This window comes from Streptomyces sp. NPDC006134, assembly GCF_040628835.1.
GTDB lineage: Bacteria > Actinomycetota > Actinomycetes > Streptomycetales > Streptomycetaceae > Streptomyces.
In genome coordinates this window covers 1-56,150 of sequence record NZ_JBEXTV010000026.1, presented here as the reverse complement: position 1 = coordinate 56,150, position 56,150 = coordinate 1, and the positions used below count along the sequence as shown (strand labels likewise).

The 56,150-nt window shown below is 73.4% G+C and carries 48 protein-coding genes, 4 tRNA genes and 2 pseudogenes (1 of these 54 running past the window's edge); 28 read left to right on the top strand and 26 right to left on the bottom strand.

The window, feature by feature from the left end:
• Nucleotides 1-1,215, top strand: the 3' portion of a protein-coding gene (locus tag ABZ340_RS18795; RefSeq protein ID WP_358782877.1) for a trypsin-like peptidase domain-containing protein. The gene continues 249 nt to the left of window position 1, outside the view; only the last 1,215 of its 1,464 coding nucleotides appear in the window; the start codon falls outside the window, past its left edge; its stop codon occupies nt 1,213-1,215.
• A 62-nt stretch (nt 1,216-1,277) separates the two neighbouring features.
• Nucleotides 1,278-1,364 (top strand) — tRNA-Ser (locus tag ABZ340_RS18790).
• A gap of 178 nt (nt 1,365-1,542) precedes the next feature.
• Here the strand turns inward: ABZ340_RS18790 and ABZ340_RS18785 are convergent.
• Nucleotides 1,543-2,970, bottom strand: a complete 1,428-nt coding sequence (locus ABZ340_RS18785; protein ID WP_358782876.1) for a hypothetical protein — start codon at nt 2,968-2,970, stop codon at nt 1,543-1,545.
• 840 nt (nt 2,971-3,810) lie between these two features.
• Here ABZ340_RS18785 and ABZ340_RS18780 point away from each other — a divergent pair.
• The 4 genes from ABZ340_RS18780 to ABZ340_RS18765 all read left to right on the top strand — a co-directional run bounded on the left by ABZ340_RS18780 (nt 3,811) and on the right by ABZ340_RS18765 (nt 8,017).
• The gene (locus tag ABZ340_RS18780; RefSeq protein ID WP_358782875.1) at nt 3,811-4,512 is read left to right on the top strand and encodes a DUF4232 domain-containing protein; all 702 of its coding nucleotides are present in this window, start codon (nt 3,811-3,813) and stop codon (nt 4,510-4,512) included.
• 459 nt (nt 4,513-4,971) lie between these two features.
• Complete coding sequence (locus ABZ340_RS18775; RefSeq protein ID WP_358782874.1) at nt 4,972-5,298, top strand: hypothetical protein; 327 nt, start codon at nt 4,972-4,974, stop codon at nt 5,296-5,298.
• A 304-nt stretch (nt 5,299-5,602) separates the two neighbouring features.
• Nucleotides 5,603-6,160 carry a SigE family RNA polymerase sigma factor gene (locus tag ABZ340_RS18770; protein WP_358782873.1) on the top strand — a complete coding sequence of 186 codons (558 nt, stop codon included), beginning with the start codon at nt 5,603-5,605 and terminating at the stop codon, nt 6,158-6,160.
• Nucleotides 6,161-6,343: 183 nt separating this feature from the next.
• On the top strand, nt 6,344-8,017 hold the full coding sequence (locus ABZ340_RS18765; protein WP_358782872.1) for a long-chain fatty acid--CoA ligase: 1,674 nt from the start codon (nt 6,344-6,346) through the stop codon (nt 8,015-8,017).
• Between the two features lie 192 nt (nt 8,018-8,209).
• Here ABZ340_RS18765 and ABZ340_RS18760 read toward each other — a convergent pair whose 3' ends face one another.
• Both ABZ340_RS18760 and ABZ340_RS18755 read right to left on the bottom strand, forming a co-directional pair.
• Nucleotides 8,210-13,198, bottom strand: a complete 4,989-nt coding sequence (locus tag ABZ340_RS18760) for a PAS domain-containing protein (RefSeq protein ID WP_358782871.1) — start codon at nt 13,196-13,198, stop codon at nt 8,210-8,212.
• A 287-nt stretch (nt 13,199-13,485) separates the two neighbouring features.
• Nucleotides 13,486-13,929, bottom strand: coding sequence for an SSI family serine proteinase inhibitor (locus tag ABZ340_RS18755; RefSeq protein ID WP_358782925.1), 444 nt, complete (start codon nt 13,927-13,929; stop codon nt 13,486-13,488).
• A gap of 352 nt (nt 13,930-14,281) precedes the next feature.
• On the opposite strand from ABZ340_RS18755, the gene ABZ340_RS18750 reads away from it, so the two are divergent.
• Together ABZ340_RS18750 and ABZ340_RS18745 are read left to right on the top strand one after the other, a co-directional pair.
• Nucleotides 14,282-14,372: transfer RNA gene (locus tag ABZ340_RS18750), tRNA-Ser, on the top strand.
• Nucleotides 14,373-14,866: 494 nt separating this feature from the next.
• Nucleotides 14,867-14,939: transfer RNA gene (locus ABZ340_RS18745), tRNA-Arg, on the top strand.
• A gap of 220 nt (nt 14,940-15,159) precedes the next feature.
• On the opposite strand, the gene ABZ340_RS18740 is transcribed toward ABZ340_RS18745, so the two are convergent.
• Entirely contained in the window at nt 15,160-16,479 is a 1,320-nt protein-coding gene (locus ABZ340_RS18740; protein ID WP_358782870.1) for an LAETG motif-containing sortase-dependent surface protein, read from the bottom strand.
• Nucleotides 16,480-16,984: 505 nt separating this feature from the next.
• On the opposite strand from ABZ340_RS18740, the pseudogene ABZ340_RS18735 reads away from it, so the two are divergent.
• The 9 genes and pseudogenes from ABZ340_RS18735 to ABZ340_RS18695 all read left to right on the top strand — a co-directional run.
• Nucleotides 16,985-17,137: pseudogene (locus tag ABZ340_RS18735) on the top strand (MerR family DNA-binding transcriptional regulator); the annotation flags it as partial.
• Between the two features lie 823 nt (nt 17,138-17,960).
• Nucleotides 17,961-18,137, top strand: coding sequence for a hypothetical protein (locus ABZ340_RS18730; RefSeq protein WP_358782930.1), 177 nt, complete (start codon nt 17,961-17,963; stop codon nt 18,135-18,137).
• Between the two features lie 259 nt (nt 18,138-18,396).
• Nucleotides 18,397-19,269 (top strand): DUF2797 domain-containing protein, encoded by an 873-nt coding sequence (locus tag ABZ340_RS18725; RefSeq protein WP_358782869.1) that lies wholly within the window; start codon nt 18,397-18,399, stop codon nt 19,267-19,269.
• A gap of 207 nt (nt 19,270-19,476) precedes the next feature.
• Nucleotides 19,477-20,214 carry a response regulator transcription factor gene (locus tag ABZ340_RS18720; protein ID WP_358782868.1) on the top strand — a complete coding sequence of 246 codons (738 nt, stop codon included), beginning with the start codon at nt 19,477-19,479 and terminating at the stop codon, nt 20,212-20,214.
• Complete coding sequence (locus ABZ340_RS18715) at nt 20,211-22,076, top strand: ATP-binding protein (RefSeq protein ID WP_358782867.1); 1,866 nt, start codon at nt 20,211-20,213, stop codon at nt 22,074-22,076. Before ABZ340_RS18720 ends, ABZ340_RS18715 begins: the two co-directional genes overlap by 4 nt.
• A 13-nt stretch (nt 22,077-22,089) precedes the next feature.
• A complete protein-coding gene (locus tag ABZ340_RS18710) occupies nt 22,090-23,388 on the top strand; it encodes a glycosyltransferase (protein ID WP_358782866.1) in 1,299 nt (432 codons plus the stop codon).
• Nucleotides 23,385-25,586, top strand: coding sequence for a glycosyltransferase family 39 protein (locus ABZ340_RS18705; RefSeq protein ID WP_358782865.1), 2,202 nt, complete (start codon nt 23,385-23,387; stop codon nt 25,584-25,586). The genes ABZ340_RS18710 and ABZ340_RS18705 overlap by 4 nt, the downstream gene beginning before the upstream one ends.
• 96 nt (nt 25,587-25,682) lie before the next feature.
• Nucleotides 25,683-27,248 carry an MFS transporter gene (locus ABZ340_RS18700; RefSeq protein ID WP_358782864.1) on the top strand — a complete coding sequence of 522 codons (1,566 nt, stop codon included), beginning with the start codon at nt 25,683-25,685 and terminating at the stop codon, nt 27,246-27,248.
• Nucleotides 27,249-27,353: 105 nt separating this feature from the next.
• Nucleotides 27,354-28,121 carry a TetR/AcrR family transcriptional regulator gene (locus ABZ340_RS18695; protein ID WP_358782924.1) on the top strand — a complete coding sequence of 256 codons (768 nt, stop codon included), beginning with the start codon at nt 27,354-27,356 and terminating at the stop codon, nt 28,119-28,121.
• Between the two features lie 75 nt (nt 28,122-28,196).
• Here ABZ340_RS18695 and ABZ340_RS18690 read toward each other — a convergent pair whose 3' ends face one another.
• Both ABZ340_RS18690 and ABZ340_RS18685 read right to left on the bottom strand, forming a co-directional pair.
• Entirely contained in the window at nt 28,197-28,667 is a 471-nt protein-coding gene (locus tag ABZ340_RS18690) for a PPOX class F420-dependent oxidoreductase (protein ID WP_358782863.1), read from the bottom strand.
• A 49-nt stretch (nt 28,668-28,716) separates the two neighbouring features.
• Nucleotides 28,717-29,070 carry an STAS domain-containing protein gene (locus ABZ340_RS18685; protein ID WP_358782862.1) on the bottom strand — a complete coding sequence of 118 codons (354 nt, stop codon included), beginning with the start codon at nt 29,068-29,070 and terminating at the stop codon, nt 28,717-28,719.
• A gap of 211 nt (nt 29,071-29,281) precedes the next feature.
• Here ABZ340_RS18685 and ABZ340_RS18680 point away from each other — a divergent pair, with 211 nt between their 5' ends.
• Both ABZ340_RS18680 and ABZ340_RS18675 read left to right on the top strand, forming a co-directional pair.
• Nucleotides 29,282-30,052 (top strand): GAF and ANTAR domain-containing protein, encoded by a 771-nt coding sequence (locus ABZ340_RS18680; RefSeq protein ID WP_358782861.1) that lies wholly within the window; start codon nt 29,282-29,284, stop codon nt 30,050-30,052.
• An 18-nt stretch (nt 30,053-30,070) separates the two neighbouring features.
• On the top strand, nt 30,071-30,781 hold the full coding sequence (locus ABZ340_RS18675) for a GAF and ANTAR domain-containing protein (protein ID WP_358782860.1): 711 nt from the start codon (nt 30,071-30,073) through the stop codon (nt 30,779-30,781).
• On the opposite strand, the gene ABZ340_RS18670 is transcribed toward ABZ340_RS18675, so the two are convergent.
• From ABZ340_RS18670 to ABZ340_RS18660, 3 genes are all read right to left on the bottom strand, one after another.
• Entirely contained in the window at nt 30,764-31,585 is an 822-nt protein-coding gene (locus ABZ340_RS18670) for a YceI family protein (protein WP_358782859.1), read from the bottom strand. The genes ABZ340_RS18675 and ABZ340_RS18670 overlap by 18 nt on opposite strands.
• A gap of 120 nt (nt 31,586-31,705) precedes the next feature.
• On the bottom strand, nt 31,706-34,243 hold the full coding sequence (locus ABZ340_RS18665; protein WP_358782858.1) for an MFS transporter: 2,538 nt from the start codon (nt 34,241-34,243) through the stop codon (nt 31,706-31,708).
• 13 nt (nt 34,244-34,256) lie between these two features.
• Complete coding sequence (locus ABZ340_RS18660; protein WP_358782857.1) at nt 34,257-34,757, bottom strand: MarR family transcriptional regulator; 501 nt, start codon at nt 34,755-34,757, stop codon at nt 34,257-34,259.
• A gap of 206 nt (nt 34,758-34,963) precedes the next feature.
• On the opposite strand from ABZ340_RS18660, the gene ABZ340_RS18655 reads away from it, so the two are divergent.
• Nucleotides 34,964-35,161, top strand: coding sequence for a hypothetical protein (locus tag ABZ340_RS18655; protein WP_358782856.1), 198 nt, complete (start codon nt 34,964-34,966; stop codon nt 35,159-35,161).
• A 144-nt stretch (nt 35,162-35,305) separates the two neighbouring features.
• Here the strand turns inward: ABZ340_RS18655 and ABZ340_RS18650 are convergent, their stop codons facing one another.
• The 10 genes from ABZ340_RS18650 to ABZ340_RS18605 form a co-directional block, all read right to left on the bottom strand.
• Nucleotides 35,306-36,205 (bottom strand): RNA polymerase sigma factor SigF, encoded by a 900-nt coding sequence (locus ABZ340_RS18650; protein ID WP_358782855.1) that lies wholly within the window; start codon nt 36,203-36,205, stop codon nt 35,306-35,308.
• A gap of 416 nt (nt 36,206-36,621) precedes the next feature.
• Nucleotides 36,622-37,479 carry an RNA polymerase sigma factor SigF gene (locus ABZ340_RS18645; RefSeq protein WP_358782854.1) on the bottom strand — a complete coding sequence of 286 codons (858 nt, stop codon included), beginning with the start codon at nt 37,477-37,479 and terminating at the stop codon, nt 36,622-36,624.
• Nucleotides 37,480-37,627: 148 nt separating this feature from the next.
• Entirely contained in the window at nt 37,628-37,921 is a 294-nt protein-coding gene (locus ABZ340_RS18640) for a Dabb family protein (RefSeq protein ID WP_358782853.1), read from the bottom strand.
• The gene (locus tag ABZ340_RS18635) at nt 37,921-38,097 is read right to left on the bottom strand and encodes a hypothetical protein (protein WP_358782852.1); all 177 of its coding nucleotides are present in this window, start codon (nt 38,095-38,097) and stop codon (nt 37,921-37,923) included. Before ABZ340_RS18635 ends, ABZ340_RS18640 begins: the two co-directional genes overlap by 1 nt.
• Nucleotides 38,098-38,263: 166 nt before the next feature.
• Nucleotides 38,264-39,136, bottom strand: coding sequence for a helix-turn-helix transcriptional regulator (locus ABZ340_RS18630; RefSeq protein WP_358782851.1), 873 nt, complete (start codon nt 39,134-39,136; stop codon nt 38,264-38,266).
• Nucleotides 39,137-39,312: 176 nt separating this feature from the next.
• Nucleotides 39,313-39,729 (bottom strand): heme-binding protein, encoded by a 417-nt coding sequence (locus ABZ340_RS18625; RefSeq protein WP_358782850.1) that lies wholly within the window; start codon nt 39,727-39,729, stop codon nt 39,313-39,315.
• A 264-nt stretch (nt 39,730-39,993) separates the two neighbouring features.
• Nucleotides 39,994-40,078: transfer RNA gene (locus ABZ340_RS18620), tRNA-Ser, on the bottom strand.
• Nucleotides 40,079-40,172: 94 nt separating this feature from the next.
• Nucleotides 40,173-40,604: a tRNA adenosine(34) deaminase TadA gene (gene tadA, locus ABZ340_RS18615; protein ID WP_358782849.1), complete on the bottom strand. Its 432-nt coding sequence runs from the start codon at nt 40,602-40,604 to the stop codon at nt 40,173-40,175.
• 146 nt (nt 40,605-40,750) lie between these two features.
• A complete protein-coding gene (locus ABZ340_RS18610) occupies nt 40,751-41,287 on the bottom strand; it encodes a hypothetical protein (RefSeq protein ID WP_358782923.1) in 537 nt (178 codons plus the stop codon).
• Between the two features lie 413 nt (nt 41,288-41,700).
• A complete protein-coding gene (locus tag ABZ340_RS18605) occupies nt 41,701-41,913 on the bottom strand; it encodes a hypothetical protein (protein WP_358782848.1) in 213 nt (70 codons plus the stop codon).
• 138 nt (nt 41,914-42,051) lie between these two features.
• Here ABZ340_RS18605 and upp point away from each other — a divergent pair, with 138 nt between their 5' ends.
• Nucleotides 42,052-42,684, top strand: coding sequence for a uracil phosphoribosyltransferase (gene upp, locus ABZ340_RS18600; RefSeq protein WP_358782847.1), 633 nt, complete (start codon nt 42,052-42,054; stop codon nt 42,682-42,684).
• Nucleotides 42,685-42,715: 31 nt separating this feature from the next.
• Here the strand turns inward: upp and ABZ340_RS18595 are convergent, their stop codons facing one another.
• The 6 genes from ABZ340_RS18595 to ABZ340_RS18570 all read right to left on the bottom strand — a co-directional run bounded on the left by ABZ340_RS18595 (nt 42,716) and on the right by ABZ340_RS18570 (nt 46,333).
• Nucleotides 42,716-43,342, bottom strand: a complete 627-nt coding sequence (locus ABZ340_RS18595) for a LytR C-terminal domain-containing protein (protein WP_358782922.1) — start codon at nt 43,340-43,342, stop codon at nt 42,716-42,718.
• Between the two features lie 126 nt (nt 43,343-43,468).
• On the bottom strand, nt 43,469-43,765 hold the full coding sequence (locus ABZ340_RS18590) for a type II toxin-antitoxin system VapB family antitoxin (protein WP_004943146.1): 297 nt from the start codon (nt 43,763-43,765) through the stop codon (nt 43,469-43,471).
• 309 nt (nt 43,766-44,074) lie between these two features.
• The gene (locus ABZ340_RS18585; protein WP_358782846.1) at nt 44,075-44,218 is read right to left on the bottom strand and encodes a hypothetical protein; all 144 of its coding nucleotides are present in this window, start codon (nt 44,216-44,218) and stop codon (nt 44,075-44,077) included.
• A gap of 73 nt (nt 44,219-44,291) precedes the next feature.
• Nucleotides 44,292-44,648, bottom strand: a complete 357-nt coding sequence (locus ABZ340_RS18580; protein ID WP_358782845.1) for a hypothetical protein — start codon at nt 44,646-44,648, stop codon at nt 44,292-44,294.
• A 95-nt stretch (nt 44,649-44,743) separates the two neighbouring features.
• Entirely contained in the window at nt 44,744-45,433 is a 690-nt protein-coding gene (locus tag ABZ340_RS18575) for an HdeD family acid-resistance protein (protein ID WP_358782844.1), read from the bottom strand.
• Nucleotides 45,434-45,610: 177 nt separating this feature from the next.
• Nucleotides 45,611-46,333, bottom strand: a complete 723-nt coding sequence (locus tag ABZ340_RS18570) for a siderophore-interacting protein (RefSeq protein ID WP_358782843.1) — start codon at nt 46,331-46,333, stop codon at nt 45,611-45,613.
• Nucleotides 46,334-46,420: 87 nt separating this feature from the next.
• On the opposite strand from ABZ340_RS18570, the gene ABZ340_RS18565 reads away from it, so the two are divergent.
• The 5 genes from ABZ340_RS18565 to ABZ340_RS18545 all read left to right on the top strand — a co-directional run bounded on the left by ABZ340_RS18565 (nt 46,421) and on the right by ABZ340_RS18545 (nt 51,728).
• A complete protein-coding gene (locus ABZ340_RS18565; RefSeq protein WP_358782842.1) occupies nt 46,421-48,706 on the top strand; it encodes a penicillin acylase family protein in 2,286 nt (761 codons plus the stop codon).
• Nucleotides 48,699-49,325, top strand: a complete 627-nt coding sequence (locus tag ABZ340_RS18560) for a GNAT family N-acetyltransferase (RefSeq protein ID WP_358782841.1) — start codon at nt 48,699-48,701, stop codon at nt 49,323-49,325. The genes ABZ340_RS18565 and ABZ340_RS18560 overlap by 8 nt, the downstream gene beginning before the upstream one ends.
• Nucleotides 49,326-49,330: 5 nt before the next feature.
• Nucleotides 49,331-49,804: a cupin domain-containing protein gene (locus ABZ340_RS18555; protein WP_358782921.1), complete on the top strand. Its 474-nt coding sequence runs from the start codon at nt 49,331-49,333 to the stop codon at nt 49,802-49,804.
• Nucleotides 49,805-49,828: 24 nt separating this feature from the next.
• Entirely contained in the window at nt 49,829-50,590 is a 762-nt protein-coding gene (locus ABZ340_RS18550) for an SDR family oxidoreductase (RefSeq protein WP_358782840.1), read from the top strand.
• 286 nt (nt 50,591-50,876) lie between these two features.
• Nucleotides 50,877-51,728: a glycerophosphodiester phosphodiesterase family protein gene (locus tag ABZ340_RS18545; RefSeq protein ID WP_358782839.1), complete on the top strand. Its 852-nt coding sequence runs from the start codon at nt 50,877-50,879 to the stop codon at nt 51,726-51,728.
• Nucleotides 51,729-51,871: 143 nt separating this feature from the next.
• Here ABZ340_RS18545 and ABZ340_RS18540 read toward each other — a convergent pair whose 3' ends face one another.
• Complete coding sequence (locus ABZ340_RS18540) at nt 51,872-52,246, bottom strand: DUF6479 family protein (RefSeq protein WP_358782838.1); 375 nt, start codon at nt 52,244-52,246, stop codon at nt 51,872-51,874.
• 364 nt (nt 52,247-52,610) lie between these two features.
• Here ABZ340_RS18540 and ABZ340_RS18535 point away from each other — a divergent pair, with 364 nt between their 5' ends.
• Nucleotides 52,611-54,224 (top strand): right-handed parallel beta-helix repeat-containing protein, encoded by a 1,614-nt coding sequence (locus ABZ340_RS18535; protein ID WP_358782837.1) that lies wholly within the window; start codon nt 52,611-52,613, stop codon nt 54,222-54,224.
• Nucleotides 54,225-54,544: 320 nt separating this feature from the next.
• Nucleotides 54,545-55,843, top strand: a pseudogene (locus tag ABZ340_RS18530) (hemolysin family protein); the annotation flags it as partial.
• Between the last annotated feature and the right edge of the window lie 307 nt (nt 55,844-56,150).

Here is a 56,150-nt window from a genome sequence, read left to right as displayed (position 1 = left end):
CCGCCTCCGCCGCCGGCCGGCCCGGCGTTCGGCCCGGCCGGGGACGGTTCCGGCGGCGGCTGGGGCTCCTCGTACCAGCCGCCCGCACCGAAGTCCGGCCGAGGGCGCGGCGGGCTGATCGCCGCCCTCCTGATCGCCGCGCTGGCCGCGGGCGGCCTGGGCGGCGGCCTCGGTTACACCCTGGCCAAGGACGGCGACGAGACCGGTTCCACCACGGTCTCCGCCTCCGACACCGGCGGCTCCGTCAAGCGCGACGACGGCACGGTCGCGGCCGTGGCCGCCAAGGCACTGCCGAGCACGGTCACCATCGAGGCCGAGGGCGCCGGCGGCGAGGGCGGCACGGGCACCGGCTTCGTCTTCGACAAGCAGGGCCACATCGTCACCAACAACCACGTGGTGGCGGAGGCGGTCGACGGCGGCAGGCTCACCGCGACCTTCCCCGACGGCAAGAAGTACGACGCCGAAGTGGTCGGCCACGCCCAGGGCTACGACGTGGCGGTCATCAAGCTGGAGAACGCCCCCTCGGACCTGAAGCCGCTCCCGCTCGGCGACTCCGACAAGGTCGCCGTCGGCGACTCCACGATCGCCATCGGCGCCCCCTTCGGCCTGTCCAACACGGTGACCACGGGCATCATCAGCGCCAAGAACCGCCCTGTGGCCTCCAGCGACGGCAGCGCCGGCAGCAAGGCGTCCTACATGAGCGCCCTGCAGACCGACGCCTCGATCAACCCGGGCAACTCCGGCGGCCCGCTGCTGGACGCCCGGGGCAACGTCATCGGCATCAACTCCGCGATCCAGTCCGCGAGCAACGGCCTGGGCGGCGCCGGCCAGGCCGGCTCCATCGGCCTGGGCTTCGCCATCCCGGTCAACCAGGCCAAGTACGTCGCCCAGCAGCTGATCAAGACCGGCAAGCCGGTGTACGCCAAGATCGGCGCCTCCGTCTCCCTGGAGGACACGGCGGACGGCGCCCAGATCACCGACCAGGGCGTCGGCGGCTCCGAGGCGGTCGAGCAGGGCGGCCCCGCCGACAAGGCCGGCCTGCGGCCCGGCGACGTCATCACCAAGCTGGACGACCGGGTGATCGACAGCGGCCCGACCCTGATCGGCGAGATCTGGACCCACCAGCCCGGCGACAAGGTCACGGTCACCTACGAGCGCGACGGCAGGCAGCACACGGTCGAACTCACCCTGGGCTCCCGCGTCGGCGACAGCTGACCCACGCGCGCGCGGAGCGACCCGCTACCCTGGTCCCGCGCCACCGGTCACAGGCGGCGCGGGGAGGCGTGCCCGAGCGGCCGAAGGGAACGGTCTTGAAAACCGTCGTGGCAGCGATGTCACCGTGGGTTCAAATCCCACCGCCTCCGCGGACCGAAGGTGTGTGATGCGCAAGGGGCGCCTCTCGTCGAGAGGCGCCCCTTCCGCGTGATGCCCGCCACGCCACGCCATGCCGTGCCACGCCACGCCATGCCGTGCCACGCCACGCCATGCCGTGCCGTGCCGTGGTCCGGTCCGTGGGCCGTCGCCTGCCGTCCCCTGCCCGGGTCAGGAGCGCTCGCGAGCGGCCGGGTTGTTCAGGCAGAGTGCGATGTTGCGGACCGCAGCGGTGAGTTCCTCGATCACCCGGGCCGCCTGCTCCGCGTTGTGGAAGGCCGGGCGGCCGGCCAGGGACAGACCCAGTTCCTCCGCCGCCTGAAGGGCCAGTCCGGTGTCCCCTTCGGAGGGGGAGGCACCGGCGGGCGCGGACGCCTCTGCCGTGCCGGTGGCCGTGGTGGTACCGGTGGTGGGCGCGGACACACCGGTGGCGGGGGAGGGGTCCGCTGCGGCGGGCCGGGCCGGGGCAGCCGGTTCCGCCGTGGGTGCGCCGGCGGTCACGGGCGCGGGTGCCTGCTGGTACGCCGGCTGGTGTGCCGGCTGGTGTGCCGCGTGGTGCACCGGCTTGGGGACGACCGGCGTCGACGAGCCGGCCGGCGTCTCACCGGCCTCCGCCTCCCTTCCGTAGCCGTCGTATCCGTCATGGCCGTCGTAGCCCTCGTATTCGTCGTAGCCGTCGTAGGTGTCGTACGAGGTGTGGTAGGCGCCGGAGTCACCGGTCGCGGAGGCGTACTCCTCCTCCGCCGACGCCGACGCCGACGCCGATGCCGACGGTGAGGGTTCGACCGGTACGGGGTGCTGGTCCCGGGTGGGCCGCTGGGCGTACGGGGTCAGATCCGGCGCGTGGCGTGTCCGGGGCAGCACGAAGTGGTCGAAGCCCGAGAACGCCAGGGGGGCGTGGGCGGAGGAGCGTGGGGTGTACTCGGTCTGCCACTGCATGCGGTAGCAGTCGACCTGGTCGGCGCAGGAGGCGCGGGCGTGGAAGACCGCCGTGTCCTCCCCCAGATCCGGGTACCAGAGGTTCGGCCCGGGGAAGCGTACGGTCCGCACCCGCGGCTTGATCAGCTCGGCGCACCCCATGCAGCAGCCCTCCGGCACCATGAGCGGGATACCGCCGTTCTGCTCCGGCCAGCGGGGGCCGCCCTCCCAGCGGTACTCCCCGTGGCGGCAGGGCGGCAGCTCTCCGCAGGCGCGGCAGACCGCGTAGTGCTCGGGGAGGACCTGCCAGTCGTGGCTGGCGGGGGCGCACCAGTGCTTGGGCGTGGACCGGGGGAGGTTCTCGTTGCGCAGCACCAGGATCACCGGGCGCTTGTAGAACTCGGCGCGTTCGGGGGCCGGTTTGACCGCCTGGTTGTTGGCCCGCCGCAGTTCGTTGGCGTGCCACCACAGCTCCACGTGGTCGCGCCACGCCTTCTCGTAGGAGTCCGGCCACCGGTCGCTGGTGTAGCTGTTGATCTCCAGGATTCGCCAGGCCTGACGGTCCAGTACCACGATGGAACCGGCTCGCAGTCGCAGGTGCGTTCCGTTGTCACCCTCGTCCGGCCAGTCGTGCCGGCCGATACGGGTGGGCTGGTCTGGGAGCCACCTGCGAACCTGCATGTCATGCTCCTCGGCAACGAAACTTCATAGTTTCAAATGGGGCAGTAGGCAACATTCTGAGCAATCGGGACGTTTACCCCGGTGGAGACACGCGCACGTCGTTGACGGAAGAAGATCAGAAGTGCTTCCCGTGTTCTCGCCGCATTCCGCAAAACCCTTTCCCAGCAGGCTTTTTCGCCTTGTGGGCCAGTGTCGTGCCAGACCTTCCGCAGGACCCGGGACAACGCTCCCCTACCCTGCCTCCCGACCCTGACGCTCACCCGTACGTGTGATGGGGCTTCGATCGCGGCGGCACCGTACGTGTGCATCGTCGCGCGGGACCGTCACCGATGGCCGGGTGACGGTCTGTCCGCAGGGTCGTGGGAGAGGGAGGAGGGGAGGGGAGGGGAGGGGAGGGGAGGGGAGGGTGTTCTCTCCGGTGCTCTTTCGTCCGGTCGGGCTTGTGACACGCCTGTGTCCGGAACTGTGGCTTCCGCCACGGCCTGGTGGGCCCGCCCCTGATGGGGTGGGGCGATGCGAAACTCCGTGCCCCTCGCGGTCTCAGGTGCCCTGGCCGCCGTTCTCCTGATCGGTGCCTGCGGTACCGAGGCCGCCGTGCCGGGAGGGGGCGGCGAAGCCGGTGACAGGGGTGACAAGGCGGCGGGGACGTGTGGTACCGACGCCTCCGCCGACTCCGGTACCGGAGCCGTCGGAGAGCGGGACGGGGTGCGGATCGTCGGAGCGAGCGCGGCGTCCGGCGGCGCCGGTTCACCGTCGGACACGGACACGGATACGGACACGGATACGGATACGGATGCAGACACGGGCGCGGGCACGGGCGCGGGCCGTTCCCAGTGTGCCGTGGTGTACACCGTCACCAACCGTGAGGCCGAGCCGTTCACGTACACCATCACCTTTTCCATCCGCTCCGAGCAGGGGGCGGCGATGGCGAACACGACCGAGACGGTGGGCTCCGTCGGGGCCGGCCGGACCGTGCGGCGCACCCTCGGCGCGGTGACCGCGCCCGGCGTCCACGGCGCGGGGCGCGTGCGGATCGTCGACGTGAAGAGGGTGCCCTCCGACGAGGCGCCGGCTCCCGAAGGCCCCTGTCCGGCGTCCGGACTGCGCCTCACCGCCGACGAGGGGGACGCGGCCATGGGGCTGCGGGTCGTGGGGCTGCGTCTGCAGAACTGCGGCAGCCGCCCGTACTCCCTCAGCGGCTACCCGGTGCTCGGGCTCCTCGACGAGGACCACGAGCCGGTCGACGGAATCGAGATCGTGCGGGGCAGTGGGGACATCGCCCTGATGCCCCACTTCGACGCCCCGCCCCGGCCGGTGACGCTGAACCCGGGACAGTCCGCCTCCGCCGGCTTGATGTGGCGCAACACCACCGGCTTCGGTACCGCGGTGGAGGTGCCGTACGTCCGGGTCAGGGCCCGGGCCGATGCCGCTCCCGTGATGGTCGCCCCGGACCTCGACCTCGGCACCACGGGCCGGCTCGGCGTCAGCGCGTGGCGCAAGGAAGCCGCCGACGGCCGGCGGCCCGTCCCTCCGGGTCCGTAGCCCGGCGCCGGCTCTCCGTGCCGGCACCCCGCGGGCCGCCGGTGCGACGGTGCGCCGGTGCGACGGTGGCGCGGACCGCCGGGCAGGGGCGGCCGAGTATTCCTTTTCGTTCTCGCGTTCGGATGCGGAAGGGGGGAGCGTGCGCGACACGCCGGTGCCGGGCGGGAGATGAGTGGCGTGGCGGAACGCTTCACCTCTTGTGGCGCTTGAGGTGGGGCCGCCCGTACTGTCCTGAGCGGGCGCACAAGGGGTGCAAAAGGGTTTATCGACTTGTCCTCACGCTTGAGGGCGAATCGGGGCTTCCGGGGTGGTTCGCCGGGGGGCCGGTGGGCAACTCTGATCTCGCGACGTCGTGCACAACACCGAGGCGGTCGGCCAACTGCCTTGGTGGACAGCCTGGTTCACGTACTTCCTGCGCTTCCGGCAGCTGGTCGGTGCGCACCTTCCTGGAGGAACAACATGGCAAGCATCCGTACCGCCCGCGTCATCGCCGCCGTCTCCGCCCTCCCGCTCGCCGCCGCCCTCTTCGCCGGCGTCGCCACCGCGGACAACGGCGCCTTCGCGGACAACGGATCGAGCGCCACCGCGGCGGAGGCGTTCGCCGGCATCCTCGGCAGCGGTGTCGGCGACGACAACAACGGCAACTCGGCCACCACGCAGCAGCAGGCGGTCGGCTCCGGCGCCTCGAACCAGAACAACACCGCGCAGGTCGACGGCTCCGCGTTCACGGCCATCAACCAGGGCAACGAGAACGTCGCCGTCAGCTTCTCCCCGCTGTGGTGGTGAGCTGAGGGGCCGGGAACGGCACGGCTGGCCGGCCCGGCTCCTCACCGACTGTGGGTGTGCTTCATGGGGTCGTTTCGCGTCTGCGCGGCGGTGCTTCGGCACCGCCGCGCAGGCGTGTGTGCGGCAGGACGCGTGAGGGCCCCGCGTCCTGCCGTGCCGCCCTCAGGGATGAACCCCCAGGGGCCCTCATCCTCTGCTCCACCTACAGGAGGTGCGGCCACCCCCACCCCTACAACCTGAGGCGGATCCGGCTTCGGGACCTGGGACCGATCCGGGGCGGCCCCCTCGCTCATAGCGTGGAGCCATGACCACACTCGTCTGCACCAGCGCTTCGGATGCCGCCGCGGCAGCGCCGCAGACCCTCGCGTACCCGTCGTTCGCGTCCTATGTGAGGGCCCGCCAGCCGGTGCTGCTGCGTACCGCCCGGTCGCTGACCGCGAACCCGAGCGACGCGGAGGACCTGCTGCAGACCGCGCTCGCCAAGACGTACGTCGCCTGGGAACGCATCGAGGACCACCGCGCGCTCGACGGCTATGTGCGCCGGGCCCTGGTGAACACCCGGACGTCGCAGTGGCGCAAGCGCAAGGTCGACGAGTTCGCCTGCGACGAGCTGCCCGAGCCGGAATCCGTACCCGGGAGCGACGACCCGGCCGAGCGACAGGCACTGCACGACGCGATGTGGCGGGCGGTCATGCGGCTGCCCGCCCGGCAGCGGGCGATGGTCGTCCTGCGGTACTACGAGGATCTCAGCGAGGCCCAGACGGCCGCGGTGCTCGGTGTCTCCGTCGGCACGGTGAAGTCGGCGGTGTCGCGGGCGCTGGGCAAGCTGCGGGAGGACCCGGAGCTCGGGGTGGTCCGGTAGCGGGAGCGGTAGGGGAAGGTCCCGGGGCTCGGGGTGCTCCGGTAGAGGAAGATCCCGGAGCCCGGAGCGGTCCGGTGGCGGGGCGATCGTGTCCGGACCGTGAGGTGATCGATCGTCCTCCCCTAGTGACATACCAAGCGGTATGTGCGCAGAATCAGCGCAACCCTTGCCGCCGCGCCGGCAATGACGCCCCGGGAGGATGCCGTGCTGAGCACCATGCAGGACGTACCGCTGCTGATCTCCAGGATCCTGACCCACGGGTCGACGGTCCACGGCACCTCGCAGGTGACCACCTGGACCGGCGAGGGCGCACCGCACCGCCGCTCCTACGCGGAGATCGGCGCCCGCGCGGCCCAGCTGGCGCACGCCCTCAAGGACCTCGGCATGGGACCGGGGGACGTGCTGGGCACCCTGATGTGGAACAACGCCGAGCACGTCGAGGCCTACTACGCCATCCCCTCCATGGGCGCCGTGCTCCACACCCTCAACCTCCGCCTGCCGCCGGAGCAGCTCGCCTGGATCGTGAACCACGCGGCCGACCGGGTCGTGATCGCCAACGGCTCCCTGCTGCCGCTCCTCGCCCCGCTGCTGCCCCGCCTGAAGACGGTCGAGCACGTCGTCGTCTCCGGCCCGGGCGACCGCTCCCTGCTGGCCGGGACCCCGGTCCGGGTGCACGAGTACGAGGAGCTGATCGCCGGGAAGCCGACGGCGTACGACTGGCCGGAGCTGGACGAGCGCACGGCCGCCGCCATGTGCTACACCTCCGGCACCACCGGCGACCCCAAGGGCGTGGTCTACAGCCACCGCTCCGTCTACCTGCACTCCATGCAGGTCAACATGGCCCAGTCGATGGGCCTGACCGACGAGGACACCTCGCTGGTCGTCGTGCCCCAATTCCATGTGAACGCGTGGGGCTTGCCGCACGCCACCTTCATGACCGGCGTGAACATGCTGATGCCGGACCGGTTCCTCCAGCCCGCGCCGCTCGCCGCGATGATCGAGAGCGAGAAGCCGACCCACGCCGCCGCCGTCCCCACCATCTGGCAGGGCCTGCTCGCCGAACTGACCGCCAGGCCGCGCGACGTGTCCTCCCTCACCCAGGTCACCATCGGCGGCTCCGCCTGCCCGCCCGCCCTGATGGAGGCGTTCGACCGGCTGGGCATGCGGGTCTGCCACGCCTGGGGCATGACGGAGACGTCCCCGCTCGGCACGGTCGCCCGCCCGCCGGCCCACGCGGTCGGCACGGAGGAGGAGTTCGGCTACCGGCTCACGCAGGGCCGCTTCCCGGCCGGCGTCGAGGCCCGCCTCACCGGTCCCGGCGGGGAGCGCCTGCCCTGGGACGGCGAGTCGGCGGGCGAGCTGGAGGTCCGCGGCCCGTGGATCGCGGGCGCCTACTACAACGGCCCCGATGCCGAACCGCTGCGCCCCGCCGACAAGTTCAGCGAGGACGGCTGGCTGAAGACGGGCGACGTCGGGACGATCTCCCCCGACGGTTTCCTCACCCTCACCGACCGGGCCAAGGACGTCATCAAGTCCGGCGGCGAGTGGATCTCCTCGGTGGAGCTGGAGAACGCCCTCATGGCCCATCCGGACGTCGCCGAGGCCGCCGTCGTCGCCGTCCCCGACGACAAGTGGGGCGAGCGCCCGCTGGCCACCGTCGTCCTCAAGGAGGGCGCGACGGCCGACTTCGCGTCCTTGCGCGCCTTCCTCGCCGAGGAGGGCAAGATCGCCAAGTGGCAGCTCCCGGAGCGCTGGACGGTCGTCGAGTCGGTGCCCAAGACGAGCGTCGGCAAGTTCGACAAGAAGGTGCTGCGCAGGCGGTACGCCGAGGGGGAGCTGGACGTCACCGAGCTCTGACGGCCGTCCCGCTCACCCGCCGCATCGCCGTACGACAGCCGCCGTACGACAGCCGGCGTACGACAGTCGCCGTCCCACCGTCGTACGGCGGTCACCGCCCGGCCCGGCAGCACCGCACCCCCGGACTCACCGCCGTCGCGGAGCGCCGGGCCCGGGGGCGACCACTCACCGAGCGGGCCGGCGACCCGTCGGTCAGTTGGTGCCGATCCGGGCGAGCAGGTCGACGATCCGCGTCTGCACCTCGGTACTGGTGGACCGCTCCGCGAGGAACAGCACCGTCTCCCCCGAGGCCAGGCGCGGCAGGTCGGCCTGGTCGACGGCGGCCGTGTAGACGACCAGCGGGGTGCGGTTGAGCTGTCCGTTCGCGCGCAGCCAGTCCACGATCCCGGCCTGGCGCCGGTGCATCCGCATCAGGTCCATCACGACCAGGTTGGGCCGGAACTGCGCCGCCAGCGCCACCGCGTCGGTGTCGCTCGCCGCCCGCGCCACCTGCATCCCGCGCCGCTCCAGCGTCGCGGTCAGCGCCAGTGCGATCTCCGCGTGCTCCTCGATGAGCAGTACGCGCGGCGGGTGCTGCTCGCTGTCGCGGGGCGCGAGCGCCTTCAGCAGGATGGCGGGATCGGCACCGTAGGCGGCGTCCCGCGACGCCTGCCCGAGCCCGGCCGTGACCAGCACCGGCACCTCGGCCGCCACCGCCGCCTGCCGCAGCGACTGGAGCGCCGTACGGGTGATCGGCCCGGTCAGCGGGTCCACGAAGAGCGCGGCGGGGAAGGCCGCGATCTGCGCGTCGACCTCCTCGCGCGAGTGCACGATGACGGGCCGGTAGCCGCGGTCGCTCAGCGCCTGCTGCGTGGACACGTCCGGCGCGGGCCACACCAGCAGCCGCCGCGGGTTGTCCAGCGGCTCCGGCGGCAGCTCGTCGTCCATCGGCTGCGGACGCGGGGTGTCCGCCACCTCGACGGCCCCGCCGGGACCGTCCAGCGGCTCGGGCCCCTCGGCGGCGTTCTCGTCGGGCGCGCCTATGGCGTACGACCGCCCGGCCCCCTCGCTCGCCTGCGCGAGCCGGTGCGGCTGGCCGGCCGGTGCCGGGGCGGCCGGCTGCGGCGGGGCCGCCCCCGGTGCGCGCGGCGGTACGGGGGCCTGCTCGCCGGCCGGGTGCGGCCGGGCGCCCTGCTCCGGCCGGGCGGCGGCCGGGTCGGGCGGCGTCCCCAGCTTGCGGCGGCGGCCCGAACCGCCCGGGTGGTGCGGTGCGGGGGTGGCCGTCGGCTGCTGCACCTGGGCCGCCTGCCGGTTGAACGGCACGCCTTGGCCCAGCGTCCGCACGCTGATCGCCCGCCCCTGCGTCGAGTTCGGGTCCGCCGGTGCCGCGGCTTCCGTGGGCAGTGGCTGCGCGGGCCGCGGAGCGCTCTCCGGCGGCAGCGGAGCCGCCCCCGCACCGTGCGCCGGCGCACCATGCGCCGGGTTCGTGCCCGCCGGCGTTACGGGAGGTACGGGAGTGGCGGCGCCGGCCGTCCGGGCGTCGTCCGGGGCGGCGGCACCGTCCGGCGGTACGGGGGTGCCGGGGGCCGGGGTCTCGCCGGCGACGGGCCACGGCTGCGGGGCGGGAACGCCCTGCGCCGCGGGGGCGGGCCGGGACTCGGGGAGCGGCTGCGACTGCGGCTGCGGCAGGGGCTGACCGGGAGTGCCGGGCTGCTGGGCGTCCAGGGCGACCTGCCCGGTCGCGTTCTGCCCGGTCGCGTTCTGCCCGGTCGCGTTCTGCGCGGACGTGTTCTGCGCGGGCGGAACGGGGACGGCCTGCGGCTGCGCCGGACCGGCCGGCTGCTCTTCCTGGGCGCGGGCCTGCGCCCGGCCCGGCGCGGCTGCCGGGCCCTGGGCGGGGATCTGCCCCGTGGACGGCGGGGCGGCCACCGGTTGCGCGGGAGTGCCCTGAGCCGTCTGCGGAGCGGTGACCTGCGGTTCCTGGCCGGGAACGGTCTGAGCCGGAGCGGCCTGGGCGGTCTGGACGGACTGGGCGACCTGGGCGGGAACACCGGCCCCCGGGACCGCCGTCGGTACGCCCTGACCGGCCGTTCCCTGCGCGGGCACGGTCGCGGTCCGCGGGGGCACGGGTCCGCCCGGAGCCGGCCCGGTGGTGTCCTGGGCCGGAACGTTCTGTGCGGGGACCGGAGCACCCTGGCCGGGCGTCGCCGTCGGCATCGCGGCCGGCACCGGCGCGTCCGGGGACGCGGGCACGGCCCGGCGACGGCGGCCTGCCGGCTCGTTCACCGGGTGCGGCTGCGGCGGGGTGTGGCCGACGGACTGATCATGCGGAACGGCGTCGTGCCGACCGTCGTCCGCCAGACCGCTGTCGATCAGGCCGTCGTCGATCGGACCGCCGCCGGAAGCATCCGCTCCGGCGCCACCGGCAGCATCGGCGAAACCGGCCGTACCGGCCGTACCGGCCGTACCGGCAGCATCAGCGCCATGAGCCGTTCCCTGCCCCTGCCCCTGTACCGGTACCTGCCCCTGTACCGGTACCTGCCCCTGTACCGGTACCTGCCCCTGTACCGGTACCTGCGCCGGTACCGGCGCCTGCCCGTGCCCCGGTGCCTGTCCCTGCGCGGGAATGTTCATCCCCGGCGACGTGGCACCCCCCGGAAGGTCCGGCGCCGCCTGAGGCGCCTCGGGGCCCGGGCCCGTCTGAGCCACACCGGCGGGCCGGTCCGCGTCGGCGGGCGGCAGGGCGAACACCTGACGGGGCACCGCTTCCGCCGCGGCGGCGCGTTCCGCCGCGGAGGCCAGCGCACGCCGCCGGCGTCCGGTCGGCCGGGACGCGTCGGCCGGGTCCGCCTCACCGGCCGGCGCGGGCAGCGCCGGCGGCAGCGCGTGCTGATCCTCGAGGGCACGCCGGGCCCGCCGCCCGGCCGGGGCGGGAACGCCCTGCGGCGGCACGGTCCCGCCCAGGCCGGTGCCCGCGGCCGCGGCGCCCGCGGCATGCTCGGCGGCCGTGACGACGGAACCCTCGGCCACGCCGGCCCCCGGCCCCGCGACCGTGTCCTCGGCCGGCCGCCTGCGCCGGCGTCCGGTCCCCCCGGGCACCTCGTCCGGCGACGGAACCGGCGCCGGAGCGGGCACCGGCTCCTCGGCCGTGCGCCTCCTGCGCCGCCCGGTCGGCGTGGTGCCCTCCGCCCCGGTAGCGCCGGGAACGCCGGAGTCACCGGCGTCACCTCCCGGTCCCGCGGCGTCGCCCTCCAGGAACGCGTCGACGGAAGGCCGCCGCGCCCGCCGCCGCCCGCCGCCCGCGGCCTGCTGCCCCGGCCCGGCCGTCTCGGCGACCGCGGCCCGGGCCGACGGCGCCTGGGCGGCATGCCCCTCGGCAGCCGCCCCCTCAGCCCTCTCGGCAGCCCCTTCGGCAACCGCCTCGGCAGCCCTTTCGCCCAGTTCCTCACCCAGCCCTTCGACCGGACCCTCGGCCGAACCCTCGACCGGTACCCCGGCAGGCTCCACGGCCAGGCCGGCTCCCGGAGCGGCCACCGCCCCCGCCCCACCGCCGATCGGGACTTCGAGGACGTACGCGCTGCCGCTCATGCCCGGCACCTCGTGCGTCTGGAGCACGCCACCGTGGGCCCGCACGATCCCGCGCACGATCGGCTCGTGCACCGGGTCTCCCCCGGCGTACGGCCCGCGCACCTCGATCCGCACGACCTCGCCGCGCTGGGCCGCCGCGACCACGACGGTGTTGTCCATGTAACCGCCCGCCGCCACGGGCGCGTTGCCGGTCGCGTCGACCCCCGCCACGTCGGCGACGAGATGCGCGAGCGCGGTCGCCAGCAGCCGCGGGTCGACCTCGGCCTCGATGGGCGGCGCGTGCACGGCGAACTGCACCCGTCCCGGCCCGACCAGCTCGACGGCCCCGTCGACCCCGGAGGCGACGACGGCGTCCAGCATCACCTTCGTACGGGAGATGCCCTCCGCACCGGTGTCCAGGCGCTGATAGCCGAGGACGTTGTCGATGAGCGTGGTGATCCGCGAGTAGCCGGCCGAGAGGTGGTGGAGCACCTGGTTGGCCTCGGGCCACAGCTGCCCGGCGTCGTCCGCGGCCAGCGCGGACAGCTCGCGGCGCAGCTCCTCCAGCGGCCCGCGCAGGGAGACGCCGAGGAGGGTGAGCAGCTGCTCGTGCCGGGCGGCGAGCGCCTCGTAGCGGTCCTTTTCCCGCTCCCCGAGCGCGGCGTAGCGCTCCTCGCCCGCGGCGAGTTCCTCCTCGTGCTTCTCCCGGAGCTCCTCCAGCTCGGTCACGTGCTTCTGGCGCAGGGCGGTCAGCTCGGAGGCGTGCTCCTCGGCGACGCGCTCCAGCTCCTCGGCGTGCCGCTTCTCGGCGTCCTCCCGCTCCTTCACGAGCGCCTCGTACGGCCGCCGGTCGGTGAAGGTCATCACGGCGCCGACGAGCTGGTCGCCGTCGCGGACGGGCGCGGTCGTCAGGTCGACCGGCACCTTGTCGCCGTTCTTGGCGTACACCACCTGCCCGCGCACCCGGTGCTTGCGCCCGGAGCGCAGGGTGTCGGCGAGCGGGGACTCGTCGTACGGGAAGGGGGACCCGTCGGCGCGGGAGTGGAGGATGAGGGTGTGCAGCTCGCGTCCGCCGAGTTCGCCGGCCCGGTAGCCCAGGATCTGCGCGGCGGCCGGGTTGACCAGGACGATCCGCCCGTCGGTGTCCGTGCCGACGACGCCCTCGGCGGCGGCCCGCAGGATCATCTCGGTCTGCCGCTGCGAGCGCGCCAGCTCGGCCTCGGTGTCGACGGTGCCGGTCAGGTCGCGGACGACGAGCATCAGCAGTTCGTCGCCGGTGTAGCCGTAGGCGTCGTACCCCTGCTGGCCGTTCTCCAGGTTGGCGCTGGTGACCTCGACGGGGAACTCGGTGCCGTCCGTGCGCCGGGCGATCATCCGGGTCGGCTTGGTCCGCGCCCGCGGGTCGATGTGGTCCGGCCGCCGCATGGAGCCGGGGATGAGCTTGGAGTCGAAGTGGGGCAGCAGGTCCAGCAGCCCGCGCCCGACCAGCGCGGTCCCCGGCGTCTCGAAGGTCTCCAGGGCGATGGTGTTCGCGTTGACGACGGTGCCGTTGGCGTTGACCAGCACCAACGCGTCGGGCAGGGCGTCCAGTATGGCTGCGAGGCGAGCAGCGCCTCGGGATGGCCTGCTGCTCACGAGACGCTTCCCTCCTGTTACCGCACCTTGCCGACCGCGGGGGCCATCTTGCCAACCGGCCCGCAGCGTGTCACGCGAGGGAGTCTAAGCGCTGGGGCCGTGCGCGCGGCGCCGGATGGGAGGGAGGTCGCACGACGAAGTGACGTAGAACGTGTGCCCGATCGATGGCCGATCGGTGACCGGCCGATGGTCGGCCGGTGGCCGGGCGAGGCTGGACGGGACCGGGCGGGACCGGGCGGGCCGGCCCGGCGCGCGGACCGGAGGGGCGGTCCGGTCCGCGGCCCGGCTCACGAGGACGCCGGTGACCCGAGGTCCGGCAGGAGCGGCACCAGACGGTCCCAGCGGGCGATCCGGCAGCCGTCGCGCCGGTCGTACGTCGCGTCGACCGGGCGTCCGGCCCAGGTGCCGGTGATCCGCGCGGTGGCGGGTCCGCCGTACTGCATGGTGCACACGCCGCCCTGCGGAGCCGGTCCGAAGACGTCCTCCCCCCATCGCGTGTTCCGCTCGACCACGGCACACGCCCCGGCGGGGTCGGGGTGGCTGCCGCCGTGCGGGTGGCAGCGCAGCTCGAACGTCCCGTCCAGGCCCTTGCCCGCGTTCTGGACGGTGACGGTCAGGTGGTCACCGTCCCGGCCCGCCACGCCCTGCGCGGCGGAGGCGGCGTACGCGGTGGAGGGGCCGGCGGCCAGGGAGGCGACCGCGGTGAGGGAGGAGGCGGCGGTGACGAGCATCCGCCGCAGGGCGGGACGGGGGCGGCGGGGCTCGGGCCGGGGCGCGGTCCGACGGCCGGCCCGGTGGGTGCTCTGCGCCGCGGCCCGGGACACGACCTGTGAGATGACCTGTGACATGCCCTGTCTAACGCGGCACGCCCGGGGATGTTGCGGCCGTCACCCGTGCGCCCCGCCGGAGGGAGCCGCCCCCGGCCCGGAGAACACGCCCTCGCCCGGGCCGGCGGGGACACCGCCAACCCCTTTGCCCTGCGGCCTGCTCGCCTAGTACCGTGGGGGGCGATTGGTGACACCACGCTCGACTGTGTCATCATCGGCACGCACCACTCGCACTCGCGCGCGGGATGTTGTGTCTGGAGGCGTCGCCTAGTCCGGTCTATGGCGCCGCACTGCTAATGCGGTTTGGGCCTTAAAGCCCATCGAGGGTTCAAATCCCTCCGCCTCCGCTCTCCGCTCAGGGAGTCCGGTCGATATCCGATATCGACCGGACTCCCTGAAGCTTTTTCCGGGGCCGGTCCGCCGAAGATCCGGGCGCTGATCGGCCGCGTGGGTTCCGCGGACCGCTCGGGCGGTACGGAGGCGAAGCCGTGGTGCGCCGCCCTGCACCGCACGGCGAGCTCGCCCCGCACCCGCTCCAGGAGGTACTGGTCGGAGGGGCGGCGGTCGCGGGCGCCGAGCAGCAGCGCCGTGATGTCGAGCGGCAGCGCCGCGACGCCGAGCGCGAGCGCACGGTGCAGGGGGACCGACCGGCTCCGCTCCACGCGCCCACACGGTCCACGGTCGCCGCCCGCTCGCCCTCGCATCACCCTCACATCGACGTTTCCGCAGGTCAGACGGGGTGTGCCTAACGGATTTCACATGTCGGCGGCAGTCATGTAATGTTCTTCCTGTCGCCGCGAGCGGGCCGAAAGGACCGGGAGCGGCGGAGAAAAAAGAACAAGCACTCGTAGCTTAACGGATAGAGCATCTGACTACGGATCAGAAGGTTGCAGGTTCGAATCCTGCCGAGTGCACACAGAGCAGGGGCCCCGGAGAGATCCGGGGCCTCTGGCGTTTCAGGGGCGTACGGCAGCGAAGTACGGAAACCACCTCGGAGGGCGGATCGACCGGCACCGGTGTGGCCGCCGCCGACCGGTCCGCAGGGCCCCCTGGCTTTTGTTTCTGCCTTCGTCCTGCCCCCGCTCGGGAAGCAGGGGTGCGTTCGTCGGCGTCTGCGAGGGGCGGTGCCCCGTGTCAGATGTCGTCCGCGGCCTTGCGGCGGCGGCGTACGACGAGAACCGTTCCGGCGCCGAGTGCGAGGGTGACGGCGCTCGCGAGGGCGAGCGGCGCCGTCGCGGAGGACGTACCGGTTTCGGCGAGGTTGCCGCTGGTGCTGGTGCTGGTGCTGGTGCTGGTGCTGGTGGCCGTTGTCTGCTTGGGCGTGCCGCCCTGGGCCGAGGGGCCCGGGTTTGTGCTCGGGGTCGCGGCACCCGGTCGCTTGTCGTCGTTCTCGCCGGGCCGGCCGGGCTTGGCCTCGTCGACCGTGCCGGGCTTGCTGCCCGCGGGCAGGAGTGCGAAGTCGTAGCGCTTCATCGGGCCCAGGACGCAGGGGTTGTACGCGTCGGAGGCGTCGCCGGCGAACAGGGCGTAGGCATCGGCGGCCTGGGCCGTGGAGCCGACCTTCATCCGCAGCTTCACGTCGCTCTGCTCGCCCGGCTTCATGGTGTCGATGTGCGCGATGTGCTTGGGCTCGTTGCCGCCGAGGGGCTGCCGGCCCGAGCCGTTGGACCACTCCACCTCCAGCCGGCTCTTCTCACCGCTGTGTTCTCCCTCCACGTGGAAGAACACCAGAGGGTCCACCGTCAGCGTGCGCTCGGTTCCGTTGGTCACGCGCAGGGTGAAATCGACGGTGCTCCCCGCGACGGCCTTCGACGGCAGCCCCACCGCGAGCGAGGTCAGCCCGTCCTCACGGACGCACTCCTTGGCGGCGGCGAAGGCCGCTTCGGCGTTCTCCTTGGCTTCGAGGGCCTTCTTGAGGGCGTCCTTGACCGTGCCGTACTCGCGGACGGCCGCCACCCTGGCGTCGTCCAGCGCGGTGTCGGCCTTCTCGGCCGCGGCGTCGGCCTCCTGCGCGGCCCTGACCGCCTCCGCCAGAGCGGCTTCGGCGGCTTCGAGGGCCTGCCGTGCCTCCTCGGTCTTCCCGGCGTCGCCCTCGGCCGCTTCGAGCCCGGCCTCGGCGTCCGCGACGGCCTTCTCGGCAGCGGCCTTGGCATCGGCCGCTTCCCCGGCCGCCTTGTCCGCGGCGATCACGGCCGCCTTGAGCGGGTGCGTGTCGGAGTCCAGGGAGGCCAGGGTGGCCTCGACCTTCTTCCGCCCTTCCGCCTCGGCGGCGACGGCTTCCTCATATGCCTTCTTCGCGTCGGCGGCGGCCTTTTCCAGCTCCGCGTACGTCGGCTGGTTCCGTGTCTGCGCCGCGGGCGTCCCGGAGGCGAGTGCCGGAGTGGCGGTGAACAGCGCGACGGGCGTGGTCACCGCGAGGGCGGCGGCCACGGCGAGGGGACGGCAGAGCTTCACGTGTGACCTTTCTTCGAGGGGAGGCAAAGGAGGGCGTCCCCTGAGAAGTGTGTACAGGGCGTCCTTAATCGCGGTGAGTTTATGGCCCGAGTAAAGGAATGGGGGGATGTTTTTTTGGGGATCGTGGCCGTGCCTGGCGGTTTTCCGTCTGGATGAAGGGGGCAGATGGGGATGGTTGTTCACCGTGCTGTGCTTTTTCTGTGACTCATGTCATTCCGGTGTGGGTGGTTTCCGGGGGCGAGGACGGGGGCAGGGCCGGGATCAGGGCTGAAGGGCGGCGTTTGCCGGCGCCAGGGCCTATTCGTTGTCGGTCGGAGTGTGGGCGGGCGGAATGGAAATCGAGTCGGTTGGGGTCTTGCGCGTGGGGATTCTCGATGAATTTCGAGGGGTGCTGTCCGGGGGATTCCGCGTGCAGTGTTCCGTGCCGGAGCGAGGGGCGAGTTCGCTTGCGAGGGTGACGGCCGGTGTTGACCTTCGAGCCGCTTGAGACTCGACAATCGCCGGCATGGAAGACGGCGACACGCTGATGAGCATCGGTGCCTTCGCGCGCCGGGTGGGGCTGGCGCCGAGCGCGCTGCGGTTCTACGACGACTGCGGGGTGTTGCGGCCGGTCCGGGTGGACGGGGCCACCGGGTACCGCTACTACGCCCCGGACCAGGAGTCACGGGCCGTGCTCGTGCGGCGGATGCGGGAGGCCGGGATGCCGCTCACCGATGTCTGCGTGGTGCTCGGCGGGGGTGGTGAGCAGGCCCGCGCGGTACTGGAGGCGCATGCGCGGCGGGTGCGGGAGACGGCGGAGGTGACCCGGACGGTGATCGAGGAGATCTTGCGCGACGTGGTGGAGGGTACGAACGTGGAGGGTGCGGGCGGGTGGGGGCACGGTGCCCGGGTCAGGCTCGGGGGAGCGGAGCTGGCGGGCGCGGTGCGGCAGGTCGCGCCGGCGGTGGCGGTGCCTCCGGCGTGTGAGGAGTTTCCCGTACTGGGCTGTGTGCTCATCGAGCTCGACCGGCAGGAGGTGCGCCTGGTCGCCACGGACCGTTACCGCCTGTCGGTGCGCGCCTTTTGCGGCCCCTGTCCGCGGAAGAGGGAGCGGAGAGGGGTGCGGAGGGGGAGGTCTGCCGGGTGCTGGTCGGTGTCTCCGGTCTGCGGGACGCCGCGGCCTGGGCTCTGCGGCGGGCGGAGGTCGTCCTGGAGGCCGACCGGCGGGGGGCCCGGCTCCGCAGCGGGGACGGGACGGACGAGGTGTGGGAACTGCCGGTCGACGACGGGACGTTCCCGGAGTACCGGCTGGTCCTCGACGGGCTGCCGGCCGTCCGGCACCGGATCGTCACGGACCGGCCGGCGCTCTGCGCGGCCCTCGCCGAGATGGCGTCCGGCGGAGATCCGGTCGCCGTGCGTGCCGACGACGAGCGGCTCTTCCTCGTGCCGCGGGGGGGGGGGCGGCCCCCCGGGAGTTGCCGGCGATCTGTACGGGGGCGCCGGTGCCGTGTGTCGCCTTCGATCCGCGGGTTCTCCTCGCGGCGGTCGAGACGGGCGTGGGGCCCGATGCGCTGCTGGAGATCGCGGCGCCGGACCGGCCCGTCCTCGTGCGCTCCGCGGACCAGGGCAGTTTCAGCACCCTCGTCATGCCGGTCCGGGCCGACACCGTGGGCCGGTAACTGCCTCCGTCCGCATCCGTCCGCATCCGGCCACATCCGTTCGCGTCCGTCCTCCTCCGTCTGCGGGCGTTCGTGCCGTGGTGTCGGTCTGCTCCCGACGGGTTCGCCGGTCCCTCCGGTACCGGTCTGCCTCCGACGGGTTCGCCGGTCCCTCCGGTACCGGTCTGCCTCCGTCGGGCCCTCCGGTCCCTCCGGTGCCGCCGGGGTTCGGGTGGTGCGCGGAGGGTGTTGTCAGTGGCGGCGCCTACTCTCGGAGGAGATGGCACGGGCATGGACGTGTTCGGGGCTGCGATGGTCGGCGCGCGGTCCCGAGCTGGTGTGGGACGGTGGGCGGCGCACCGCGCTGACCTGGGGGAAGCGGGTTTCTTTCGGGGTCGCGGAAGGGGGTGTGCGGACGTGCGTGGGAGCGCGGGGGCACGCGTGTCCGCTGCGCGCGGCCGTGGCGGGGCGGAGCACGGGGGCGCGGTGCGCGGAGTGCGCGCGGCTGGACCGGGCGCACTCGGTGGCCGCCGACACGCTCGCGGACGATCCGCGGCCGTACCGCGTCTACCTGGCGTGGTTCGGGCCCGGTATGACCAAGGTCGGGATCACCGCCCTGGAGCGGGGGCCGGCCCGGCTGCTGGAGCAGGGGGCGATCTGCTTCGGCTGGCTGGGGCGCGGGCCCCTGATGGCCGCGCGGCGCACCGAGGAGCTGCTGCGGGCCGCGCTGCGGGTGCCGGACCGGATTCCCTACGGCGAGAAGCGGGCGGTGCGGTCCGTGCTGCCGGCGACGGCGGCGGAGCGCGCGGCCGAGCTCGCGGAGCTGCACGCGCGGGCGGTGGCGCTCGGCGGCCGGCCGGAGTCGCTCGCGTGGGAGCCGTTCGCGGCCGTGGACCACGTCGGCGTCTTCGGGCTCGCGGGCGTGCCGGCCGCGGTCGGTGAGGTGACCGAGCTGGTGGCGGGCGGCAGGGTCGGCGGTGAGCTGGTGGCGGCGGCCGGGCCGGACCTGCACCTGGCGACCCGGCGCGGGGTCGTCGTCCTCGACACGCGGCTGCTGGCCGGGTGGGAGCTCGTGCCCGCCACGGGGGAGTGGTCCGGCGTTCCCGTACGGGAGTTCAGGCAGGGGCAGGGGGTTCAGGACGGGCTCTTCTGACCGTCGGCGCCGGGATCGGCTCCTCGGTCTCCCGGTTCCGGGGACGCCGGCTCCTCGGTCTCCCGGTTCCGGGATCACCGGCTCCTCGGTCTCCCGGTTCCGGGGACGCCGGCTCCTCGGTCTCCCGGTTCCGGGGGCGCCGGTTTCTCAGAGAAATCACAGGTTGCCGAAAGAGCCTTCTCAGAGCGCCCCGACACCGTGGACGGCATGACCACGACCTCGCCCCAGGGGCGCACCGAACTGCTGAGGCCGGACGGGAGCCCCGTCCGGGTGCTGGTGGTGGACGACGAACTGTCGATCACCGAGCTGCTGTCCATGGCCCTGCGCTACGAGGGCTGGCAGATCCGCACGGCCGGGGACGGGCACGGCGCGCTCCGGACGGCGCGCGCGTTCCGGCCCGACGCGGTCGTGCTGGACATGATGCTGCCCGACATGGACGGGCTCTCCGTGCTCGGGCGGCTGCGCCGCGAACTGCCCGACGTGCCGGTGCTGTTCCTGACCGCCAAGGACGCCGTGGAGGACCGTATCGCCGGGCTGACCGCCGGCGGGGACGACTACGTCACCAAGCCGTTCAGCCTGGAGGAGGTCGTCGCCCGGCTGCGCGGGCTGATCCGCCGCTCCGGTGCCGCCGACCGCCGCGCCGACTCGGTGCTGGTCGTCGGCGATCTCACCCTCGACGAGGACAGCCACGAGGTCACCCGGGGCGGGGACAGCATCCACCTGACCGCCACCGAGTTCGAGCTGCTGCGCTTCCTGATGCGCAATCCGCGCCGGGTGCTCAGCAAGGCGCAGATCCTCGACCGGGTGTGGTCCTACGACTTCGGCGGCCAGGCCAACGTCGTCGAGCTGTACATCTCCTACCTGCGGCGGAAGATCGACGCCGGGCGGGAGCCGATGATCCACACCCGGCGCGGCGCCGGTTACCTGATCAAGCCCGCGGCGTGAGGACGGGGCGGCGGCCCTGGCGGCGGCGGGCGCGGGCGCCGCGGGCGCCGCGGGCACCGCGTACGTTGCGGACGCGGCTGGTCGTCGTGTCGGTGGTGCTGATCGCCGTGGTCTGCGCGGTGATCGGCACCGTGACCACGCTGGCGCTGCGCTCGCACCTGTACGAGCAGCTGGACGGGCAGCTGAGGGAGGTGGCGGCGCGGGCGTCCGGGAAGTTCGGCCCGCCCGGCGCCCCGCAGGGCGGCGCCGTTCCGCCCGGGCGGCGGGCCGAGCGGATCGATCTCACCGACTTCGTCACCAAGGGCCCGCAGCCCAGCGGCACCCTCGTGGCCCGGATCGAGGACGGCACCGTCACCGAGGCCGAGGTCGGGAAGAAGTCCACCGTGGACCTGCAGATCGACGCCGAGGCGCTCACCGGGGAGCAGACCGAGGCGCTGACCGCCGTCGCCCGGGACGGCCGCCCGCACGCCGTGGACCTGCCGGGGCTGGGCGGATACCTCGTCCGGTACGCGTACGGCGTCGACGGCGACTTCTACGTGGCCATCCCGACCGCCCAGGTCGACGGCACCCTCAGCACGCTCCTCCTCATCGAGGCCAGTGTCACCGCCGCCGGTCTCGTCGCCGCCTCCCTCGCCGGCACCGTCATCGTCGGCGTCGCCACCCGGCCCCTGCGCCGGGTCGCCGACACCGCCACCCGCGTGGCCGAACTCCCCCTGCACACAGGGGAGGTGAACCTCGACGAGCGTGTCCCGGAGTCCGAGTGCGACCCGCACACCGAGGTCGGCCGGGTCGGCGCCGCGCTCAACCGGATGCTGGACCACGTGCACGGCGCGCTCCACGCCCGCCAGCGCAGCGAGACGCGGGTACGGCAGTTCGTCGCGGACGCCGGCCACGAGCTGCGTACGCCCCTGGCCTCCATCCGCGGGTACGCCGAACTGACCCGGCGCGGCGGGGAAGAGGTCGGTCCCGACACCCGGCACGCCCTGGGCCGGATCGAGTCCGAGGCCGCGCGGATGAGCCTCCTCGTCGAGGACCTGCTGCTGCTCGCCCGCCTGGACGCCGGGCGGCCCCTGCGGTTCGAGCGGACCGACCTCGTACCGCTGGTCGTGGACACCGTCAGCGACGCCCGCGCGGCCGGCCCGGGCCACATCTGGCGGCTCGACCTGCCCGACGAACCGGCGCCCGCGTCGGCCGACCCGGCCCGGCTCCAGCAGGTCCTGGTCAACCTGCTGGCCAACGCCCGCACCCACACCCCGCCCGGGACGACCGTCACCGCGCGCGTGCGCCACCGCGGCGCGTGGCTGTGCGTGGACGTCGAGGACGACGGTCCGGGCATCCCGCCCGCGCTGCTCCCGCACGTCTTCGAACGGTTCGCGCGGGGCGACTCGGCGCGCAGCCGCGCCACCGGCTCGACCGGTCTGGGCCTGGCGATCGTGCGGGCCGTGACGGCCGCGCACGGTGGTGCCGTGACCGTGGACAGCGTGCCCGGGAGGACGGTGTTCACCGTGCGCCTCCCGGCCCTCCCGGCAGACTCACCGGCTCACTTGGCAGACTCCCCGGCCCTCCCGGCAGACTCCCCGGCTCACTTGGCAGACTCCCCGGCCCTCCCGGCAGACCTTCCGGCTCCCACGGCGCATCCTCCGGCCTTCGCGTCACACCCCCTGGCCTCCACGGCGTATCGCCCGGCCTTCGCGTCACACCCCTTGGACCCCACGGTGCATCGCCCGGCCTTCGCGTCACACCCCTTGGACCCCACGGAGCATCACCCGGCCTCCGCGTCACACCGTCCGGCTCCCACGGCGCGCCAGGACGGCTCACAGGCGCACCACAGCCTCACCACACGGGCGCGACAGGGGAGGTGAGGAGAGTCGGTCCATGCGAACCGACTCTTCTCCCGGCACCCTGCCGGCGCGGGAGCACCTCCCGGCCGCGGCAGCCGGCACGCCTGTCCTGGACGTAGTGATCCCCGTCTACAACGAGGAGAAGGACCTCGGGCCGTGCGTGAGCAGGCTGCACGAGCATCTCGTGCGCACCTTCCCGTACGGGTTCCGCATCACGATCGCCGACAACGCCTCCACGGACTCCACGCCGCAGGTGGCGGCGCGGCTGGCGGAGCGGATCGACCGGGTGCGGTCGGTGCGGCTGGAGCAGAAGGGCCGCGGCCGGGCCCTGCGCACCGTCTGGTCGGCCTCGGACGCCCCGGTCCTCGCCTACATGGACGTCGACCTGTCCACCGACCTCAACGCCCTGCTGCCGCTGGTCGCCCCGCTGATCTCCGGCCACTCCGACCTCGCGATCGGCTCCCGGCTGGCCCGCAGCGCGCGGGTGGTGCGCGGCGCCAGGCGGGAGTTCGTCTCCCGCACCTACAACCTCATCCTGCGCGGCTCGCTCCAGGCCCGTTTCTCCGACGCCCAGTGCGGTTTCAAGGCGATACGCCGGGACGTGGCGCAGGTGCTGCTGCCGCTGGTGGAGGACACCGGCTGGTTCTTCGACACGGAGCTGCTGGTGCTCGCCGAGCGGGCGGGGCTCAGGATCCACGAGGTGCCGGTCGACTGGGTCGACGACCCCGACTCGACCGTGCACATCGTGCAGACGGCCACCGAGGACCTCAAGGGCGTGTGGCGGATCGGCAAGGCCCTGGCCACCGGCGCGCTGCCGCTGGACCGGCTGGCCCGGCCCTTCGGTGACGACCCGCGCGACCGGGAGATCGAGGACGTACCCGGCGGCCTGGCCCGGCAGCTCGTCGGCTTCTGCGTCGTCGGCGCCCTGTCCACCCTCTTCTACCTCCTGCTCTACAGCGGCTTCCGCCTGGCCGTCGGCGCGCAGGCCGCCAACGCGCTCGCCCTGCTGGTCTCCGCGGTCGCCAACACCGCCGCCAACCGGCGGCTGACCTTCGGGGTGCGCGGCCGGGGCGGCGTCGTACGGCACCAGGCGCAGGGGCTGGTGGTCTTCGCCATCGGCCTGGTCCTGACCAGCGGCTCGCTCGCCGCGCTGGACGCGGCGTCGGCCGAGCCCGCGCACTCCACCGAACTGGCGGTGCTGATCGCCGCCAACCTCGCGGCCACCGTGCTGCGCTTCCTGCTCTTCCGGGCGTGGGTGTTCCCGCAGACACCGCCCGCCCCGCACCAGCCGAACCGGTTCCACGCCGACGCCGACCCCAGGGACGCACGATGACCCCACACCACGCCCCGACGGCCCTGCCGGGGGATGCCCCGCCCACCCCCTCGGCCCCGCCGCCGGAGGCCGGACGGCCGTCCCCGCCGCGGCGGCTGTGGCGCGGCCGGCCGGAGGACCCCCGCTGGGCGCGCCCGGCCTTCCTCGCCCTGCTGCTGGCCACCGGCCTGCTCTACCTGTACGGCCTGAGCGCCTCCGGGTACGCCAACTCCTTCTACTCGGCGGCCGTGCAGGCGGGCAGCCGGTCCTGGAAGGCGTTCTTCTTCGGCTCGCTGGACGCGTCCAACGCCATCACCGTCGACAAGCCCCCGGCCGCGTTGTGGCCGATGGCGCTGTCGGTGCGGGCGTTCGGGCTGAACGCGTGGGCCATCCTCGCCCCCCAGGTGCTGATGGGCGTCGGCACGGTGGCGGTCGTGTACGCCGCCGTGCGGCGCCGGTCCGGCCCCGGCGCGGGGCTGCTCGCGGGCGCGGTGCTGGCGCTGACGCCGGTGGCGGCGCTGATGTTCCGGTTCAACAACCCGGACGCGCTGCTGGCGCTGCTGATGTCCGTCGCCTGCCACCTGGTCGTGCGGGCCCTGGAGGACGGCCGCACCAAGTGGCTGGTGTGGGCCGGGGCCGCGATCGGCTTCGCGTTCCTCGCCAAGACGCTCCAGGCGTTCCTGATCCTGCCGGCCCTCGCCCTCGTCTACGGGGTGTGCGCCCCGGTGCGGCTGCGCAAGCGGCTGGCCCAGCTGGCACTGGCGACCGTGGCGCTGGTGGTCTCCGGCGGCTGGTGGGTCGCGATCGTCGAGCTGTGGCCCGCCTCCTCCCGCCCGTACATCGGCGGCTCGCAGCACAACAGCTTCCTGGAGCTGACCTTCGGCTACAACGGCCTGGGCCGGCTGAACGGCGAGGAGACCGGCAGCGTCGGCGGCGGTGGCGGCCCGGGCGGCGGTGCGGGCGGCGGCCAGTGGGGGGAGACCGGCTGGGACCGGATGTTCAACGCCGAGATCGGCGGCCAGATCAGCTGGCTGCTGCCGGCGGCGCTGGTCCTGCTCGTCGCGGGCCTGGTCCTCACCAGGACGTCCGGCCGGACCGACCCGGTGCGCGGCGCGTTCCTGGTGTGGGGCGGTTCGCTGCTGACGACCATGGCCGTCTTCAGCTACATGGCGGGCATCTTCCACCAGTACTACACGGTGGCCCTCGCCCCCTACCTGGCGGCCGTCGTCGGCATGGGCGCGGCGGCCCTGTGGGAGCGGCGCGGCTCGACGGGGGCGTCGCTCACCCTCGCCGCCGCCCTCACCGCGACCGCGGCCTGGGGATACGTCCTGCTCGACCGCACGCCCGGCTATCTGCCGTGGCTGAGGTGGCTGGTCCTCGTCGGCGGCCTGGCCGGCGCCCTGGGGCTGGTCTTCGCGGGGCGGCTGGGACGCCGGGCGGCGCTCGCCGTGGCGGGGCTCGGCCTGGTGGCCGCGCTGGCCGGGCCGACGGCGTACACCGTCAGCACGGTCCAGGTGGGCCACAGCGGCTCCATCGTGACGGCGGGTCCGGCGGGCGCGAGCATGCGGGGCGGCGGCCCGGGCGGCGCGCCGGGCGCAGGCCGTGAGGGCGGTCCGATGGGCGGTCCGACAGGTGGCCCCGGGGGCGGCGGCTTCCCCGGCGGGGGGATGCCGGGACAAGGCCAGGGACAGGGACAGGGCGGCGGCAACGGGCAAGGCCAGGGACAGGGCCGGCCTGGCAACGGACTGCCTGGCAACGGACTGCCTGGCAACGGACTCCCGGGCGGCGGCCCGGCCGGCGAGGGCGGCCGGGCGGGCGGCGGCGCCGGAGGCGGCGGTATGGGCGGCCTGCTCAACGGCGCCCAGGTCGGATCCGAGGCCGAGAAGCTGCTGAAGGCCGACGCCGACCGGTACACCTGGGCCGCGGCGGCCGTCGGCTCGCAGAACGCCGCGAGCTACCAGCTGGCGACCGGCGAGCCGGTCATGGCGATCGGCGGCTTCAACGGCACCGATCCCTCGCCGACCCTGGCCCAGTTCAAGGAGTACGTGGCGGACGGCAGGATCCACTACTTCATCGCGGGCGGCGGCATGGGCGGCGGCCCGGGCGGCGGCTCGGGCAGCTCCGCGCAGATCACCTCCTGGGTGGAGGACAACTTCGAGAAGGTGACGGCCGGTTCGGCCACCTTCTACGACCTCACCCGGCCCGTGAACGACAGCTGACGGCTCCGTGCGCCGGGAGGGGGCGGCGGCTCCGGTCGCCGCCCCCTCCCGTAATTCTCTTGTACGTCGTATGGGAACTGTTCTACGGTGTATGGCATGACGACGTCTCCCCAGGAACAGGAGGGCCGGGGACCGGCCCGGGAACCGGCTCAGGGGCCGGCCCGGGAAGAGCCCGGCCACACGCCACAGCCCCAGCCGCAGGGCCACCCGCAGCGCTGGCTGATCCTCGGTGTCCTCTCCCTCGCCCTGCTCACCGTGGTGATCGACAACACCGTCCTGAACGTCGCCATCCCCTCGCTCACCCGCGAGATGGACGCGGCGACCTCCGACATCCAGTGGATGATCAACGCCTACTCGCTGGTGCAGTCCGGCCTGCTGCTCACCGCGGGCAACGCCGCCGACCGCTACGGCCGCAAGAAGATGCTGTTCGCGGGCCTGGCCCTGTTCGGCCTCGGTTCGCTGGTGGCCGGGCTGGCCCAGTCCACCGGCCAGCTGATCGCGGCCCGGGCCGGCATGGGCATCGGCGGGGCGCTGCTGATGACCACCACTCTCGCCGTGGCGATGCAGATATTCACGCCCGAGGAACAGCCCAAGGCCATCGGCATCTGGGCCGCCGTCAACTCCCTGGGCTTCGCGGCGGGCCCGCTGCTCGGCGGCTTCCTGCTGAACCACTTCTGGTGGGGCGCGATCTTCCTGATCAACCTGCCGGTGGCGGCGCTGGGCCTGATCGCCGTGGTCGCCCTGGTCCCCGAGTCCAAGAACCCCCAGGGCGACCGCCCCGACCTGCTGGGCGCCCTGCTCTCCACGATCGGCATGGCGTCCCTCGTCTTCGCGATCATCTCCGGCCCGGAGCACGGCTGGTCGTCGGCGCGGGTCCTGGTCCCGGCGGCCGTGGCGGCCGCGGCCCTCGGTGTCTTCGCGTACTGGGAGAGCCGTATCCCGTACCCGATGCTGGACATGCACTTCTTCCGCAACCGCCGGTTCACGGGCGCGGTCTCCGGCGCGGTGCTCATCACGTTCGGCATGACCGGCGCCATGTACCTGCTGACCCAGCACCTCCAGTTCGTCCTCGGCTACGACGCACTGGAGGCCGGCCTGCGGACCTCGCCGCTGGCGCTCACCTTCGTCGTGCTGAACTTCACGGGGCTCTCGGCGAAGTGGACGGCCAAGCTGGGCCTGCCCGTCTCCATCGCCCTGGGCATGGCGCTGACGGCGGCCGGCCTGGCGGCGATCGCCCTGCTGGCCTCCGGCGGCTACGGCGGCACGCTGCTGGGGCTGCTGCTCATCGGCGTGGGGTGCGCGATCGCCAGCCCCGCCATGGCGCACGCCATCATGAGCTCCATCCCGCCGGAGAAGGCGGGGGTGGGGGCCGGGATCAACGGCACGCTCGCCGAGTTCGGCAACGGGCTGGGCGTCGCGGTGCTGGGCGCGGTGCTCAACGCGCGGTTCGCGGCGCTGGTCCCGGTGACGGCCAGTTCGCTGCCCGCGGCGCTGGCCTCGGCGGACTCGGCGGCGGAGCGGGAGCGGATCACCGACGCGTTCTCCTCCGGCCTGGAGAGCAGCCAGCTGGTGGGGGCGGTGGCCGTGCTGCTCGGCGGGCTGGTCGCGGCGGTGCTGCTGCGCCGGGCGGAGCGGACGGTGCCCGCATCCCCCTCGCCCTGATGATCGAGGACCCGGTCCGCTGGGTAGGCGTGCGGGGCGGGGCGCACTCCTCGCGTAGGCGGGGCGCCTAGCATGACCGGCATCGAAAAAGGCGAGGAAGGTGCCATGGCGGAGGCGGCCGAGCAGACCAAGCGGGCGGTGCGGACCAGTGTCTGGCTGTCGGGGAAGGCCCGTCGCGGCGGGCGCGGCGGCGGGCAGCCGTCGGGACTGGACCGGGACCGGATCGTCGCCGCCACCGTGCGGCTGCTGGACTCCGAGGGCCTGGCCGGGTTCTCCATGCGCCGCCTGGCCGCCGATCTGAACGTCACGGCGATGTCCGTCTACTGGTACGTCGACACCAAGGACGACCTGCTGGAACTCGCCCTGGACGCGGTGATGGGCGAGTTCCGGCTGCCCGACCCGGACGCCGACGAGGACTGGCGCGACCAGCTGCGCGCCCTGGCGCGGGAGTACCGTGGGCTGCTGGTGCGCCACCCCTGGGTGTCACCGCTGGCCGGGGTCTACCTCAACATCGGCCCGAACTACCTCGCCTTCTCCCGCACCGTGCAGCGCGTGATGCGCAGGACCGGCATCCCCGAGAGCCGCCTGACGAGCGCGATCGCGGCCGTCTTCCAGTTCGTGTACGGCTACGGCACGCTGGAGGGCCACTTCCTCGCCGGTGCCGCGGCCACCGGAATGGGCCCGGACGACTACTTCCGGCAGGCCATGAGCACGGTGACCGGTGTCCAGCGGGCGGCCGAGGTCATCGAGGAGTCCAAGAAGATCATGGCGGCGCGCGGCGGCGAGACGGTGGCGGAGATGATGGAGCGCGACTTCGCGTACGCGCTGGACCTGCTGATCGCGGGCATCGAGGCGATGGTCGCCCGCGGCTGAGCACCGGCATGACCGCCGTACCGGCATGAGCGGCATGACCGCCGCACCGCCTTATCGGCATGACCGCCGTACCGGCTACTCCCCGTCCACCAGCCGCGCCGGAAAGCCCCCCGTCGCCACCGGACCCCAGCGCTCCGGCGTGATCCGGATGATCGACTTGCCCTGCCGGACCATGGCCTGCCGGTACTCGTCCCAGTCCGGGTGCTCGCCGGCGATGTTCCGGTAGTACTCCACGAGCGGCTCCACCGAGTCGGGCGCGTCGATCACCTCCGCCGTCCCGTCGATCTGCACCCAGGGGCCGTTCCAGTCGTCGCTGAGCACGATGACGCAGACCCTGGGGTCCCGCTTGGCGTTCCGGGTCTTGGCCCGTTCCGGGTACGTGGAGACCACGATCCGGCCCGAGTCGTCGACGCCGCAGGTCAGCGGTGATCCCTGCGGGCCGCCGTCGGCCCGCCGGGTCAGCAGGATCGCGCGGTGCCGGGGCCGCACGAAGTCCAGCAGCTCGTCCAGGGAGACACGGGTGTTGGTCGCGATGTTCGGTGCCATGGGATCAGCGTAGGCCGCGGACGCACCGGGGCACCGGAGCGCCGGGAGGCTAGGGCCGCAACGCCTCCGCCAGGTTGTCGTACACGGGCACGTCGCGGCGCAGGCCGGTCAGCTCCAGGACGCGGCTGGCCACGCCGCCCGGCTGCGCCACGACCCGGACCCGGGCGCGGGGGTGCAGCCGCAGGCGTACGTCGTTGACGAGGCGGACGCCCTGGGAGTCCATGAACCGGGTCCCGGTGAGGTCCAGGACGAGGAGCCGCAGCCGGCGGCGGTGGGGGCCGACCGCGGACAGGACGAGGTCCAGCACCTCGTCGGCGTTGCAGAAGTCGATCTCGGCGGGCAGGGCGAGCAGGGTGCAGCCGGGCGGGGGGCACGGCTCACACGGGTTCGGGAGGAAGGTCACGGAGACTCACCTGACAGACGTGCGTCCGGATTCCGGATAGGCCGCTTCCTGACCCATCCGCCATTCCATCACGGGTGCGGCGCGTGCGGAAGGCGGACCGTCGGCCGGGCGTCACTCCGGCGCAACCGAGCAGCTAGAGTGCTGTCCGTCCTGTGCTCGCAGTCGGGAATGTGCTGCGGAGCTCTCCTGCGCACGGCCTCATCCGCCGTGCATGCCGAAGAGGTTCGTGGTGACTGCGTCTGAATTTGGTGATTTGCCCCGTCTTCCCGAAGGTTCCGGTGGCGTCGAGCTGGCCGAGGCTCTGACGGCGGCGGCCCGGCACCTGCACGAGACGACCACCCCGCACAGCACCCTGCGTACCGCCGTCCGCCTGGCCGTGCGCTTCATGCCCGGCGCCGAGCACGCCGGCATCTCGGTGATCGAGCGCGGCAGCCGCCCGCACAGCGGCCAGCGCCGCGCCCTCGCCTGGACCGACGAGGTCGTACGGTCCGCCGAGTCCCGGCACGGCGGCCGGGAGCCGCTCTCGCACTGGGAGCGCCTGTGGACCACGCCGGTGGCGCGGATAGAGGACAGCGAGGCCGACGACGGCACCGGCGGTCTGTCCGCCCTCGGCCTGCGGTCGGCCCTGTCGCTGCGGCTGCGCGCCGACCGCCGCAGCCTGACCGTGCTGACGGCCTACGCCAGCAAGCCGCGGGTCTTCGACGAGAACGCCACCCGCATCGGCCGGCTGTTCACCGCGCACGTCGGCATCGCCCTGGACTCGGCGACCGTGCGTGCGCAGCTCACCGAGGCCATGCGCACCCGCGACCTGATCGGCCAGGCCACCGGCATCCTCATGGAGCGGCAGGACATCGACGCGGCGAGCGCCTTCGAGAGCCTGGTGAAGGCGTCCCAGCGGGAGAACGTGAAACTGCGCGACCTCGCCCGCCGCATCGTCGACGCGCACGACGCCACGGCCGGGCGAGGCGTCAACGAGCGTTGAGGGGATACACGTACGGTCATGAGACCCGAGACCCCCGAGACCTCGGAAACGCTCGATCAGGCGATGGCGCGCAGCCAGGGCCTCGACACCCTGCTGCGCGACCTGACCGACCGCGCGGTGCGGGAGGTCCCCGGCGCGGCCGCGTGCAGCCTCACCGTGCGTCGCGCCGACCGGCTGATGACCCTGGCCGGCAGCTCGGGCCTGCCCCGCGGCCTGGACCTGCGCCAGTACGAGAACGGCTCGGGCCCCTGCGTGGACGCCGCCGCGACGGGGAACCCCCAGTACGCCGCCGATCTGGCGGTGGAGACCCGCTGGCCGCCCTACACGGCGTACGCGCTCGCCGCCGGCGTCCGCTGTGTGCTGGCGCTGCCGCTCGCCGTGGAGGGCGAGACGGGCGCCGCGATCAACTTCTACGGCGTCGAGCCCGGTGCGCTGGGCGAGGGGATCGACGCGGCGCGGGTCTTCGCGGAGCGGGCCGCGGACGCCGTCGTCACCGCCCTGCGCATCGAACGGCAGCGGCAGTCCGCCGCCGACGTGCGCACCGCCCTGCTCTCCCGCAGCGTCATCGACCAGGCCGTCGGCATCCTCATGGCCCGCGAGCGGGTCGACGCCCGGATCGCGCTGGAGCGCCTGCGCCGGATCTCGCAGGACTCCAACGTCAAACTGCGCGACCTGTGCAGCGACCTGGTGGCCAGGACGGCCCGCGCCGGTTCAGACGGCCGGCAGTGACTCGCCCTGCACGGCCTGGATGTCCAGCTCCACCCTGAGCGTGGTGCCGATGGCGGCGATGCCGGCCTGGAGGACCTGGTTGTAGTTCATGGCGAAGTCCTCGCGGCGCAGCTCCGTCGTCGCGCGGAACGCCGCCCGGGTGCCGCCCCACGGGTCGGCGCCGGTGCCCAGGTAGGCCAGGTCCAGGTCGACCGGCCGGACCACGCCGTGCAGGCCGAGCTCGCCGTGGACGGTCCAGCGGTCGGTGCCGGCCTGCGTCACGCCGGTGGAGCGGTAGGTGATCTCCGGGAACCGCTCGACGTCCAGGAAGTCCGCGGCCCTCAGGTGGGCGTCGCGCATGCCGTTGCCGGTGTCGATGGACGCCGCCTTGATCACCGCCTCCACGCGGGACTTGGTGACGTCGTCCGGGGCGATCTCGATGGTGCCGGAGAAGTCCGTGAACCGGCCGTGCACGCTGGAGATCCCCAGGTGCTGGGCGACCGCGGCGACGCTGGAGTGCGCCGGGTCGATGGTCCACGGACCGGGCGGCGGCAGCTCGGTGCCGCCCTGCCGGGCCAGCGTCACGGTGCCGACCTCGGCCCGCCCGCTCGCGGTGACGATCGCGCTGGACGCGGCGGGCGCGTAGCCGACGGCCGTGACGATGACGGTGTACGCGCCCGGCGCCAGCGGCGTGGTGTCCCGCACGGCGCCCTCGGCGTCGGCCTCGGCGCGCAGCACCTGGGCGCCGGTCATGTCGGTCACCGTGACGACCGCGTGCGACACGGCCCATCCGTCCCTGGTACGGATCCTCGCGGTCAGTCCCATCCCGTTCTCTCCCTGAGTCCCTGAATTCCTGAAAAAGCGTTACAAAAGGGTCATTATGGGTCCGGCCCGCGGCGGGCACGCCTCCGCTCAGGGCGTGCCCGCCACGGGCCGGAGTGTGGGTTACTCGCCGGGGTGGGCGAGCTCGATGTCGTGGTCGTCGACGCCCGGACCGCTGACGGTCAGGGCGGTCGCCACCGGCGGGTAGCCCGTCGCGATGACGGTGTACTCGCCGCCGTCCAGGTCGGTGAAGGCGTACGCGCCGTCCTCACCGGTGGTGGCGGTGCCGACCACGTTGCCGGCCGCGTCGACCAGCGTCACGCGGGCGTCGGCCAGCGGGCCGTGCGGGGCACGGACGACGCCCTGCAGGCGGGCACCGGCGTCCAGGTCGATCTCGACGCGGGTGACACCCGTGCCGCCGACCTCGACGGGCAGCGCGCGCGGCCGGAACCCGGCGGCGTTGACCGCGATGGTCACCGTGCCCGGCACCAGCTCGGCGAGGGAGAACTCGCCCTGCTCGCCGGAGGTGGCGGTGGCCAGCAGGTCGCCGCGCACGTCGGTGACGATGACCATGGCGTCCTTGACCGGCTGGCCGGTCTCGGCGGCGCGGACCAGGCCGTTCAGGCCGCTGGTGCCGCTGAGCAGGATGTCGTACGCGACCGGCTCGCCGTTCACCACGATCGTGGACGCCTGCGGCTGGTAGCCGTCGGCGGAGGCGATCAGGACGTACGAACCCGCGCCCGGCGCGTCCACCGCGTAGGAGCCGTCGGCCTGCGCGACCGACCGGCCCAGCTGCCGGCCGCCGAGCGAGATCAGCGTGACGGCGGCCTGCGGCACGGGCGCGCTCTCGGCGCCGCGGACGAAGCCGCGCACCGGTATGCCGCCGGAGACGGGAGCCTCGGAGCCGGCCGCCGTGGCGACGGCGGCGAGCTTCTGCGTGCCGGTGTCGGTCGCGGCACCGTTGTCGCCGGCCGGGGCGGCCGGTGCCTGGCCGGCGGTGGCCGGCTCACGCCGGCCGGTGGCCTCGGCCGGGGCCGGAGCCGCCGGGGAGGCGGTCTGCGAGGCGGCCTGGCCGGACTGGGCGAGTGCACCCGACGTACGCAACGGGACCTCCTTGATGAACAGCGTCACGAGGAACGCCAGCAACGCGATGGGAGCGACGTAGAGGAAGATGTCGCCGATGCCGTGCCCGTAGGCGCTCTCCAGCCAGGTGCGGATCGGCGCGGGCAGCAGGTCCATGTCCGGGATCTGGCCGGAGCCCATGGCCTTGCCGGCCGCCATCTGCTCCTCGGGCTTGAGCTGCCCGATGGTGTCCTGGGCGTAGTGGCTGATGCGGGTCGACATCACGGAGCCGAGCACCGAGACGCCCACCGCACCGCCGAGGGACCGGAAGAAGGTCACGACGGAGGAGGCGGCACCCAGGTCGCGCGGGGCCACCTGGTTCTGGGTGCAGAGCACGAGGTTCTGCATCATCATGCCGACACCGAGGCCCATCAGCGCCATGTAGATCGCGAGGTGCCAGTACGGGGTGTCGTAGCGCATGGTGCCCAGCAGGCCCAGGCCCGCCGTCAGCAGCACGCCGCCGGCCAGCAGCCAGCCCTTCCACTTGCCGGTCTTGGTGATGATCTGACCGGAGACCGTGGAGGAGATGAACAGACCGCCGATCATCGGGATCGTCATGACGCCCGACATGGTCGGGGACTTGTCCCGGGCGAGCTGGAAGTACTGGCTGAAGTAGACGGTGCCCGCGAACATCGCGATACCGACGAACAGCGAGGCGAGGGACGCCAGGGCGATGGTGCGGTTCCCGAACAGGCGCAGCGGGATGATCGGCTCGCTGGCCTTCGACTCGACGAAGACGAAGATCGCGGTCAGCACGATCGCGCCGCCGACCATGACGCCCGTCTGCCAGGACATCCAGTCGTACTTGTCGTCCGCGAAGGTGACCCAGACCAGCAGCAGGCAGACGGCCGCGGTGATGAAGAAGGCACCGGCCCAGTCGACCTTGACCTTGCGCTTGACCACCGGCAGGTGCAGCGTCTTCTGCAGCACCACCAGCGCGATCAGCGCGAACGGCACACCCACGTACAGGCACCAGCGCCAGCCGAGCCAGCTCGTGTCGGTGATGACGCCGCCGAGCAGCGGACCGCCGACGGTCGCGACCGCGAAGGTCGCGCCCAGGTAGCCGGAGTAGCGCCCGCGCTCACGCGGGGAGATCATCGCCGCCATGATGATCTGCGCCAGGGCGGACAGACCGCCCGCGCCCAGACCCTGGATGGCACGCGCGGTGATCAGCATGCCCGGGTTCTGCGACAGGCCGGCGACGACGGAGCCGACGACGTAGACGCAGAGGGCTATCTGGACCAGGGCCTTCTTGCTGACCAGGTCGGCGAGCTTGCCCCACAGGGGAGTCGAGGCCGTCATCGCCAGCAGCGATGCGGTCACGACCCAGGTGTACGCGCTCTGGCCGCCGCCGAGGTCACCGATGATCTCGGGCAGGGCGTTGGAGACGATGGTCGAGGACAGGATGGCGGCGAACATGCCGAGCAGCAGCCCGGAGAGCGCCTCCATGATCTGCCGGTGCGTCATCGGGGCGTCCGAGGAGGAGCCTCCCCCGTGCTTGGCATGAGCCCGCACACCGGCTGGTGTGGTCGTTGCCATGGACTTCCTTTTCTTACGTGGTGATCGCGGGTGTACGGGTGGACTGATCGGCCACGGGTGGTGTGGCGGCCCGGTTCGGCGTGAACCGGCAGTCGTCGAAACTCGCCCTGAGCCGCGCCATGAGGCGGGCGAGCTGGCCGACCTCCTCGTCGGTCCAGTCGCTCAGGCGGTGGGCGAGCAGCTGGGTGGTCCGCTCGGACAGCGCGTCGAGCTGCGCGGCGCCCTCGGGCGTGAGGCGCAGGATGCGCGAGCGCTTGTCGGCGGGATCCGGTGAGCGTTCGATCCAGCCCCGCTCGACGACGTGCGCGACGTGGCGGCTCGTGACCGACATGTCCACGGCGAGCAGCTCCGCGAGCTTGCTCATGCGCATGTCGCCGTGGCGGCCGAGCAACGTCAGGACGGCGGCGGATCCGCTGGGGCAGTCGGACGGCAGGATGCGGCCGAGCTCCCGCTTCACGGCGCCGAAGGCACTGAACTGACGGATCAGGTCCTCGTACTGCGCCTTCCCGGCCATTCACACCTCCCGGGTTCATTGCTTAGGGCAACCATATGAGTGATTGGTTGCTACAGGCAAACAAACCGAGGGGATCCGGCATAAAAACTTGGCAAAGGCAAGTATTGCGACCGTAAATGTGCAGGTGAGGGCGGGTGCGGTCGCGCCGGCCGGGCCGCCCGCCCCGGGCTTGGGCAGTACCCGCTCATTCGCTAGGGTCTCGGGCCATGGCTAACAACCAGGGCCCCCAGGGCAATTACGACCCCGCTGGCAGCACCCAGATGTTCCGCGCGTTCGTCGACGAGGGCGCCCCCGCCCAGTCCCGGCAGGCCGCCGCCCCGGCCGGGCCCCGCATCGGCCTGATCGTCGGTGTCGTGGTCGCCGTGGTGGTCGTCGCGGCCGTGGCCTGGCTGGCGCTGGCGTAACGCGCGACGGCGGGCCGGCGCGCCCGCCCCGGACAGACGATCGCCGCCGCGGTGCCCGTCGGGGCCCCGCGGCGGCGGATCGTCTCTTACGTGTGCTCTTTACGCCTGCTCTTCAGGCATGCTCCTGCCTCTGTCCCGTGGTCCTCAGTCGGAGATGAGCCCCTCGCGCAGCTGCGCCAGCGTGCGGGTCAGCAGCCGGGAGACGTGCATCTGCGAGATGCCGACCTCCTCGCCGATCTGGGACTGGGTCATGTTGGCGAAGAAGCGCAGCATGATGATCCGCCGCTCGCGCGGCGGAAGCTTGGCCAGCAGCGGCTTGAGGGACTCGCGGTACTCCACGCCCTCCAGGGCCGTGTCCTCGTAGCCCAGCCGGTCCGCGAGCGAACCCTCGCCGCCGTCGTCCTCCGGGGCCGGGGAGTCCAGCGAGGAGGCGGTGTAGGCGTTGCCCACCGCGAGCCCGTCGACCACGTCCTCCTCGGACACGCCCAGCACGGCGGCCAGCTCGGCGACGGTCGGGGAGCGGTCCAGCTTCTGGGACAGCTCGTCGCTGGCCTTGGTCAGCGCCAGGCGCAGCTCCTGGAGGCGGCGCGGCACCCGCACCGACCAGGAGGTGTCGCGGAAGAACCGCTTGATCTCGCCGACCACGGTCGGCATGGCGAACGTCGGGAACTCCACGCCCCGCTCGCAGTCGAACCGGTCGATCGCCTTGATCAGGCCGATGGTGCCGACCTGGACGATGTCCTCCATCGGCTCGTTGCGCGAGCGGAAGCGGGCGGCGGCGTAGCGCACCAGCGGGAGGTTGAGCTCGATCAGGGTGTCCCGGACGTAGGCGCGCTCCGGGCTGTCCTCGTCGAGGGCGGCGAGCCGCAGGAACAGGGAGCGGGACAGGGTGCGGGTGTCGATGGCCTCCGGGGCCGGGGCGGCCGGGGCCGGCGCCTGAAGGCCCGTGACGTCGTCGATGGGGCCGAGCGCGTCGAGCGCGTCGGGCGCGGTCTCGCTCTCCGGGAGCGTGAGCACCTTCGAGCTGCCCTGGTCTGCGGACATGCCACCCCCTTTGGGTCGCGGGACGGTCGCGGCGGAACGCTCCCCCCTCGGGAACGCAGCCTTCACCTGAATACCGGAGCCGGGGCTCCGGCAAACGCGCTTCCCGCAGAATGTCACATGTCGGCAACGCGCTGTAGTGACTTGTCGACATGCGAGACCTGAATCGGCCCTGGAAACAGGGGGTCTGACGGGTTTTCGGTGCGAAACTGTCGGCATCCGCCCTGGTGAGCGATTCGCTCGTACCGGTTACGCCTCGATCGTCTCTTCGGTTCCGCTTCCCCGGGCCTGCTTCCCCGGTTCTGCTTCCCCGGGCCTGCTTCTCCAGCGCTGCTTCTCCGGGCCTGCTTCCCCGGGCCTGCTTCTCCAGCGCTGCTTCTCCGGCCCCGCTCCTTCGGTCCCGTGCCGGGGGGCGCCGCCTACGCGTCGATCCGGTTGGCGGTCCTCAGCCGCTGGAAGCTGCGTGCCAGCAGCCGCGAGACGTGCATCTGGGAGACGCCGAGTTCCGCGCTGATCTGCGACTGGGTGAGGTTGCTGTAGTAGCGCAGCAGCAGGATGCGCTGCTCCCGCTCCGGGAGCTGGACGAGGAGGTGGCGGACCAGGTCGCGGTGCTCGACGCCGTCCAGCGCGGGATCCTCGTATCCGAGCCGGTCGAGCAGCCCCGGCAGCCCGTCGCCCTCCTGCGCGGCCTCCAGGGAGGTGGCGTGGTACGAGCGTCCGGCCTCGATGCAGGACAGCACCTCCTCCTCGCTGATGCGCAGCCGCTCGGCGATCTCGGCGGTCGTCGGGGAGCGCCCGAAGGCGGTGGTCAGGTCCTCGGTCGCGCTGTTGACCTGTACCCACAGCTCGTGCAGCCGGCGCGGTACGTGGACGGTGCGCACGTTGTCGCGGAAGTACCGCTTGATCTCACCGACCACGGTCGGCATCGCGAACGTCGGGAACTGCACGCCCCGGTCCGGGTCGAAGCGGTCGATGGCGTTGATGAGGCCGATGGTGCCGACCTGGACGACGTCCTCCATCGGCTCGTTGCGGGAGCGGAAGCGGGCGGCGGCGTAGCGCACCAGTGGCAGGTTGGCCTCGATCAGCGCCCCGCGCACCCGGTCGTGCTCCGGCGTGCCTGGCGTCAGCTCCTTGAGCTGGGCGAAGAGCACCTGGGTCAGGGCCCGGGTGTCGGCGCCCCGGCTGCGCTGCGGCGCGGCCCGGCCGACGGGTGCTTCCTGGGACGGTGCTTGAGGCGCAGTACTGGCCGACACGGTCAACTCCACCTCGTGATCCATCAACTCATCCATCAAAAGCGGTCATAGCATCACAAGACATGTCCACTGTGTGCAAGCACCCCATAACACCGTGTTGAGGGGCAAGTTTGGGCATAAGACACGCGAAAGCCCCCCGCCGGAATGGCGGAGGGCTCGGTGCGGAGGAGGCTCAGAACTCGTAGTCGGCGATCACCCAGGTGGCGAACTCCCGCCACAGCGCGACGCCCGCCTGGTGGGCCGGGTGCTCCAGGTAGCGCTTGAGGGCGTCGGCGTCGTCCACTGCCGAGTTGATCGCGAAGTCGTGGGCGATGGGCCGGTCGCTGATGTTCCAGCCGCACTCCCAGAAGCGGAGCTCCTCGATCTGGTCGCCCAGGGCCCGGAAGGCCGCGACCCCCTCGACGACGCGCGGGTCGTCGCGCTCGACGCCCTCGTTGAGCTTGAACAGGACCAGGTGGCGGATCATCACTTTCCTCCGTTGGCGACCCAGGTCATGAAGTCGCCGATGGCCTTGGCGGCGTCGGATATGCCCTCGAAGCCTATCTGGACGTAGTCGGCCGCCTTGGCCGGGTCCGTGATGATCACGTAGAGCACGAAGACCACGAGCACGAAGACGGCGATCTTCTTGGCGTTCACCGCCACTGGCGGCCTCCCCTGTGACTGACGTGCCCCCGCGGGCCTCCTGGTGCCGGCGGTGAGTGTAACTTCACGTCGTCCTCCGCGTCGTCTTCGAGGACCGGTGAGCGCGTGGGCCCTGCTCCTCGCCCCGGCCCCGCCCCCCCCGTTCCCGCCCGGCCGGAGGACGGGGTCAGCCGGCCGTCCGCGCGGACGCGGCCAGGTGGTCCGCCCACTGTGCGAGGGCCTCGAACCCCCGCCGGGTGCCGGTGTCCTCCGCCGCCGTGTGCACGATGATCGTCTGTTCCGGGGCCGCCGTGATCCGCAGGGCCTGCCAGTCCAGGGTGAGCTCGCCCGCGACGGGATGGCGGACGCGCTTACGGCCCGAGGTCACCCCTCGCACGGCGTGCCGCGCCCACCAGTGCCGGAAATCGGGGTCGCGCTCGGACAACTCGTCGACCAGGGCGTGCAGCCGAGGGTCGTCGGGGTAGCGGGTGGCGTCCATCCGCAGGCGTTCGACGAAGCCGCCGGCCACGTCCCTCCAGTCCGGGTACAGCGCGCGGACCCGCGGCTCCAGGAAGACCATCCGGGCCAGGTTGCGGTGCCGGGGCTCGATCCGCGAGAGGTCGGTGAACAGCGCGGAGCCCATGGCGTTCCACCCGATGACGTCCATCCGCCGGCCGAGCACCACCGCCGGCACCCGGACCATGCTGTCCAGCAGCGCCTGTGTGGCGGGTGAGACGGAGTCAGCCGGTGGCGGGCTCACGGGCCGGACGGGCGCGCGTGCGCACAGGCGCAGGTACTCCCACTCCGCCGGGGTGAGCCTCAGGGCCTTGGCGATGCCGCTGAGCACCGCGTCGGACGCCTGCGTCGTACGGCCCTGTTCCAGGCGCGTGTAGTAGTCGACGCTGACGTCCGCCAGCTGGGCGACCTCCTCGCGGCGCAGCCCCGGGACCCGCCGGGGCCGTCCGCTGTCCGGCAGGCCCACGTCCTCGGGCGACACACCGGCCCTCTTGGCCTTGAGGAACTCCCCCAGTACGAGATGCCCTTGAGCAGCAGAGCCCATGGGCGCAATTATGCGTCACGGGCTGTTCGGGTCCTCAGGGTCCTCAGGGTCCTCAGGGTCCTGAGGGTCCTCCGGGCCGTCCGGGCCGTCCGGGCCCCGTCCGGGTCCTCCGGGGCCGCCGCGGGGCCCTCCGCCCGTCGGCGCGCGGAGCCGGTGTCAGGCGCGCGGAGCCGGTGTCAGGCGTGCGCGGTCACCTTCGCGCCGGCGACCGCCTCGGCCACCGCGGTGTCCTGGCCGACGTCGCCGCCGGAGACGCCGACGGCGCCGACGACGTCGCCGTCCTCGTCGGTGATCGGCAGACCGCCGCCGAAGGTGACCAGGCCGCCGTTGCTGTGCTCGATGCCGTACACCGGGCCGCCCGGCTGGGAGATCTCGCCGATGGCGGAGGTCGGCATGCGGAACAGCGCCGCGGTCCTGGCCTTCCTCACCGCGATGTCGACGGAGCCGAGCCAGGCGCCGTCCTGCCGGGAGAACTGGAGCAGGTGACCCCCGGCGTCGACGATCGCGATGTTCATCGCCACACCGATCTCGTCCGCCTTGGCGAGGCCCGCCCCGACACGGGCGAGGGCCTCGGCGTGGGTGATCGCGCTCATGGATGACACTCCTTGGTCTCAGGTCTCACTGGGGCGACGGCGGTTCGGCCGCCTCCGCTCGGTCGAGCGGAACTGACTCCACAGTGACCCGCGTGAAAGCCCCTCACCAGGGCGGTTTCCTCCGGGGAAGCCCGTTCCTGGGACGGGCGGTCCCAGGATGGCTCCGGGACAGTCCCGAGACGGCGCCGGTGGGACACCGGTGGAACGTCGGTGGCAAGCAGAACACCCCCTGACCGTGTCGCCACGGTCAGGGGGTGTTGTCAGCGGTAGCGGAGGGATTTGAACCCTCGGTGACTTGCGCCACACTCGCTTTCGAGGCGAGCTCCTTCGGCCGCTCGGACACGCTACCGAGGGAGACCCTACCGCAAGGTGGCCCTCGGTTTGAAATCGGTATCCGGTGTGCTCGCTCTCCGAGCGCGGGCGGTTTTCAGTGCGGGCGGTCTTCAGCGGGTGCGGAAGAAGTCGGTGAGGAGGGCGGCGCACTCCCCGGCGAGCACGCCCTCGATCACCTCGGGCCGGTGGTTGAGCCGCCGGTCCCGTACGACGTCCCACAGGGAGCCGGCCGCGCCCGCCTTCTCGTCCCGGGCGCCGTAGACCACCCGGTCCACGCGGGACTGCACGATCGCGCCCGCGCACATCGTGCAGGGCTCCAGCGTGACGACGAGGGTGCAGCCGGCGAGCCGCCACTCGCCGAGCCGGTCGGCGGCCCGCCGGATGGCGAGGACCTCGGCGTGCGCCGTCGGGTCGCCGGTGGCCTCGCGTTCGTTGTGGCCGGCGGCGAGCACGGTCGTGCCGTCCGCGGACAGCACGACGGCGCCGACGGGAACGTCACCGCCCCGGGCCGCCCGCCCGGCCTCGTCCAGGGCGAGCCGCATCGCGGCCCGCCAGCGGTCGCGTACCGGGTCCGGCGCCGGTCCGCCGGTGCCGCCGGTTCCTCCGGAATCTCCGGACCCTCCGGGTTCTCCGGGCCCTCCGGGTTCTTCGGGCCCTCCGGGTTCTTCGGTTGGTGCGGTCGGTGCGGTCAGCGGACGGTCTCCAGCGTCTCCGAGGCGCCCAGGGCCTCGGCGATCTCGGTGAGCGCGTCCTCGGTCAGCGAGCGCAGCTCCTTCTCGCTCACGCCGAGGTCCTCCAGGATCTCGGCGTCGCCGACCGGGCCGTGCGGCACGGTGGACTCGGCCGCGGCGGGGGGTTCCGCCGCGTCGGCGTCGTCCTCCGGTTCACCGTCCTCGGTGCCGTCGAGGTCCAAGGCGTCCAGGTCGGGAGCGCCGTCCCCGGGCTCCCGGCCGAGCAGCTCGTCGGTGAGGAGGAGCTCGCCGTAGCTGCTGCGGGCGGCGGCGGAGGCGTCCGAGACGTAGATGCGAGGGTCGTCCTCGCCGTCGACGCGGACGACGCCGAACCAGGCGCCCTCCTGCTCGATGAGCACCAGCACCGTGTCCTCGTCGGGAGAGGCTTCCCGGGCCAGGTCGGCCAGATCCGACAGGGTTTCCACATCGTCGAGCTCTGTGTCGCTCGCTTCCCACCCGTCTTCGGTGCGCGCGAGCAGTGCGGCGAAGTACACCGTGACTCTCCCACTGGTCATAGGCGTGCCGGTTGGAGGTCCCCCCGGCGGAGGTTGCGGGTGGGGAGAGCGAGCTCCGAGCCCCACCCACTCGGAATCGTGACAGAAACAGGGCGTTCAGGGGACGTCTTCGGCTCCCTGTGCCCGGCCGTTCCGGCCGCGAGTCCGAGGGCATCAACGGGTGCGCCTCGGCGGACCCCTCCGGGAGGGGGCCACCGGCGCACTCGGTGCCGCCACTTGCGGATCGTACGCGGACTTCCGCGGTCGCCGTGCACCCCGTGCGGACCGGTGCCCGCGCGCCGCGCGATCTTCCCCGTCCGGCCCCGCGGAGACCGGCCCCGCGGAGACCGGCCCCGTGGAGACCGGCCCCGTGGAGTCCGGCCCCGTGGAGTCCGGCCCCGTGGAGTCCGGGGCTACCAGCGGAAGGTGCGCATGCGCATCGCGCGGCGCAGCCGGGCGGCCTTGGCGCGGCGCGGCTGGACGCGGGCGCGCAGCGCCCGGGCCTCGGCCAGTTCGCGCAGGAACTGGGCCCGGCGCCGACGGCGTTCGGCATCCGTCCGGCTCTCGGCGTCCGTCTCGGGCCGGCCGTCCGGGGACGGCGTGTCGCGGATTTTCCGGTCAGGCACAGTCTCACCACCCCGTGTCCGTCCCTCCCACCTTCCCCCGGACGGACGGTTTGACGCCAGCGAGCGGGTGACATGCCGACCGGGGGCTTGCCCGGCGCGGGGACGCCGGGCCCTTCACGCCCGGTTACTGTGGTGGGCATGCGTCTCCACGTCGTCGACCACCCCCTGGTCGCCCACAAGCTCACCACGCTGCGCGACCGGCGCACCGACTCCGCGACCTTCCGCCGTCTCGCCGACGAGCTGGTCACCCTGCTCGCCTACGAGGCCACGCGTGACGTGCGCACCGAGCAGGTCGACATCCAGACGCCGGTCGCCCGCACCACCGGGGTCAAGCTCTCCCACCCGCGTCCGCTGGTGGTGCCGATCCTGCGGGCCGGCCTCGGCATGCTGGACGGCATGGTCCGGCTGCTGCCGACCGCCGAGGTGGGCTTCCTCGGCATGATCCGCAACGAGGAGACGCTCCAGGCCTCCACGTACGCCACCCGGATGCCGGAGGACCTCTCCGGGCGCCAGGTGTACGTGCTGGACCCGATGCTGGCCACCGGCGGCACGCTCGTCGCCGCGATCCAGGAGCTGATCCGGCGCGGCGCCGACGACGTGACCGCCGTGGTGCTGCTCGCCGCCCCCGAGGGCGTCGCGACCATGGAGCGCGACCTGGCCGGCACGCCGGTGACGGTGGTGACGGCCTCGGTCGACGAGCGTCTCGACGACAACGGCTACATCGTGCCGGGCCTGGGCGACGCGGGCGACCGGATGTACGGGTCCGTCTGACCGCGTTTTCCGGCGCGCCCGGGGCGGCTGCTCAGCAGTCCCGCTTCTCCTTCTCCTTCTCCTTGGCGGGCTCCTGCCGGGGCTGGGCCAGTGCGGCCAGGGCCCGGTCGGCGTCCGCCTCCGGCGACAGCTCCTTGAAGGCGTCCCCGATGATCAGGTCGACGGCGGCGCCGCCACGGGCGGCGTCGGTGCGGCGCTCGGCGGCGGGGAGCTGGGTGGCGAGCACCGGCAGCGAGGTCTTCAGGGCGGAGGCGGGGCCCAGCAGGAGGCCGGCGCCCTTGACCTTCTTGTCGTACTCCTTGGGCGCGTTGCCCACCTCGCCGATGCGGAAGCCGCGCTTCTTCAGCTCGTCCGCGGTCTTCTTGGCGAGGCCGCCGCGGGTCGTCGCGTTGAGCACGTTGACGGTGATCCGGCCCGGTTCGGGCGGCGCCACGGCGCGGGGCGAGGCGCTCGCCCGGGGCGAGCAGATGGTCTTGGCACCGGCCGCCGAGGCGGGGTTCCCGCCGCCGGTGAACACGTCGATGAGCTGCAACGTGCCCCAGCCGAGCAGGCCGAGGGCGACGGCGCAGGCGGTGGCGAGGAAGGCGAGCCTGCCGCGCCGCCGGGGAGGCCGCATCCGCGGGTACTTGTCCCCCGTGATCCGGTACGGTCCGCCCATGCCGGGGGGAGTCAGCATGCTCATGGCCGCAGCGTAGTGCGCCGAGGCGGCCGTGCCTACCGGATGATCATTTGATGCGTTCAGTTCGGGACAATCCAACCCGGAAGGGTCAATCCGGGCGCTCGGTCAGTCGAGTTCGAGGACTCTCGCGTGCAGCACCTGCCGCTGCTGGAGCGCCGCGCGGACGGCGCGGTGGAGGCCGTCCTCCAGGTACAGGTCGCCCTGCCACTTCACGACGTGCGCGAAGAGGTCGCCGTAGAAGGTCGAGTCCTCGGCGAGGAGGGTCTCCAGGTCGAGCTGCTGTTTGGTGGTCACGAGCTGATCGAGGCGGACCGGGCGCGGCGCGACGTCCGCCCACTGCCGGGTGCTTTCCCGGCCGTGGTCGGGGTACGGCCGGCCGTTTCCGATGCGCTTGAAGATCACACGGAAAGCCTACCGGCCCAGACGTTCCGGGCGCAGCCATGGCGACGCAGTGCGACGCCGAAAAAGACGCCATAAACAGGGGCGAAGCGGGAGCTAGTGGTTGATGTGAGTGGCTGGGGCCGGCGGTCCGGCCGACGCCGCCCCGACCGTCTGGTCCTCGGGCCGTGCCGGCTTCGCGCCGCCTCGGAGGCGGCTCCGAGCCGCCTCCGTGGTGTTCTCGGAGCCGGTCGCGGGGCTGCGCGTCCGGTTCGCCCGAAAGGGGCGGTCCCGGCGGCCGGGTGTGCTTCCGCCGCGGGGCCGCCCCGGCGGTCAGGTGCGCTCCCGTCCGGTCGCCGGGCGCTGCGCGGGCCGCTGGTCCTGTCCCTGCCGGGGCGCGGTGCCCGGCTTGGGCGTGCTGCGGGCGGCCTCGGCGCGCAGGAGGGCGTGCAGGACGGCGTAGGGGTCCTTGAGCATGGCGTGTGTCTCCTCTGTCTCCTCGTTCCGTGCGGTGACTGCGGGGCTGACGGGCCCGGTGGGGCGGTTCGGGTCAGCAGCGCAGGACCACGGAACGCAAGGAGCGCGGGGAGGGCGGCGGGCCGGGCGGCGCGGGTGCGGGTGCGGGGCGGTGTGCGCCGTGCGGGGGGCGGGGGAGGGGAGCGGGTGCGGGGCGCAGGGGTGCGGCGGTGCGCCGGCCGGTGCGGGCGGGGAGCCGCAGGGCGGTGTCGAGGACGTCGTACTCGGTGGCCGGGGCGCCGCTCTCGCCCGGCAGGACGGCGCCCGGCACCGCCTGCGCCTGCGCCTGGGCGTGCGCGCCCGGTACCAGCAGGGCGAGCAGCAGGACGAGCACCCGCGGCCACAGGTGCCGGCGCGCGGTGCGGCGGGCTGTCCGCGGTACGGGGCTCATGCCGGGTCGTGTCCCCGCCGGGCGTACGCGGCCCCTCCCGCCGGGGGCGGGAACCGCTCGCTCGGCGTAGGGGCGGGGTGCGGGGCGTACGCGGTTCACAGCGAGCGGGGCGCCTGCCGGGCGCGGCTGCGGATCCGCAGGGCGGTGACGGTCTCGGCCACGCCGACGGCCACGAGCCAGCAGCCGGCGGCCACGGTGAGGGCGGCGGCCGACTCGAACGGCGAGACGATCAGGACGACGCCGGCGAGGGCGGTGACGACGCCGAGGAAGATCTGCCAGCCGCGGGCGGGTGTCCCGGGGTCGTGGGCGGCGGCGACGGTCTGGGTGATGCCGCGGAACAGCCAGCCGACGCCGATCCACAGGGCGAGCAGCAGCACCGACCGCAGGGGGCCGCGGAAGCAGAACAGGCCCAGCAGGACGGAGACCGCGCCGCTGACGAACGCCAGGACGCGCAGGGAGGTCGTCCGGTGCGTGCCGAAGGCGGCGGCGAGCTGGAGGACGCCGCTGATCAGGAGGTAGAGGCCGAACAGCACGCCGGCGGCCAGCAGGGACGCGCCCGGCCGGATCAGGACCAGGACGCCCAGGACGAGGGAGGCGGCGCCGGTGAGCAGCACGGTCTGCCAGGCGGTCCGCGCCAGCAGGTGCAGCGGCCCCTCGAAGGGCGGCTCGGGCTCGTGCCCTCCGGCCGGCCCTCCGGGCGGCCCGGCGGCGGGCGCGTGGCGGGCGTGGACCCTGCGGTCGTCGTACTCCGGACCCCACGGGGAGCCGCTCGGTGGCTCGGTCATGGTCCATGCTGGGCGCCTGCGCGAGCGGCCCGCTTTTCGGGGTGGGCCGCTCGGGTGAGGGGCTCCGCGGGGTGATGGGATTCCGTGGGCGGCGGGGTGCGCTGGGTGACGGGATTCTGCGGGGCGGCGGGGGCGCGTGGGGCGGCGGGGATACGCGGGACGGCGGGGGTGCGCGCGTCAGGCGGCGCGCCAGTACCCGAGCGCGTTCACCCGCTGCTTGGGCAGGCCCAGCTCCTTGCGGACGTACGAGGCCAGGGCCCGGGTCGTCACCGTGTCGCAGGCGATCCAGACGTACGGGTCGGGCGTCGCCGCGAGCAGGCCGGGCAGCTCCGCCCTCACCCGTTCCACCAGGTGGGCGCCGGCGTCGCGGCGGGGGACCGGGCGCAGGTCGTGCCGGCCGGGGGTGTGACGGAAGGGCAGGCCGTCGGGGGCGCCCTCGAACCAGAGGGTGGCCGGGGCCTGCCCCAGCGCCGCCAGCAGGGAGTCGAGCGCGGGCAGGGAGGCCGGGTCGGCGACGGCGAAGACGTGGGAGGGCGCGGGGTCGGGGTACTGGAAGCCGGTGCCCTGGACGGTGGCCTCGACGGTGTCGCCGGGCTTCGCGGCCCGCGCCCAGTCACTGGCGCACCCCTCGTGCAGGGCGAACTCCAGACTGAAGGTGCCGGCCGCCGGGTCGGGGTCGACCAGCGTGTAGGCCCGCTGGTGCGGCTTGCCGGCGTTGTCGAACCACAGCCGCACCCACATGGTCGGGTGGACGCCGGTCGCGGCCAGCAGGCCGCCGTCGGTCAGGTGCAGCCGCCGGTAGTCGGCCGTGACGTCCTCGGCGCCGGTCACCGTGCACGTGAAGTCCTTCGCGCGCAGCAGCTTGAGGACCGCGCCTTCCCAACCCCGCCCCTGCCCCATGGCCCCTTCACCCTTCGCGTACGATTCCGCCACCAGTTCGAGTCAAGAATTAGGCAAGGCTAACCTAAAGGGAAGTAGGGGCACAGGGTGGGCGCCGAGATATTCCGCGATGCCTGGGGCATCCCGCACCTGCGCGCCACGAGCGCGCGCGAACTCGCCCGTGTCCAGGGCCGCGTCACCGCCCTCGACCGGGCCTGGCAGCTGGAGGTCGAGCGGCACCGCGCGCAGGGCACCTCCGCCTCCTTCCTCGGAGCCGGGTCCCTGCCCTGGGACCGGTTCGCCCGCCGCGCCCGCCTCGCCGACACCGCCCGCCGCTGCTTCACCGCCCTGGCGGAGAAGGACCCGGAGACCGCCGACTGGGTGCGGGCCTACGTCGACGGCGTGAACGACGGCCTGGCGGAAGGGGCCGCGGCCACGGGCGAGTTCGCGCGCACCGGCCTCTCCCCCGAGCTCTCGGCTTCGCTCGGGCAGGGAGGTACCCCCATCGGCCGCTGGGAGCCCTGGACGCCGCTCGCCGTCTGGCTGTCCACCCACATCCTCTTCGCCGGCTTCCCGGCCAAGCTGTGGCGCGAGCACCTCGCCGGGCATCTCGGCGCCGACGCCGTCGCCCTGTTCGCCACCGACGGCCCCGGCACCGCGGGCAGCAACGGCTGGCTGGTCGCCGGGGAGCGCACCGTCACCGGGCAGGCCGTCATCGCCGGCGACCCGCACCGCTTCATCGAGGACCCCGGCGTCTACCAGCAGATCCACCTGTCCTGCCCCGAGTTCGACGTGGTCGGCCTGGCCGTGCCCGGCGTCCCCGGCATCGCCCACTTCGGCCACACCGGCACCGTCGCCTGGGCCATCACCAACGCCATGGCCGACTACCAGGACCTGTACCGGGAACGGCTGCGCCGCACCGGCGCCGGCGTCGAGGCCCTCGGCCCCGACGGCGTCTGGCACCGCGCCGCCCGCCACACCGAGACCATCGAGGTCGCCGGGGAGGAACCGGCCGAGGTGGAGGTGATCGAGACCGCCCGGGGGCCGGTGATCATCGGCGGCCCCGAGGGGCTCGACGACGGCGGCGTCCTGCCGGACCCGTCCGGCGCCCCCGCCGGTAACACCGACATCTCTGGTATCTCTGGCACGCCCGTCGCCATCAGCCTGCGCCACCCGCCCCGCGTCACCGCCGACCTCGGCTTCGGCGCCCTGCTGCCGCTGCTGCGGGCCCGCCGGGTCGCCGACGTGGACCGCGCCCTGGACGCGTGGGCCGAGCCGGTCAACGTGGTGCAGGCCGCCGACACCGAGGGCGGGCTGCTGCACCGGGTCGCGGGCCGGGTGCCGGTGCGCGCCGCCGCCAACGGGCTGCGGGTGGTGCCCGCGTGGGAGCCCGGCCACGAGTGGCGCGGCTGGCACGAGACGCCCCGCGGCGGGCTGACCGACGGTGTCGCGGTGATGGCCAACCAGCGCGGCCTCGCCGCCCCCCTCGGCGTCGAGTTCGCCCCGCCGCACCGCGCCGACCGCATCGCCGCGCTGCTCGCGGGCCGGGACCGCTGGTCGGCCGACGCCATGCCCGCGATCCACACCGACACCCACCTCGCCTCCGCCGCCCCCCTCCTGGACCGCCTCGCCGCCCTCGACGGCCTGACCCCCCGGGCCGCCGCCCTCCGCGACCGCCTCCTGCGCTGGGACCGGCACATGGACGCCGGCAGCACCGACGCGGCGCTCTACGCGGCCGTGCGCAGTGCCGTCGTACGCCGTCTCGCCGCCCACCCGGCGTTCGCCGCGCTGACCGCCCCGCCCGCCTACCCGGAGGTCTTCCAGCCCTGGCTGGCCCTGCGCCCGCGCATCGGCTACGCCCTGGAACACCTCCTGCGCGCGCCGGAGCTGTACGGCGTCGACCGCGCGACCGAGGTCCGCGCGGCCCTGGAGGAGGTGGCCGCGGGGGGCCCGCCGTCCGGCACTTCCAACGCCGCTGGTACTTCCGGCGCCTCTGGCGCCTCTGGCACCTCTGGCACCTCTGGCGCCTCTGGCCCCTCCGGTACCTCTGGCGCCTCCGGCACCTGGGGCGACACCCACCGCCTCGCCCCCTGGCGGGCGCTCGCCGACGTGACGTACGACGAACCGGGCCTGTCCGGCGACCACGACTGCGTGCTGTGCACCTCCGCAGTGCCGGGCGTCACCGACCTCGCCGCGCGCGGCCCGGCCGCCCGCTACGTCTGGGACCTGGCCCGCCGCGAGGACAGCCGCTGGGTGGTCCCCTTCGGCGCCTCGGGCGTCCCCGGCTCACCGCACCACCGCGACCAGCTCCCCCTGTGGCTGCGGGGCGACCTCGTCCCCGTGATCACCGACTTCACCCGACTGCACAAGGAGACCGAGGAGACCGATGTCTGACCTGTCCGGCCCGCCCGACCCGTACGCCTCCCGCACACCCGTCCACGAACAGGAGATCGAAGGCTTCGGCACCTTCCGGGTCCTGCCCCTCGACGCCGAGCGCGACGCCGGTGTCGTGCACCGCTGGGTGAGCGAGGAGAGGGCCTCCTTCTGGGGCATGAACGGCCTGACCCGCGACCAGGTCGCCGGGATCTACGCCCACATGGACACGCTCGACACCCACCACGCCCTCCTGCTGGTGAGGGACGGCGAACCGGCCGCGCTGCTCCAGACCTACGAGCCGGACGCCGACCGCGTCGGCGAGTGCTACGAGGTCCGCCCCGGCGACATCGGCGTCCACCTGCTGCTCGCCCCCGCCGGTCCGGACGGCGCGCGTCCCGGCTGGACCTCCGCCCTGATCGCCGTCGTCACGGCGTACGTCTTCCGGACCCTGGACCGCACGCGCATCGTGATCGACCCGGACGTCCGCAACGAGAAGGCGATCGCCCGCTTCGTCAAGCAGGGCTTCACCGCGGGCCCGGCGGTCGTCCTGCCCGAGGTCGACCTGCCCGACGTGTACCTGCCGGAGAAGCGGGCGCAACTGGCCTTCCTCGACCGGGAGGTAGCCTTCCCCGGGTGACCTTGGTGACCCCTGAGGACCTCGTCGCGCACTACGGGCTGGAGCCGCTTCCACGCGAGGGCGGCCTGTTCCGCCGCACCTGGGCCGGACCGGACCGCCCCGACGGGCGCCCGGAGGGCACGGCGATCGTCGTCCTCCTGACCGGCGGCGACTTCTCCGCCCTGCACCGCCTGCCCACCGACGAGGTCTGGCACTTCTACCTCGGCGACCCGCTGGAGCTGCTGCTCCTCGCCCCCGACGGATCGTCCCGGACGGCCGTCCTGGGACCGGACGTCCTGTCCGGCCAGCACCCGCAGCTCACCGTCCCCGCCCGCACCTGGATGGGCGGGCGGGTGGTGGCGGGCGGCGCGTGGACGTTCTTCGGCTGCACGATGGCGCCCGGCTTCACCTACGAGGACTACGAGCACGGCGACGCGGCCGTCCTCACGGCACGCTATCCGGCACAGGCCGCGCGCATCGCCGCCCTGTGCCGCCCCTGAGTCCCCGCGTTCCCGGGAGTGCCCATGAAGCTGCTGGACGGACAGGTCGCGCTCGTCACGGGCGCGGGCGGCGGCATCGGCCGGGGCATCGCGCTGCGCTTCGCCGAGGAAGGCGCGGCGGTCGCCGTGCACTGCCGTACGGCGGTGGAGGCGGCCCGCGACGTGGCCGCGCGCGTCCGCGAGCTGGGCGGACGGGCCGTCGTCCTGCGCGCCGACCTCACCGGCGAGGACGCCTGCCGGCGCCTGGTGCGCGAGGCCGCCGACTGGGGCGGGGGCCGGCTGACGGCGCTCGTCAACAACGCCGGGGTGCAGCCGGTCCGCGAACTGCCCGGGATGACGGCCGCCCAGTGGCGGGAGGTCGTCGACACCAACCTGACGAGCGTCTTCGCCTGCACCCAGGCGGCGGCGGAGGTCATGCGCGACGGGGGCGGCGGCACCATCACCCACATCGCCTCCATCGAGGCGAGCGCCCCCGCCCCGGCCCACGCCCCCTACTGCGCCTCGAAGGCCGCGGTCGTCATGCACGCCCGCTCGGCCGCCCTGGAGTACGGCCCGTGGGGCATCCGCGTCAACACCGTCTCCCCCGGCCTGATCGACCGCGAGGGCCTGGCCGAGGCGTGGCCGGAGGGCGTACGGCGGTGGCGGCGGGCGGCGCCCACCGGACGCCTGGGGCGGCCCGAGGACGTGGGTGACGCCTGCGTCTTCCTCGCGTCCCGGCTGGCGTCCTGGGTCACGGGCCACGACCTGGTGGTGGACGGAGGGGTGTCGGCCCGGCCGGCCTGGTGACGTGCGCGCCGTGCGCCTCTGTGGGCGCCTCTTCGGGTGGATTCCCGGGCGGACTCTCCGGGTGGGCTCGTCGGGTGGTTCGTCGGGTGGGTTCGTCGAGCGGGTTCGTCGAGTAGGGAAGAGCCGGGATTGCGGGGGAGCGCCCCTTCGGGCCCGGATGGCCGTTTCACCCGTCCGCTCCACTGGCTGGTATGTGCGCCGCCGGACCGCGGCAGGTTTCCCGTAACCACCGTTCGGCAGCCTCAAGGGTGCCCATCAGGGTGCCATCGCATTCCAGGAGGCTGTAGTGAAGCATGTGGGCAAGAGGTGCGCCGGTGTCGTCGTGGCCGTGCTGAGCGGTCTGGCCCTGGCGATGACGTCGACGGCCGCGCACGCCGCCGAGGGGCCGGACGTCATCGCGCACCGCGGGTCCTCGGGCATGGCGCCGGAGAACACCGCGGCCGCCGTCGAGCTCGCCGTCGATCAGCGGGCCGACTTCGTGGAGATCGACGTGCAGCGCACGAAGGACGGAAAACTGGTCAACTTCCACGACTGCACCATGGAGCGGACCACCGACGTCGAGGAGGTGTACCCGGGCCGTCCCGGATACCGCGTCTCCGACTTCACCTGGGCGGAGCTGCGCAGACTGGACGCCGGTTCGTGGTTCCACGAGGACTACGCCGGCGAACCGCTGATGACCGTCGACGACGTGATAGCGCGCGTCAAGAACACCCGCACCGGGCTGCTGGCGGAGATCAGCCCGTGCGGCCACTACACGGGCATCGCGACCGACTTCGCGGAGAACCTGCTGGGCAAGCCGCGCTACGTCCAGCGCGCCCTGGCCCACGGACGGCTCGCCGTCCAGTCCTTCCAGGTGGACGACGCCCAGGAGTTCCACGCGCTGCTGCCCGATGTCCCGATCGGCTTCCTGGACGCCACGCGTCCCACCGAGGAGGAGCTCGTCCGGCTGAGCACGTGGGCGGACCAGGTGAACCCGCAGTACACGGTGACCGACCAGGCCCTGGTCGACCGCGTGCACGAGCTGGGCATGGACATCAACGTGTGGACGGTCGACGAGCCCGGCGCGATGCGCAGGATGGCCGGCCTGGGCGTCGACGGGATCATCACCGACTTCCCCCAGTCCCTCACCCAGCGCTGACGGAACCCGTTCCGGAACGGGTCTCCCAGGAGATGATCCGGAGATGCCCCGGAGATGTCCCGGGAGATGTTCCCGGACGATCGGGAGCAGCCCCGCCGTGGGTGGCGGGGCTGCTCCACCGCGTGCGGCCGGGCGCCGGGAGGTCACACCCCCGGTGGCAGCCCGCCGCCTCCGAAGGATCCGCTGGAGCCCGGCAGCCAGCGGCGCCGCTGCTGGTCCTTTCCGCGCCGGGTGCTGGCCGGATGGAGCTGGTACGGCATGAGCCGTCCGCTCCCGTCCATCACCAGAGGCACCTCGTCCGGTTCCCGCATCTCCCGTTCCTCGCGCACGGGACCGGTGACGGGGAGTTTCGGCTGCTCTTCCGGACGAGGGCGTTCCAGCTCCTGCTCCATGACCCGCATGCCGACGCGTACCGCCCAGATCAGCGCACCGGCGATCACCAGCCCGCCGATGAAGGCCGCGGTCATGTTGAGCGCGTGCTCGGAGGAAGCCGCCAGTCCATATATTGCCGTACTCATGTTCTGATTATTACCTCGAAATCGCCGAGAAACCCCCTAAATGTCCGAATAAATGTGGAGAGGTGCGGGATCTGCTGATCTCGGCGCTGGCGGCTGGCGGCTGGCGGCTGGCGGCTGGCGGCTGGCGGCTGGCGGGTGGCGGGTGGCGACCGGTGGGTGGTGGGTGGCGACCGGTGGCCGACGTTCGGTGGGCGGTGGGTGATTGAGGCGCCGGGAAGGCTGGTACCCGGGCGGAAGACGGAGGCGATGAGCCGGTGAGGGCTCTGCCGGGCCCGTTGCCGTCCGCCCCGCCCGCCGTCACCTCCGCCGTTTTCCGCCGTTTTCCGCTGCTTCCCGCCGTTCCCGTCGCCCCGGAGGAGCCCGTATGAACCTGCCGCTGACGGTCGACGCCCGTGACCACGGCCTGGCCGGGGACGGGGCCGCCAACGACCAGCCGGCGCTCCAGAAGCTGGTGGACGCGCTGGGCGATGCCTGCGCCGCCGACGGCCGCCCCCGGACCATCCACGTCCCCGCCGGCCGCTACGCGATCCGGGACCGGCCGGTGCTGTGGCGCAGCGGCGTCTCCCTCGTCGGCGCCGGGCGCGCCGCCACCCGCTTCGAGCTGAGCAACCCCGGCGCCCCGACGACCCCGGTGCCGCTGGCCTGGTTCACCACCGCGCAGCACGGCGCCGGCCGGGACCGGCACATCGCCGACGTGACCTTCGCGCACTTCGAGATCGACGGCTCGGGGGTGCGGACACCGGAGTACGAGGTCCTGGCCAAGGGGCTCGGCCTCCAGTACGTGCTGCGGGGACGGTTCAGCGACCTGTGGATCCACGACACGGCGGCGACCGGGTTCGGCTGCGACTTCCTCCAGGACACGGTCGTGGAGGGCGTGCTCGCCGAGCGGTGCGGGCGGCAGGACTCCGGCGAGCAGATGGGCGGCGCGGGCCTCGGCATCGGCGTCGGCGGCTGGGGCCCGGTCGAACGGCTGGCGATCACCGACTGCACCGCCACCGGCAACGGCACCAACGGCATCTTCCTGGAGCTCCAGCAGGACTACTGGACCCCGCCGCGCGGCATCCGCATCACCGCCTGCCACGCCGAGGACAACCGCTTCGGCATCTCCGACTGGGGCGCCGACGGCCTGCTCGTGACCGCCTGCACCCTGATCGGCAACCACCAGGCCGGGTTCGACGTGTCGTCGCAGGGCACCACGAGCATCGGCGGGCGCGGCGGCACCGTCACCGGCTGCCTCATCGACGGCAACGTCCACGACGGGGTCGCGCTCGGCAACACCCCCGGCCCCTACGCCTTCCGCGGCAACCGCATCAGCAACAACGGCCGGTACGGCTACTGGCAGCACAACCTGGCCGGCGGCGACCAGGAGGCGACCACCGACATCGTCCTGGAGTCCAACGACATCCACGACAACGCCCTGGACGGCATCCGCATCGACGCCCCGCTGCACGAGCCGGCGTTCCTCGGCAACCGCGTCCGCGGCAACGGCCGCCGCGCCGCGTCGGCGGCCGAGGGCGGTGGCGCGGGCGTCCGCTGCACCGCCCGGACCCTGACCGACGAGGGCGCCGACTGGTCCCCGGGCGGCCACCGCGGCAAGGAGCTCACGGTGGGGGAGCAGACCGCCGTGGTCCTGGACAACACCGCGACCGAACTCCTCCTGGCCCCGCACCGCCCCGGCGCCGGCACGGCCTGGACCGACGGCACCCCCGCCCCCGGCTCCGCCTACCGCCTCCCCGCCGCCCCCGCCCCGCGCGCCGGCCTGACCGCCGCGTCGGCGGTGGCCCACCCCTACGTCCACGGCAACCGCGTCCGCGACGACCGGCACCCCCGCACCCAGACCCACGGCCTGTGGCTCACCGGCGACTCCGCCTGGGCCGCCGGCCGGGTCTCCGGCAACGACTTCACCGGCAACGCCTCCGCCGCCACCCGCTTCGACTCGGCCCCGAGCGGCGGACGCTGGCGCGACAACGACGGGTGAGCGGGAGGCGGCCCGCCGGGCCCCGGCTCCGTCACCGGGGGCGGTGCTGCGGGGCGGGTCACATCAGGGCGGCGTTTGCGGGGCGCGTCCGCGCGGGAACAACCGCCCCGACCCGACCGTTTTCTCCAGGCAGTGGCATCACTTTGCCTGTCTTTTACCTTCCTTTACCATGGGTTCCCGACCCATCGACCCGTTAAGGAGTCCCGTTCCGCAATGGAGCCTCCCAGTACCGGCCGTGCCCTACCCCGCACGCGGCCCACGCGCATCACGCGCCTCGCATGGCCCGCGCCGTCCGTGTGTGAGGAAACGGGGGTGGCACGGTGACCGAGGTCCTGCTGCTCCTGCTGGCCCTCCTGCTCACCCTGGCCTGTGCCGTGTTCGTCGCGGCCGAGTTCTCGCTGACCACCGTCGAGCGCGGTGACCTGGAGCGTGCCGCCGAGGCCGGCGAGCGCGGCGCCGAGGGCGCCCTGAGAGCCGTACGCCGGCTGACCGTCCAGCTCTCCGGTGCCCAGCTCGGCATCACCGTCACCTCCCTGGTCATCGGCATGCTCGCCGAGCCGTCGCTCGCCGTGCTGCTGCGCGGCCCGCTGACGGCGCTCGGTCTGGGCGGCGCCGCGTCGTCGGTGGCGACCGTGCTGGGCGTGGCCGTCTCCACCGTCGTCCTGATGGTCGTCGGCGAGCTGGTGCCCAAGAACTGGGCGATCTCCCGGCCGCTGGCGGTCGCCAAGGTGGTGGCCGGTCCGCAGCGCGGCTTCACGGCCGCGTTCGGCCCGTTCATCACCCACCTGAACAACACCGCCAACCGTGTCGTGCGCCGCTTCGGCCTGGAGCCCGCCGAGGAACTGGCCTCGGCCCGCACCCCCGAGGAACTGGCCGCCCTCGTCCGCCACTCGGCCGCCGAGGGCGCCCTGGAGGCCGACTCCGCCGAGCTGTTCGTCCGCACCCTGCACCTGGGCGAGCTGACCGCGGAGAACGTGATGACCCCGCGCGTGGACGTCAAGGCCCTGGAGGCGCACGCCACCGCCGCGGACGCGGCGAACCTCACGCACGCCACCGGCCTGTCCCGCTTCCCGGTCTACCGGGACAGCCTGGACGAGGTCGTCGGCACCGTCCACATCCGCGACGTCCTCGCGCTGCCCCCGCACCGCCGGGCGGACACCCCCGTCACCGAGCTGGCCACCGCGCCGTTGCTGGTGCCCGACAGCCTGCCCGCCGACCGGCTCCTGGAGCGGCTGCGCGCGAGCCGCACGATGGCCGTCGTCATCGACGAGTACGGCGGTACGGCCGGGGTGGCCACGGTCGAGGACATCGTCGAGGAGGTCGTCGGCGAGGTGCGCGACGAGCACGACCCCGTCGAGGCCCCGGACCTGCTGCCCGCCCCCGCGGGCGCGGACGGCCGCGCGGTGTGGGAGGCGGACGGCTCGGTCCGCCTCGACCGGCTTGCCGGCATCGGCCTGACCGCGCCGGAGGGGCCGTACGAGACGGTGGCCGGACTCGTCGCCACCCGCCTGACCCGCATCCCCGCCAAGGGGGACGCGGTCGAGCTGGACGGCTGGCGGCTGGACGTCCTCGACGTCGAGCACCACCGCGCCGACCGCGTCCGCATCACCGCTCCCGCGGGAGACGCCCTCGTGGGAGACGCCCCCGTGGGAGACGCTCCTGCGGGAGACGCCCCCGCTGCGGGCGGCCTTGCGGCGGGCGACCCTGCGGCGAACGGCCTCGCGGCGAACGGCCCCGCGACCGGCCGGACGACCGATCGCGTAACCAGCCGGGTGACCGGCCGGGTGGTCGGCCAGGGGGCCGCCGTCCGGGCCGGTTCCACCGAGCGGGCGGAGGCTTCCTAATGCTGGTGTCAAGCGGCAAGCGTGACGGGCGGTGTGACTTGGTAGCACCGTCGGTCACGGATGAGGGCCCACAGGACGTTGA

Bases quoted from the DNA above. Each gene is read 5' to 3' on its own strand.
- ABZ340_RS18785 (WP_358782876.1), bottom strand. From the start codon at position 2,970: ATGCAGGTTCGCAGGTGGCTCCCAGACCAGCCCACCCGTATCGGCCGG.
- ABZ340_RS18775 (WP_358782874.1), top strand. From the start codon at position 4,972: ATGGCAAGCATCCGTACCGCCCGCGTCATCGCCGCCGTCTCCGCCCTC.
- ABZ340_RS18770 (WP_358782873.1), top strand. From the start codon at position 5,603: ATGACCACACTCGTCTGCACCAGCGCTTCGGATGCCGCCGCGGCAGCG.
- ABZ340_RS18765 (WP_358782872.1), top strand. From the start codon at position 6,344: ATGACGCCCCGGGAGGATGCCGTGCTGAGCACCATGCAGGACGTACCG.
- ABZ340_RS18755 (WP_358782925.1), bottom strand. From the start codon at position 13,929: ATGCTCGTCACCGCCGCCTCCTCCCTCACCGCGGTCGCCTCCCTGGCC.
- ABZ340_RS18725 (WP_358782869.1), top strand. From the start codon at position 18,397: ATGGCACGGGCATGGACGTGTTCGGGGCTGCGATGGTCGGCGCGCGGT.
- ABZ340_RS18720 (WP_358782868.1), top strand. From the start codon at position 19,477: ATGACCACGACCTCGCCCCAGGGGCGCACCGAACTGCTGAGGCCGGAC.
- ABZ340_RS18710 (WP_358782866.1), top strand. From the start codon at position 22,090: ATGCGAACCGACTCTTCTCCCGGCACCCTGCCGGCGCGGGAGCACCTC.
- ABZ340_RS18705 (WP_358782865.1), top strand. From the start codon at position 23,385: ATGACCCCACACCACGCCCCGACGGCCCTGCCGGGGGATGCCCCGCCC.
- ABZ340_RS18700 (WP_358782864.1), top strand. From the start codon at position 25,683: ATGACGACGTCTCCCCAGGAACAGGAGGGCCGGGGACCGGCCCGGGAA.
- ABZ340_RS18695 (WP_358782924.1), top strand. From the start codon at position 27,354: ATGGCGGAGGCGGCCGAGCAGACCAAGCGGGCGGTGCGGACCAGTGTC.
- ABZ340_RS18690 (WP_358782863.1), bottom strand. From the start codon at position 28,667: ATGGCACCGAACATCGCGACCAACACCCGTGTCTCCCTGGACGAGCTG.
- ABZ340_RS18680 (WP_358782861.1), top strand. From the start codon at position 29,282: ATGCCGAAGAGGTTCGTGGTGACTGCGTCTGAATTTGGTGATTTGCCC.
- ABZ340_RS18675 (WP_358782860.1), top strand. From the start codon at position 30,071: ATGAGACCCGAGACCCCCGAGACCTCGGAAACGCTCGATCAGGCGATG.
- ABZ340_RS18670 (WP_358782859.1), bottom strand. From the start codon at position 31,585: ATGGGACTGACCGCGAGGATCCGTACCAGGGACGGATGGGCCGTGTCG.
- ABZ340_RS18665 (WP_358782858.1), bottom strand. From the start codon at position 34,243: ATGGCAACGACCACACCAGCCGGTGTGCGGGCTCATGCCAAGCACGGG.
- ABZ340_RS18660 (WP_358782857.1), bottom strand. From the start codon at position 34,757: ATGGCCGGGAAGGCGCAGTACGAGGACCTGATCCGTCAGTTCAGTGCC.
- ABZ340_RS18655 (WP_358782856.1), top strand. From the start codon at position 34,964: ATGGCTAACAACCAGGGCCCCCAGGGCAATTACGACCCCGCTGGCAGC.
- ABZ340_RS18650 (WP_358782855.1), bottom strand. From the start codon at position 36,205: ATGTCCGCAGACCAGGGCAGCTCGAAGGTGCTCACGCTCCCGGAGAGC.
- ABZ340_RS18645 (WP_358782854.1), bottom strand. From the start codon at position 37,479: ATGGATCACGAGGTGGAGTTGACCGTGTCGGCCAGTACTGCGCCTCAA.
- ABZ340_RS18640 (WP_358782853.1), bottom strand. From the start codon at position 37,921: ATGATCCGCCACCTGGTCCTGTTCAAGCTCAACGAGGGCGTCGAGCGC.
- ABZ340_RS18630 (WP_358782851.1), bottom strand. From the start codon at position 39,136: ATGGGCTCTGCTGCTCAAGGGCATCTCGTACTGGGGGAGTTCCTCAAG.
- ABZ340_RS18625 (WP_358782850.1), bottom strand. From the start codon at position 39,729: ATGAGCGCGATCACCCACGCCGAGGCCCTCGCCCGTGTCGGGGCGGGC.
- tadA (WP_358782849.1), bottom strand. From the start codon at position 40,604: ATGCGGCTCGCCCTGGACGAGGCCGGGCGGGCGGCCCGGGGCGGTGAC.
- upp (WP_358782847.1), top strand. From the start codon at position 42,052: ATGCGTCTCCACGTCGTCGACCACCCCCTGGTCGCCCACAAGCTCACC.
- ABZ340_RS18595 (WP_358782922.1), bottom strand. From the start codon at position 43,342: ATGGGCGGACCGTACCGGATCACGGGGGACAAGTACCCGCGGATGCGG.
- ABZ340_RS18585 (WP_358782846.1), bottom strand. From the start codon at position 44,218: ATGCTCAAGGACCCCTACGCCGTCCTGCACGCCCTCCTGCGCGCCGAG.
- ABZ340_RS18580 (WP_358782845.1), bottom strand. From the start codon at position 44,648: ATGAGCCCCGTACCGCGGACAGCCCGCCGCACCGCGCGCCGGCACCTG.
- ABZ340_RS18575 (WP_358782844.1), bottom strand. From the start codon at position 45,433: ATGACCGAGCCACCGAGCGGCTCCCCGTGGGGTCCGGAGTACGACGAC.
- ABZ340_RS18570 (WP_358782843.1), bottom strand. From the start codon at position 46,333: ATGGGGCAGGGGCGGGGTTGGGAAGGCGCGGTCCTCAAGCTGCTGCGC.
- ABZ340_RS18560 (WP_358782841.1), top strand. From the start codon at position 48,699: ATGTCTGACCTGTCCGGCCCGCCCGACCCGTACGCCTCCCGCACACCC.
- ABZ340_RS18550 (WP_358782840.1), top strand. From the start codon at position 49,829: ATGAAGCTGCTGGACGGACAGGTCGCGCTCGTCACGGGCGCGGGCGGC.
- ABZ340_RS18540 (WP_358782838.1), bottom strand. From the start codon at position 52,246: ATGAGTACGGCAATATATGGACTGGCGGCTTCCTCCGAGCACGCGCTC.
- ABZ340_RS18535 (WP_358782837.1), top strand. From the start codon at position 52,611: ATGAACCTGCCGCTGACGGTCGACGCCCGTGACCACGGCCTGGCCGGG.